General features: G+C 71.6%; 59 protein-coding genes and 2 pseudogenes. 22 read left to right on the forward strand and 39 right to left on the reverse strand.

The features are described from left to right. A partial coding sequence (locus tag B1L11_RS09095) for an ABC transporter ATP-binding protein (protein ID WP_079314077.1) occupies positions 1 to 889 on the reverse strand: 889 nt, incomplete at its 3' end. 123 nt (positions 890 to 1,012) lie between these two features. On the opposite strand from B1L11_RS09095, the gene B1L11_RS09100 reads away from it, so the two are divergent. After that, a complete protein-coding gene (locus B1L11_RS09100) occupies positions 1,013 to 2,017 on the forward strand; it encodes a LacI family DNA-binding transcriptional regulator (protein ID WP_079314078.1) in 1,005 nt (334 codons plus the stop codon). On the opposite strand, the gene B1L11_RS09105 is transcribed toward B1L11_RS09100, so the two are convergent. Continuing rightward, entirely contained in the window at positions 2,007 to 2,495 is a 489-nt protein-coding gene (locus tag B1L11_RS09105) for a glutathione peroxidase (RefSeq protein ID WP_079314079.1), read from the reverse strand. The two genes, B1L11_RS09100 and B1L11_RS09105, sit on opposite strands and share 11 nt — an antisense overlap. A 319-nt stretch (positions 2,496 to 2,814) precedes the next feature. Between B1L11_RS09105 and B1L11_RS09110 the strand changes: the two genes are divergently transcribed. After that, positions 2,815 to 3,321 carry a lytic transglycosylase domain-containing protein gene (locus B1L11_RS09110; RefSeq protein ID WP_079314080.1) on the forward strand — a complete coding sequence of 169 codons (507 nt, stop codon included), beginning with the start codon at positions 2,815 to 2,817 and terminating at the stop codon, positions 3,319 to 3,321. Positions 3,322 to 3,344: 23 nt separating this feature from the next. Here B1L11_RS09110 and B1L11_RS09115 read toward each other — a convergent pair whose 3' ends face one another. Continuing rightward, the gene (locus tag B1L11_RS09115; protein ID WP_079314081.1) at positions 3,345 to 4,025 is read right to left on the reverse strand and encodes a TetR/AcrR family transcriptional regulator C-terminal domain-containing protein; all 681 of its coding nucleotides are present in this window, start codon (positions 4,023 to 4,025) and stop codon (positions 3,345 to 3,347) included. A 106-nt stretch (positions 4,026 to 4,131) separates the two neighbouring features. Here B1L11_RS09115 and B1L11_RS09120 point away from each other — a divergent pair, with 106 nt between their 5' ends. Genes B1L11_RS09120 through B1L11_RS09130 form a run of 3 tightly spaced genes read left to right on the forward strand, consistent with a single transcriptional unit; the run spans position 4,132 to position 6,826 of the window. Next, positions 4,132 to 5,244, forward strand: coding sequence for a ferritin-like domain-containing protein (locus B1L11_RS09120; RefSeq protein ID WP_079314082.1), 1,113 nt, complete (start codon positions 4,132 to 4,134; stop codon positions 5,242 to 5,244). Positions 5,245 to 5,258: 14 nt separating this feature from the next. Further along, positions 5,259 to 5,915 carry a hypothetical protein gene (locus tag B1L11_RS09125; RefSeq protein WP_143737144.1) on the forward strand — a complete coding sequence of 219 codons (657 nt, stop codon included), beginning with the start codon at positions 5,259 to 5,261 and terminating at the stop codon, positions 5,913 to 5,915. Continuing rightward, on the forward strand, positions 5,915 to 6,826 hold the full coding sequence (locus B1L11_RS09130) for a hypothetical protein (RefSeq protein WP_079314084.1): 912 nt from the start codon (positions 5,915 to 5,917) through the stop codon (positions 6,824 to 6,826). Before B1L11_RS09125 ends, B1L11_RS09130 begins: the two co-directional genes overlap by 1 nt. Before the next feature lie 70 nt (positions 6,827 to 6,896). On the opposite strand, the gene B1L11_RS09135 is transcribed toward B1L11_RS09130, so the two are convergent. Genes B1L11_RS09135 through B1L11_RS09145 form a run of 3 tightly spaced genes read right to left on the reverse strand, consistent with a single transcriptional unit; the run spans position 6,897 to position 8,493 of the window. Then, positions 6,897 to 7,235, reverse strand: a complete 339-nt coding sequence (locus B1L11_RS09135; protein ID WP_079314085.1) for a DUF202 domain-containing protein — start codon at positions 7,233 to 7,235, stop codon at positions 6,897 to 6,899. A gap of 8 nt (positions 7,236 to 7,243) precedes the next feature. Further along, complete coding sequence (locus tag B1L11_RS09140; RefSeq protein WP_079314086.1) at positions 7,244 to 7,579, reverse strand: YidH family protein; 336 nt, start codon at positions 7,577 to 7,579, stop codon at positions 7,244 to 7,246. Positions 7,580 to 7,608: 29 nt separating this feature from the next. Next, positions 7,609 to 8,493 (reverse strand): helix-turn-helix domain-containing protein, encoded by an 885-nt coding sequence (locus tag B1L11_RS09145; RefSeq protein ID WP_079314087.1) that lies wholly within the window; start codon positions 8,491 to 8,493, stop codon positions 7,609 to 7,611. A gap of 79 nt (positions 8,494 to 8,572) precedes the next feature. Here B1L11_RS09145 and B1L11_RS50145 point away from each other — a divergent pair. Both B1L11_RS50145 and B1L11_RS50150 read left to right on the forward strand, forming a co-directional pair. Further along, positions 8,573 to 9,013, forward strand: a pseudogene (locus B1L11_RS50145) (MFS transporter); the annotation flags it as partial. A 280-nt stretch (positions 9,014 to 9,293) separates the two neighbouring features. After that, positions 9,294 to 9,974 (forward strand): MFS transporter, encoded by a 681-nt coding sequence (locus B1L11_RS50150; protein WP_256862375.1) that lies wholly within the window; start codon positions 9,294 to 9,296, stop codon positions 9,972 to 9,974. Between the two features lie 36 nt (positions 9,975 to 10,010). Here B1L11_RS50150 and B1L11_RS09155 read toward each other — a convergent pair whose 3' ends face one another. Together B1L11_RS09155 and B1L11_RS46630 are read right to left on the reverse strand one after the other, a co-directional pair. Then, positions 10,011 to 10,376, reverse strand: a complete 366-nt coding sequence (locus tag B1L11_RS09155; protein ID WP_143737145.1) for an NAD-glutamate dehydrogenase — start codon at positions 10,374 to 10,376, stop codon at positions 10,011 to 10,013. 86 nt (positions 10,377 to 10,462) lie between these two features. Beyond that, on the reverse strand, positions 10,463 to 11,182 hold the full coding sequence (locus B1L11_RS46630; protein WP_079314089.1) for a ferritin-like domain-containing protein: 720 nt from the start codon (positions 11,180 to 11,182) through the stop codon (positions 10,463 to 10,465). Between the two features lie 122 nt (positions 11,183 to 11,304). Between B1L11_RS46630 and B1L11_RS09165 the strand changes: the two genes are divergently transcribed. Beyond that, the gene (locus tag B1L11_RS09165; protein WP_079314090.1) at positions 11,305 to 11,562 is read left to right on the forward strand and encodes a ubiquitin carboxyl-terminal hydrolase 14; all 258 of its coding nucleotides are present in this window, start codon (positions 11,305 to 11,307) and stop codon (positions 11,560 to 11,562) included. 20 nt (positions 11,563 to 11,582) lie between these two features. Here the strand turns inward: B1L11_RS09165 and B1L11_RS09170 are convergent, their stop codons facing one another. After that, positions 11,583 to 13,070, reverse strand: coding sequence for a Na+/H+ antiporter (locus tag B1L11_RS09170; RefSeq protein WP_256862357.1), 1,488 nt, complete (start codon positions 13,068 to 13,070; stop codon positions 11,583 to 11,585). A gap of 148 nt (positions 13,071 to 13,218) precedes the next feature. Then, positions 13,219 to 13,680 (reverse strand): hypothetical protein, encoded by a 462-nt coding sequence (locus tag B1L11_RS09175; protein ID WP_079314092.1) that lies wholly within the window; start codon positions 13,678 to 13,680, stop codon positions 13,219 to 13,221. A 990-nt stretch (positions 13,681 to 14,670) separates the two neighbouring features. On the opposite strand from B1L11_RS09175, the gene B1L11_RS09180 reads away from it, so the two are divergent. Beyond that, positions 14,671 to 16,755: an ATP-dependent DNA helicase gene (locus B1L11_RS09180; RefSeq protein WP_079314093.1), complete on the forward strand. Its 2,085-nt coding sequence runs from the start codon at positions 14,671 to 14,673 to the stop codon at positions 16,753 to 16,755. A gap of 22 nt (positions 16,756 to 16,777) precedes the next feature. On the opposite strand, the gene B1L11_RS09185 is transcribed toward B1L11_RS09180, so the two are convergent. Together B1L11_RS09185 and B1L11_RS09190 are read right to left on the reverse strand one after the other, a co-directional pair. Next, a complete protein-coding gene (locus tag B1L11_RS09185) occupies positions 16,778 to 17,599 on the reverse strand; it encodes an MOSC domain-containing protein (protein WP_079314162.1) in 822 nt (273 codons plus the stop codon). Positions 17,600 to 17,757: 158 nt separating this feature from the next. Next, positions 17,758 to 18,456 (reverse strand): hypothetical protein, encoded by a 699-nt coding sequence (locus B1L11_RS09190; protein ID WP_218670991.1) that lies wholly within the window; start codon positions 18,454 to 18,456, stop codon positions 17,758 to 17,760. A gap of 172 nt (positions 18,457 to 18,628) precedes the next feature. On the opposite strand from B1L11_RS09190, the gene B1L11_RS09195 reads away from it, so the two are divergent. Further along, on the forward strand, positions 18,629 to 19,000 hold the full coding sequence (locus B1L11_RS09195) for an NUDIX hydrolase (protein ID WP_179155046.1): 372 nt from the start codon (positions 18,629 to 18,631) through the stop codon (positions 18,998 to 19,000). Between the two features lie 21 nt (positions 19,001 to 19,021). Here the strand turns inward: B1L11_RS09195 and B1L11_RS09200 are convergent, their stop codons facing one another. The 10 genes from B1L11_RS09200 to B1L11_RS09245 all read right to left on the reverse strand — a co-directional run bounded on the left by B1L11_RS09200 (position 19,022) and on the right by B1L11_RS09245 (position 26,752). Continuing rightward, complete coding sequence (locus tag B1L11_RS09200) at positions 19,022 to 19,816, reverse strand: SGNH/GDSL hydrolase family protein (RefSeq protein WP_079314095.1); 795 nt, start codon at positions 19,814 to 19,816, stop codon at positions 19,022 to 19,024. Positions 19,817 to 19,830: 14 nt separating this feature from the next. Then, complete coding sequence (gene aroQ / locus B1L11_RS09205; RefSeq protein ID WP_079314096.1) at positions 19,831 to 20,265, reverse strand: type II 3-dehydroquinate dehydratase; 435 nt, start codon at positions 20,263 to 20,265, stop codon at positions 19,831 to 19,833. Then, positions 20,262 to 21,338 (reverse strand): 3-dehydroquinate synthase, encoded by a 1,077-nt coding sequence (gene aroB / locus B1L11_RS09210; RefSeq protein WP_079314097.1) that lies wholly within the window; start codon positions 21,336 to 21,338, stop codon positions 20,262 to 20,264. Before aroB ends, aroQ begins: the two co-directional genes overlap by 4 nt. Next, positions 21,335 to 21,847 carry a shikimate kinase gene (locus B1L11_RS09215; RefSeq protein WP_079314163.1) on the reverse strand — a complete coding sequence of 171 codons (513 nt, stop codon included), beginning with the start codon at positions 21,845 to 21,847 and terminating at the stop codon, positions 21,335 to 21,337. Before B1L11_RS09215 ends, aroB begins: the two co-directional genes overlap by 4 nt. Before the next feature lie 14 nt (positions 21,848 to 21,861). Continuing rightward, entirely contained in the window at positions 21,862 to 23,040 is a 1,179-nt protein-coding gene (aroC, locus tag B1L11_RS09220) for a chorismate synthase (RefSeq protein ID WP_079314098.1), read from the reverse strand. Positions 23,041 to 23,133: 93 nt separating this feature from the next. Continuing rightward, positions 23,134 to 23,364, reverse strand: a complete 231-nt coding sequence (locus tag B1L11_RS09225; RefSeq protein WP_218670992.1) for a hypothetical protein — start codon at positions 23,362 to 23,364, stop codon at positions 23,134 to 23,136. Then, positions 23,361 to 23,831, reverse strand: coding sequence for a hypothetical protein (locus B1L11_RS09230; RefSeq protein WP_079314100.1), 471 nt, complete (start codon positions 23,829 to 23,831; stop codon positions 23,361 to 23,363). Before B1L11_RS09230 ends, B1L11_RS09225 begins: the two co-directional genes overlap by 4 nt. Before the next feature lie 206 nt (positions 23,832 to 24,037). Continuing rightward, on the reverse strand, positions 24,038 to 24,607 hold the full coding sequence (locus tag B1L11_RS09235; RefSeq protein ID WP_079314101.1) for an SseB family protein: 570 nt from the start codon (positions 24,605 to 24,607) through the stop codon (positions 24,038 to 24,040). A gap of 102 nt (positions 24,608 to 24,709) precedes the next feature. After that, a complete protein-coding gene (locus tag B1L11_RS09240) occupies positions 24,710 to 25,816 on the reverse strand; it encodes a ring-opening amidohydrolase (protein WP_079314102.1) in 1,107 nt (368 codons plus the stop codon). Beyond that, positions 25,817 to 26,752, reverse strand: a complete 936-nt coding sequence (locus B1L11_RS09245; protein ID WP_256862358.1) for a carbamate kinase — start codon at positions 26,750 to 26,752, stop codon at positions 25,817 to 25,819. Positions 26,753 to 26,973: 221 nt separating this feature from the next. Between B1L11_RS09245 and B1L11_RS09250 the strand changes: the two genes are divergently transcribed. After that, complete coding sequence (locus B1L11_RS09250) at positions 26,974 to 27,615, forward strand: TMEM175 family protein (RefSeq protein WP_179155047.1); 642 nt, start codon at positions 26,974 to 26,976, stop codon at positions 27,613 to 27,615. Here B1L11_RS09250 and B1L11_RS09255 read toward each other — a convergent pair. After that, on the reverse strand, positions 27,599 to 27,832 hold the full coding sequence (locus B1L11_RS09255) for a hypothetical protein (protein ID WP_079314104.1): 234 nt from the start codon (positions 27,830 to 27,832) through the stop codon (positions 27,599 to 27,601). The two genes, B1L11_RS09250 and B1L11_RS09255, sit on opposite strands and share 17 nt — an antisense overlap. Positions 27,833 to 28,015: 183 nt before the next feature. Next, complete coding sequence (locus B1L11_RS09260) at positions 28,016 to 29,179, reverse strand: pyridoxal phosphate-dependent aminotransferase (RefSeq protein ID WP_079314105.1); 1,164 nt, start codon at positions 29,177 to 29,179, stop codon at positions 28,016 to 28,018. A 430-nt stretch (positions 29,180 to 29,609) separates the two neighbouring features. On the opposite strand from B1L11_RS09260, the gene B1L11_RS09265 reads away from it, so the two are divergent. The 5 genes from B1L11_RS09265 (at position 29,610) to B1L11_RS09285 (ending at position 34,631) form a co-directional block, all read left to right on the forward strand. Continuing rightward, complete coding sequence (locus B1L11_RS09265; RefSeq protein WP_079314106.1) at positions 29,610 to 31,799, forward strand: FxsB family cyclophane-forming radical SAM/SPASM peptide maturase; 2,190 nt, start codon at positions 29,610 to 29,612, stop codon at positions 31,797 to 31,799. Positions 31,800 to 31,936: 137 nt separating this feature from the next. After that, a complete protein-coding gene (locus B1L11_RS09270) occupies positions 31,937 to 32,998 on the forward strand; it encodes a DUF418 domain-containing protein (protein WP_179155048.1) in 1,062 nt (353 codons plus the stop codon). After that, positions 32,991 to 33,719 carry a carbon-nitrogen hydrolase family protein gene (locus tag B1L11_RS09275; protein ID WP_256862359.1) on the forward strand — a complete coding sequence of 243 codons (729 nt, stop codon included), beginning with the start codon at positions 32,991 to 32,993 and terminating at the stop codon, positions 33,717 to 33,719. Before B1L11_RS09270 ends, B1L11_RS09275 begins: the two co-directional genes overlap by 8 nt. A gap of 10 nt (positions 33,720 to 33,729) precedes the next feature. Beyond that, positions 33,730 to 34,188, forward strand: coding sequence for a hypothetical protein (locus tag B1L11_RS09280; protein ID WP_256862360.1), 459 nt, complete (start codon positions 33,730 to 33,732; stop codon positions 34,186 to 34,188). Then, positions 34,185 to 34,631 carry a hypothetical protein gene (locus B1L11_RS09285; RefSeq protein WP_079314110.1) on the forward strand — a complete coding sequence of 149 codons (447 nt, stop codon included), beginning with the start codon at positions 34,185 to 34,187 and terminating at the stop codon, positions 34,629 to 34,631. Before B1L11_RS09280 ends, B1L11_RS09285 begins: the two co-directional genes overlap by 4 nt. Before the next feature lie 52 nt (positions 34,632 to 34,683). Here B1L11_RS09285 and B1L11_RS09290 read toward each other — a convergent pair whose 3' ends face one another. The 3 genes from B1L11_RS09290 to B1L11_RS46635 all read right to left on the reverse strand — a co-directional run bounded on the left by B1L11_RS09290 (position 34,684) and on the right by B1L11_RS46635 (position 37,688). Then, positions 34,684 to 36,186, reverse strand: coding sequence for a carboxyl transferase domain-containing protein (locus B1L11_RS09290; protein ID WP_079314111.1), 1,503 nt, complete (start codon positions 36,184 to 36,186; stop codon positions 34,684 to 34,686). Continuing rightward, on the reverse strand, positions 36,183 to 37,349 hold the full coding sequence (locus tag B1L11_RS09295; RefSeq protein WP_079314112.1) for a CaiB/BaiF CoA-transferase family protein: 1,167 nt from the start codon (positions 37,347 to 37,349) through the stop codon (positions 36,183 to 36,185). Before B1L11_RS09295 ends, B1L11_RS09290 begins: the two co-directional genes overlap by 4 nt. 183 nt (positions 37,350 to 37,532) lie before the next feature. Continuing rightward, positions 37,533 to 37,688, reverse strand: coding sequence for a hypothetical protein (locus tag B1L11_RS46635; RefSeq protein WP_179155049.1), 156 nt, complete (start codon positions 37,686 to 37,688; stop codon positions 37,533 to 37,535). Between the two features lie 212 nt (positions 37,689 to 37,900). Here B1L11_RS46635 and B1L11_RS09300 point away from each other — a divergent pair, with 212 nt between their 5' ends. Next, positions 37,901 to 39,820, forward strand: coding sequence for a hypothetical protein (locus B1L11_RS09300; protein ID WP_079314113.1), 1,920 nt, complete (start codon positions 37,901 to 37,903; stop codon positions 39,818 to 39,820). Here the strand turns inward: B1L11_RS09300 and B1L11_RS45005 are convergent. Continuing rightward, on the reverse strand, positions 39,817 to 40,287 hold the full coding sequence (locus B1L11_RS45005; protein WP_143737147.1) for a hypothetical protein: 471 nt from the start codon (positions 40,285 to 40,287) through the stop codon (positions 39,817 to 39,819). The two genes, B1L11_RS09300 and B1L11_RS45005, sit on opposite strands and share 4 nt — an antisense overlap. A 108-nt stretch (positions 40,288 to 40,395) precedes the next feature. Between B1L11_RS45005 and B1L11_RS09305 the strand changes: the two genes are divergently transcribed. Further along, entirely contained in the window at positions 40,396 to 40,686 is a 291-nt protein-coding gene (locus B1L11_RS09305) for a hypothetical protein (protein ID WP_079314114.1), read from the forward strand. Between the two features lie 102 nt (positions 40,687 to 40,788). Here the strand turns inward: B1L11_RS09305 and B1L11_RS09310 are convergent, their stop codons facing one another. The 3 genes from B1L11_RS09310 to B1L11_RS09320 form a co-directional block, all read right to left on the reverse strand. Then, the gene (locus tag B1L11_RS09310) at positions 40,789 to 42,621 is read right to left on the reverse strand and encodes a hydantoinase B/oxoprolinase family protein (protein ID WP_079314115.1); all 1,833 of its coding nucleotides are present in this window, start codon (positions 42,619 to 42,621) and stop codon (positions 40,789 to 40,791) included. Further along, on the reverse strand, positions 42,611 to 44,656 hold the full coding sequence (locus B1L11_RS09315) for a hydantoinase/oxoprolinase family protein (RefSeq protein ID WP_079314116.1): 2,046 nt from the start codon (positions 44,654 to 44,656) through the stop codon (positions 42,611 to 42,613). The genes B1L11_RS09310 and B1L11_RS09315 overlap by 11 nt, the downstream gene beginning before the upstream one ends. Positions 44,657 to 44,750: 94 nt before the next feature. Then, entirely contained in the window at positions 44,751 to 45,413 is a 663-nt protein-coding gene (locus B1L11_RS09320; RefSeq protein WP_079314117.1) for a DsbA family protein, read from the reverse strand. 113 nt (positions 45,414 to 45,526) lie between these two features. Here B1L11_RS09320 and B1L11_RS09325 point away from each other — a divergent pair, with 113 nt between their 5' ends. Then, on the forward strand, positions 45,527 to 46,174 hold the full coding sequence (locus tag B1L11_RS09325) for a PadR family transcriptional regulator (protein ID WP_079314118.1): 648 nt from the start codon (positions 45,527 to 45,529) through the stop codon (positions 46,172 to 46,174). 138 nt (positions 46,175 to 46,312) lie between these two features. Next, positions 46,313 to 47,491: an NAD(P)/FAD-dependent oxidoreductase gene (locus B1L11_RS09330; protein ID WP_079314119.1), complete on the forward strand. Its 1,179-nt coding sequence runs from the start codon at positions 46,313 to 46,315 to the stop codon at positions 47,489 to 47,491. 96 nt (positions 47,492 to 47,587) lie between these two features. On the opposite strand, the pseudogene B1L11_RS09335 reads toward B1L11_RS09330, so the two are convergent. Next, positions 47,588 to 48,976: pseudogene (locus B1L11_RS09335) on the reverse strand (MFS transporter); the annotation flags it as partial. Positions 48,977 to 49,240: 264 nt separating this feature from the next. Further along, positions 49,241 to 50,182: an MBL fold metallo-hydrolase gene (locus B1L11_RS09340; RefSeq protein ID WP_079314120.1), complete on the reverse strand. Its 942-nt coding sequence runs from the start codon at positions 50,180 to 50,182 to the stop codon at positions 49,241 to 49,243. 100 nt (positions 50,183 to 50,282) lie between these two features. Here B1L11_RS09340 and B1L11_RS09345 point away from each other — a divergent pair, with 100 nt between their 5' ends. Beyond that, positions 50,283 to 51,296 carry an AraC family transcriptional regulator gene (locus tag B1L11_RS09345; RefSeq protein WP_079314121.1) on the forward strand — a complete coding sequence of 338 codons (1,014 nt, stop codon included), beginning with the start codon at positions 50,283 to 50,285 and terminating at the stop codon, positions 51,294 to 51,296. Positions 51,297 to 51,414: 118 nt separating this feature from the next. Here B1L11_RS09345 and B1L11_RS09350 read toward each other — a convergent pair whose 3' ends face one another. The 3 genes from B1L11_RS09350 to B1L11_RS45010 all read right to left on the reverse strand — a co-directional run bounded on the left by B1L11_RS09350 (position 51,415) and on the right by B1L11_RS45010 (position 52,494). Next, the gene (locus tag B1L11_RS09350; RefSeq protein ID WP_218670993.1) at positions 51,415 to 52,002 is read right to left on the reverse strand and encodes an SMI1/KNR4 family protein; all 588 of its coding nucleotides are present in this window, start codon (positions 52,000 to 52,002) and stop codon (positions 51,415 to 51,417) included. Between the two features lie 67 nt (positions 52,003 to 52,069). Then, positions 52,070 to 52,246 (reverse strand): hypothetical protein, encoded by a 177-nt coding sequence (locus tag B1L11_RS46640; RefSeq protein WP_179155050.1) that lies wholly within the window; start codon positions 52,244 to 52,246, stop codon positions 52,070 to 52,072. A 59-nt stretch (positions 52,247 to 52,305) separates the two neighbouring features. Beyond that, entirely contained in the window at positions 52,306 to 52,494 is a 189-nt protein-coding gene (locus B1L11_RS45010) for a hypothetical protein (protein ID WP_143737148.1), read from the reverse strand. Positions 52,495 to 52,571: 77 nt separating this feature from the next. On the opposite strand from B1L11_RS45010, the gene B1L11_RS09355 reads away from it, so the two are divergent. Then, positions 52,572 to 53,096: a hypothetical protein gene (locus B1L11_RS09355; protein ID WP_143737149.1), complete on the forward strand. Its 525-nt coding sequence runs from the start codon at positions 52,572 to 52,574 to the stop codon at positions 53,094 to 53,096. Between the two features lie 571 nt (positions 53,097 to 53,667). Here the strand turns inward: B1L11_RS09355 and B1L11_RS09360 are convergent. The 3 genes from B1L11_RS09360 to B1L11_RS48000 all read right to left on the reverse strand — a co-directional run bounded on the left by B1L11_RS09360 (position 53,668) and on the right by B1L11_RS48000 (position 54,639). After that, positions 53,668 to 53,991, reverse strand: coding sequence for a helix-turn-helix transcriptional regulator (locus B1L11_RS09360; protein ID WP_079314123.1), 324 nt, complete (start codon positions 53,989 to 53,991; stop codon positions 53,668 to 53,670). Between the two features lie 88 nt (positions 53,992 to 54,079). Continuing rightward, entirely contained in the window at positions 54,080 to 54,406 is a 327-nt protein-coding gene (locus B1L11_RS47995) for a hypothetical protein (protein ID WP_218670994.1), read from the reverse strand. Further along, complete coding sequence (locus B1L11_RS48000) at positions 54,394 to 54,639, reverse strand: hypothetical protein (protein ID WP_218670995.1); 246 nt, start codon at positions 54,637 to 54,639, stop codon at positions 54,394 to 54,396. The genes B1L11_RS47995 and B1L11_RS48000 overlap by 13 nt, the downstream gene beginning before the upstream one ends. Positions 54,640 to 54,737: the final 98 nt, after the last annotated feature.

Consider the following 54,737-nt stretch of genomic DNA (forward strand, 5'->3'; position numbering starts at 1 on the left):
CGGCGTCCTCGAAGTCGGAGGGCCGGATGCCGAGGATGATCTTGCGGCCGATGTAGCGGTCGAGGCCCGGCTTCTCGGCGAAGGTCGAGTCGGGGACGGGGAGACGGTAGCCGGCGAAGGCCACGGCCGCGCCGCCGTTGTCGCGGATCAGCTCGGCGTAGCTGAAGTTCATGGACGGGGAGCCCATGAAGCCGGCGACGAACAGGTTGACCGGGTCGTCGAACAGGTTCTGCGGGGTGTCCACCTGCTGGAGCACGCCGTCGCGCAGGACGCAGACGCGGTCGCCCAGGGTCATGGCCTCGACCTGGTCGTGGGTGACGTAGACCGTGGTGACGCCGAGGTTCTCGTGGAGCTGGTTGAGCGAGGCGCGCATGGAGACGCGGAGCTTGGCGTCCAGGTTGGACAGCGGCTCGTCCATGAGGAAGGCCTGCGGCTCGCGGACGATGGCGCGGCCCATCGCGACACGCTGGCGCTGACCACCGGACAGGGCGGCCGGCTTGCGCTTGAGGTACTGCTCCAGGCCGAGCATGCGGGCGGCCTCGTTGACCCGCTTCTGGATCTCGGGCTTCGACATCTTGCGCAGCTTGAGACCGAAGGCGAGGTTCTCCTCGACCGTCATGTGCGGGTACAGCGCGTAGTTCTGGAAGACCATCGCGATGTCGCGGTCCTTCGGGGGAAGGTGGTTCACGACACGGTCGCCGATGACGATCTCGCCGCCGCTGATGTCCTCCAGGCCGGCGATCATCCGCAGGGCGGTGGACTTGCCACATCCCGACGGGCCGACCAGCACCATGAACTCGCCGTCCTTGATCTCCAGGTTCAGGCCGTTCACGGCCTTCACCCCACCCGCGTAGATCTTGTCGACGTTGTTCAGAACGATAGAAGCCATGCCAGTCCTTCGCGCTTCCGAGACAAGAGGAAGTGGATACGTTTTCAAGACTGTCCCGTGAAATACCGCCTATTGTCAAGATTTCGGTCACACAACCCATGGAACCATGGTGGAATCGTTTCCATGAGTGGTCCAGTGCAGCGGCGGATAACCATCAAGGAAGTGGCGGAGGCGGCCGGGGTCGGGGTGGCCACGGTGTCCCGGGTCCTGTCGGGCGGCTCGGCGAGCGCGGAGACCCGCGAGAGGGTGCTCGCCGCGGCGGCGCGGCTCGACTACCGGCCGAGCGCGCTGGGACGCAACCTGAGGCGCCAGCGGACGGGCGGCATCGGCCTGCTGGTCCCCGACATCACCGACAGCTTCTACGCCCGGCTGACCGACGGCGTGCTGTCGTGCGCCCGCTCGTACGGCGAGCCCGTCACGGTGGGGGTCACCGGCGACGACCCCGAGCGGGAGGCCGAGCTGATCGGCACGCTCATCGAGCAGAGCATGGACCGGCTGATCTCGGTGCCGTCCGGGGACGGCGAGATGTGGGCCCCGGCGCTACGCGCGGGGCTGAACGTGGTGTTCGCCGACCGGCGGGTGCGTACCGACGTCCCCAGCGTGGTGCCCGACGACCGGGCGGGGGTGCTGACGGCCGTGGAGTACCTGGCCGGGCTGGGCCACCGGAAGATCGCCTACCTCGGCCGGCACGGGCAGTCGCAGCGGGTGGCCGCGTTCACCGCCGCGATCGCCTCGCTGGGCCTGCCCGCCGACCGGGATCTGGTCGTGCACGCCCGGTCGAGCCGCGACTCCGCCTACGCCGCCGCCGCGGGCCTGCTGCAGCACCGGCCGGACGTCACCGCGGTGATCGCGGGCGGCAACGTGCTCGGCGAGGCGGCCGTGCTGGCCGCCCGCGAGCTGGACGTGCGCATCCCCAGGGACGTGTCGCTCATCATGTTCGACGACGTGCCCTGGGCCGAGCTGTGCTCCCCGCCGCTGACGGTGATCGCCCAGCCGGCCCAGGACATCGGCTATCGCGCGGCCGAACTCGTGCTGCGGCAGGGCAGGCGCCCTCCGGCCGTCACGCTGCCCACCAAGCTCGTCGTACGGGCGAGCTGCGGGCCCAAGGTCTCACTCCCTAGGAGATGACCTTCTCGATGGCCTCGGTGATCTCCGGGGCCTCGGGGACGACGCGGGGGCGGAACCGGGCCACCACCTGGCCGTCGGCGGCGACCAGGAACTTCTCGAAGTTCCACTGGATGTCGCCCGCCTCGCCCTCCGCGTCGGGGACCGCGGTCAGCTCGGCGTAGAGAGGGTGCCGTCCCGGGCCGTTGACCTCGGTCTTCTCCAGCAGCGGAAAGTCCACGCCGTAAGTCGTGGAGCAGAACTCCTTGATCTCCTCCGCGGAGCCGGGCTCCTGGCCCATGAACTGGTTGCACGGCACGCCGACGACGGTGAACCCCCGGCCGGCGTACGCCCGCTGGAGGGCGACCAGGCCCTCGTACTGCGGGGTCAGCCCGCACCTGGACGCCACGTTGACCACCAGGGCGGCCCCGCCGCCCAGCAGGTCGCCGAGGGTCGTGCTCTCGCCGTCGATCGTCGTCACCGGAATCTCGAGAACGCTCATGTCCGCACCCTAAACGAGCGTCCCGTCCGGTCTCGCCACAGGGCGCGCCGCGCCGCGCACGGTAACCCGCGCCCCCGGGAAGGGTCGGCGTTGGGGGGCGGATCGGCAAAGAACCGTCCGCGGCGTGCCGCGGATGCCGCCGGGGAGGCGGGCGTCCGTATTTCAATCCGCGTGAGGACCCGTCGCGGTGCCCGCCGGAAGCTCTTGGTGATCCGGTGCGGGCCGAGCGGACGGCGGCGCCCACGCCATGGGCGCGCGGCCGCACGGCGGGCGCCACGCGCGCCCGCCTTCCGCACGCGACCCGACGACAAGGACCGAATTGGACAGCAACAGCGTTCTACGCAACACAGTCGCCGCCGTCATCGCGGCCACCGTGGCCGGTGGCGGCAGCGGAGTGGCGTGGGCCGACGAGTGGGCCGCCGCGGAGCGGACCGGGAACAGCGTGCGGCCCGTCACCCACGTCGGAGTGTGGACCACGCGGGCGGCGGCGGCGCGGCCGCCCCGGTTCGGCCGGGCGCCGGCGAAGGTCCGCAGCAAGGCGTACGCCTTCCGGCTCGTCACCCGCCACACCTGGTCGGGCGAGCAGTTCCAATGCCTGGACAGCCTGTGGACCAGGGAAAGCAACTGGGACCACCGGGCGTACAACCAGGGCTCGGGCGCCTACGGCATCCCGCAGGCGCTACCCGGGCGGAAGATGGGCTACGTCGCCGGCGACTGGCGGTTCAACCCGCAGACCCAGATCAGGTGGGGGCTGCGGTACATCAAGGGCCGCTACGGCTCGCCGTGCGGCGCCTGGGGCCACTTCCGGTCCCACAACTGGTACTGATCCGGGCGGGGGCGCCCGGCGGCCTACTGCCGGGCGCCTCCACGACCGGCCCGCTCGCCGGGCCCGCGCTCGGCCCGTGCGTCCGCCCGCGCGGCGGCCCGTACGGCCATCGCCTGGACCAGCAGTTCCAGGCCGAACTCGAACTCCTCGTCGTGGTCGCAGGAGTCCAGATGCGGCCGCAACTCGCTGACCACGGGGAACAGCGCCGGGTCCACCTCGGCGATCACCCCGTCGGCCCGTACGGGGGCGAACGTGGGGGTCACCCCCACCTCGCGCAGCAGCGAGCCGACGACGTACGCGATGAACATGCGCAGCATCCGGACGGCCTCCCGGCCGTCGAAGCCCGCCTCGCGCAGGGTCGCCAGGGCGCGCTCCACCGGGAGGAGGCCCGCGGTCGAGCTCAGCTGCCTGCTCACCACGACCATCGTGGAACGGGGATAGTGATGGGCGATGCGCCGGAAGGCCCGCGCCTGGATGCGCACCCGTTCGGTCCAGTGGGCGGACGGGTCGTCGGTGAAGCCGATCCGCGACAGCACGTCCTCGGCGACGGCGTCGAGCAGCGCGGCCTTGCTGGGCACGTGGTTGTACAGCGACATGACGCCGACGCCCAGTTCTGCGGCGATCCTGCGCATCGAGACGGCGTCGGCGCCCTCCCTCTCGATGAGCTCCACGGCGGCGGTCACGATGCGGTTCCGGTTGAGCATGACCGAATCCTCTCTCGCCGCGCCCGTTTCCCGTCCATTGACGTACGTACAGCGTACGTGACACGCTCGCAGGGATACGTACGGTGTACGTCAAGGGAGGTCCCCCGTGTCGACCCACGAGCTCTACACCATCCCCGCCGAGCTGGCCACGTGGAACGTGGAGATGACCGGAGCGGCCCGGTTCACCTGGGAGTACGACGACGGCCGGGACCGCATGCTCGCCCTCTACCAGAAGGGCAAGGACAAGCAGTGGGACTCGGTCAAGCGGATCGACTGGGACCTCGACGTCGACCCCTACGACGTGCTCGGCATCCCCGACACCACGCTCGCCATCTACGGCTCCCCGCTGTGGGAGCGGATGGACCGGCGGCAGCGCGACGAGGTGCGCAGGCACAACGCCGCCTGGCAGTTCTCCCAGTTCCTGCACGGCGAGCAGGGCGCCATGATCTGCTCGGCCCGCATCGTCGAGTCGGTGCCCGACCTCGACTCGAAGTTCTACGCCGCCACCCAGACGATGGACGAGGCGCGGCACGCCGAGACGTACGCGCGGTTCCTCCAAGAGAAGGTCGGGCTCGCCTACCCCATCAACCAGCACCTCAAGGCGCTGCTGGACAGCACGCTGAACGACTCGCGGTGGGACATGCCCTACCTCGGCATGCAGGTGCTGATCGAGGGCCTGGCCCTGGCCGCGTTCGGGGTGATGCGCGACATCACCACCAAGCCGCTGCCCAAGCAGATCCTCGCGTACGTGATGCAGGACGAGGCCAGGCACGTGGCGTTCGGCCGGATGGCGCTGCGCGACTACTACCGGAACCTGTCCGACGCCGAGTTGCGCGAGCGCGAGGACTTCGTGATCGAGGGGTGCTACCTCATGCGCGACCGGCTGCGCGGCGAGGAGATCTGGGAGACCGTCGGCCTGTCGCGGCAGGAGTCCGCCGAGGCCATGGAGTGCGTGGACCGGTCGGAGTACCTGCGGCTGTTCCGTTCGCTGCTGTTCAGCCGGATCGTCCCGTGCGTGAAGGACATCGGCCTGTGGAGCCCCCGCCTCCAGAAGGCGTACGCCGACATGGGCGTGCTCGAGATGGCCGGCCAGAGCCTCGACGCGCTGATGCGGCAGGACGAGGAGATCGCCGAGCGGCTCGACGCGGAGCGCTTCGCCCGCGAGGAGGAGGAACGGGCGGAGGAGGTCGCCGAGACCATCGCCGCCGCGGGCGACTGACCGCGGATCACATCGTGATCGTCGCGACCGCGGCCGGGCCGGGTCGATCGGCGGGATTCGCGATCCTTGTCCCCATCCGTCGGGGATTCTTGCCATACTCCGTCTTCGTGACTGTGGAGTTGACGCAGAGTGGCCGCGGGTCCCGCCGGATCGTGGTCGGGGCGATCGGCCTGGTCGTCTTCCTGCTCGCCGGCGTCGGCGCTTACGCCGTCGCCTACAACGTTCGCAAGCAGGACACGAAATACTGCGGCCACGACTGCGTTCCCGGCCTCAGGATCGGCACCGTGGTCGAGGCACTGCAGGGCCAGGGGCACACCTGTGCCGACAAGAAGCAGGTTTGGTCCTGTGAGCTGAGAGTCGGCAAGGTCCGGTTCGAAACAGAACTCTTCCGTGCCGTCACCGTGGTGGACTACCACGAATACATCAGCAAGGTCGAGGCCAGGATCATCAATCCGGACAGCACTACGGCGGCGGCCGGATTGGACTACATGTCGTGGTTCGCGGCCCTGCCCCACCGTGACGATCCCCCGACGGTGAAGAAGGTCGGCGGCTGGCTGGCCGAGCAGATCGCGGGCGAGGGGGATATGACCTTCATTCTCGACTGGGAGTACACGCTGGAGCGGAAGGCGAACACCCGATCCATCGAGCTCACGATGAAGAGGAGGTACTGATGGCGGCTCCACCCGGCTGGCCGTACTCTCCCGACGGCAGGTTCTGGTGGGACGGCGCCGCCTGGCAGCCGGTGCAGACGCCGCCCCCGGGGCCTCCCGCACGGCAGGGCGTCACCGTGCCGCCGCCTCCCGGAACACCCGCACAGCAGGGCTTCACCCTGCCGCCGCCTCCCGGGCCTGCGACCGGCCATCCGTCCACGGCCTCGCCCTGGCCGCAGACACCCGGGGCGCAGGCGGCCCAGCCGTACGCCCTCCAGCAGGCGCCCCCGTACGCGCCTCCAGGGGCCGGCGCTCCCTCCCCGGCCCCGTCCGGCGTGGCCCCCCGTCCCCGCCGCTCGGGAACCGCGGTATTCGTGCTGGTCACGGTGGGGACTCTGATCGCAGCGCTGGTGCTGGGCGGGGCTGCCGGCGCCGCCGTGGGCCTGGCGACCGCCGAGCCGGTGACGGACGCCCCCGCGCCTTCCTTCCCCGGGAGGTTCCCCAGTGGAAAGCAGCGGTACCTGCCCAAGGTGACGGTCAATATGGTCGCGGGGAGCTGGCTGCAGGCGGCCAATTCCTGGAGATGCGCGAGGTCCGCGGCCTCCGACCCGTTGACCGGCGCCAAGATGGGGATGATCTGCCGGCCCGGCGACGCCACCAGGCTCCATATGTCCGTCTATCTCTGGTACGACGAGCCGGACAAGGTGCTGTCCGTGAAAGCCCGCTGCGATCTCGGCGCCAGATCGAAGGCGTGCACGAGCCTCTTCTCGATGATGGCGGACACTCTGCTTTCTCCCGATCCGACCCTGCGCGGGCAGGCGGAGGCGTGGGCGGGGAAGAACGCGGACAAGGCGGCGGTGACGGCCATCGGCAGCGTCCGGCTGGAGACCAGCCCGCGCCCGCACAGCATGGAAGCCGTGCCGGCGATCTGACCCCACCTGCCGGGGCGCGGCAGACGCGCGGGGCCTTCGAACCGATCCGCCGGGGCCCGTAGGGCCCGGCTCACATCGTGAGCGTGAGGACCGCGACCAGCGCCGCGGCGGCGACGGCCAGCGCGCCGGCCCAGGCGACGAGGGCGTCCGGCCGGTGGTCGAGCGGGCGCCCGTGCCGGAGCGTCCGCTCCAGGGCGCGGTGCCGTCTCCCCGTGCGCAGCAGCAGGACCGCCCCGGCCAGCGCCGCCGCCGCGAAGGGGACGGCGAGGCCGGGCAGGTCGTGACGGACCATGATCCCCGCCGCTCCGACGGCCGAGCCCGACATCGTCACGGCGGTGCGGACCCAGGCCAGCCGGGTCCGCTCGCTGTGCAGGCCCGGCCTCGGCTCGCCGCCCGGCTTCTCACTCACCGGCCGGCTCACCGCGCCAGGAGGATGAGGAGCAGGGCCAGGACGGCCACCGCGGCCACGCCGTACCCGAACATCGGGGCCAGGGCGGGCGGCGGGAGCGCGCGGTCCTGCCGGAGCGCCCGGTCGATGTGCCGCCAGCGGGGATAGGCCGAGCCGGCCGCCACGGCGGACATCAGCACGAGCACGACGGCGAGCAGCGTGCGCACCCACGGCACGAAGACGCCCTCGGGCACGACCGCGATGGCGATGCCGCCCGCGCTGAGCGCGAGGGAGGTGCTGATCCAGGTGAGGAACGTGCGCTCGTTGGCGAGGACGAAGCGGGGGTCGGGTTCGTTCTCTTCCATACGAGAACGCTATTTCTGCCCCTTTTCCCCTAGATTTGCCGGGTTGCCACTTCCACTGGCGGGTGGGATGACGCCACACGCGTGGTCGTGGCGGCCAGGTGCCGCAGCCGGTCCTCCGACTCCGAACCGGGCTCGGCGGCGAAGAGGTCCATCCCCTGCAGTTCTGGGTCGCCGGGCAGGCCGACGAGCTCGGCGGACAGCCGCAGCTCGCCCACGACCGGGTGGTCGAGGACGTAGTCGCGGTGCGTCGCGGCGGCGACGTGGTGCTCGTGCCACAGCCTCCGGAACTCGGGGCTCTGCCCGCAGATGGTGTCGACGTGCTGCATGATCTGCGGGTTCATCGGATAGCGCGCGGCCAGGACGCGGAGCTGGGCCACGTGCTCCCGGGCGAGCCGCGGCCACCCCTCCCCGTGCATGCGCCTGATCTCCTCGTCCAGGAAGATCAGGTGGGCGATCGTCCTGCGCTCCTCCGGGATCGCGGCGAAGTCGGCGAAGACGGCGGCCGCCAGCCTGTTCCAGGCCACCACGTTGGCGTGCCGTCCGAGCACGAGCGCCGGGGTGAGCACCAGCGAGTCCAGGACACGCTGCAGCCCCGGCCTGATCGGGGCCTGCGCGACGTCGTCGCGCCGATGCGCCGGGCGGGCCAGCGCGTGCAGGTAGCCCCGCTCGTCCCCGGTGAGCCGCAGCACGTCGGCGATCGCGTCCAGCACCTCGGCCGAGACGTTCCTGCTGTTGCCCTGTTCCAGGCGCGTGTAGTGACTGACACTGACCCCCGCCGCCAGCGCCAGCTCCTCACGGCGCAGGCCGCGCACGCGCCGCGTCCCGTTGCCCGTGTACGGCAGGCCGACGTCCTCCGGCCGCACCCGCGCTCTGCGGGACTTGAGGAACTCGCTCAGCTCGACCCCTCGATCCACGATCGTCCAGCCTAGGCAACTTTTGAGTAGTCAGAACTCGGTGCTGGCTGGGACTCGGGACCGCGATCAGGCTGCCTCCATGCGATCCGTGATCCCTCTCGTACTTCTCGGCCTGGGCAGCTCGATCACCGCCCTGGACTTCACCATCGTCTACATCGCGCTGCCGCAGATCGCCCGCGAGGCGGGGTTCTCCCCGTACGCGCTGCAGTGGGTGGTCAGCGGCTACGCGGTGCCCTTCGGCGGCTTCCTGCTGCTCGGGGGCCGCCTGTCCGACCTGCTGGGCAGGCGGCGCATGTTCGTCGCCGGCATGCTGCTGTACGGCGTCGCCTCGCTGCTCGGCGGGCTGGCCTCCTCCCCCGCACCGCTGATCTGCGCCAGGGCGCTGCAGGGGCTCGGCGGCGCGGTGCTGATGCCCGCGACCCTCTCCCTGGTCGTCACCATGTTCGCGGAGGGGCCCGCGCGCAACCGGGCGATGACCGTGTGGGCGGTGTGCGGCGCCGCCGGGCTGAGTCTCGGCGCGCTGCTCGGCGGCATCCTGACCGGCGCGCTCGGCTGGGAGGCGGTCTTCTTCGTGAACGTGCCGCTGACCGGAGTGGGCGCCGTCGCGGCGCTCGCCGTGCTGACACCGGACGGGAGGCGGCGGGCCGGCGGATTCGACCTGCCGGGGGCCCTCACCGGCACCGCGGGCGTCACGGGACTCGTGTTCGCCGTCGCCCAGGGCCCCCAGTGGGGCTGGACCTCCCCCCGGCGTCCTGGCGTCCGCCGCCGCGGCGGCGGGGCTGCTCGCCGTCTTCCTCGTGATGGAGGCGCGGGGCCGCGACCCGTTGCTGCCGCCACGGCTGCTCGCCAACCGGCACACGGCCGCAGGGGCCGGGGTCATCCTGGTCTACGGCCTGACCCTGCAGTGCGTGCCGTACTTCCTCACGCTGCACTTCCAGGACGTGCTCGGCTACGACGCCCTCCAGTCGGGCCTGGCGTTCCTCGGGCCCACCCTCGCGATCACGGCGGGCAACCTGGCCGCCGAACGGCTCATCCCGCGCCTGGGGCTGCGCGGCACACTGATCCTGGGCATGGTCGTGGGGGCGACGGGTACGGCGGTGCTGGCGTGGCGCCTGTCGGCCGACGGGTCCTACCTCGGTCTGCTGGCCGGCGTCGTCGGGTTCGGGCTGGGCGCGGGCCTGTGGTTCTCCACGATGTTCATCCTCGCCTCGACCGGCGTCGCCCCGCGGGAGCAGGGCGTGGTCTCCGGCCTGTCCTCCACCCTCCTGCAGGCGGGCAGCGCCGCGGGCCTGGCCGTCCTGGTGGCCGTGGCCGGTCACGAGACCACCGGCCTGACCGGGGAGGCGCTGCGCGCCGCCACCGCCGGCGGTCTCCGCTCCGCACTCCTGGTCGCGGCCGTGGTCTCCGTGGCCGGCGTGGCCGTCACGGCGGCGCTCCGTCCGGCCGCAAGGGCTCAGGCCACCCTCGCGGACCGCGCCTGAGCGGACGGGGCGGGCGGAGCGGCGCCGGGGGCCGGATCAGAGGCAGGCCTTGCTGACCTCGCGCAGGTAGTTCGCGCCGTCGGTGGCGACCTTCTGCGCCGCGTCCACCGCCGCGTTGGCGTCGTCGACGTTGAGCTTCTGGAGGCTGTCGGCGAGCCCTTGGAGGGCGTCCCTGAGCGTGGTGTCGGCGGCCTTGTTCGCCATGTCCTCCAGGTCGGCGGCACCGTCCTCGATCTTCTTGCGCATGGCGGCCGGGTCGTCCACGGCCTTGCCGATCTCGCTGATGGTCTGGCTGATCACCTGCGTCGCCTCGGCGCACGTCTGCGCCTTGTCCGCGCTCGCGCAACCGGAGGCGAGCAGGACGGCGGCCGCGCAGGCGGCGGCGAACGGGAGGAGTCGCATGCCGATCACCCTACCCAACCGCGGCCCGCCCGCCGCGGAGACGACGCCGGGGCCACCCTTCGGGCCCCTGCACCCTCACCCCGTCATCACCGGGTCATCACCTCGGCGACGACCCCGCGGAAATACCCCACGACCTCGCGGGCGAAGGCGGTCCTGGACACTCCGGCCCCGCGCAGGGCGTCGCCGTGGTCGAGGGTGACCACGGCCAGCGCGCCCGCCAGCAGCGACCACCACAGGGCCGAGGCGATCGCCCGCGAGAGCCGGGAGGAACTCTGGAACGACCGCCCCAGCCGGTCACAGTGTAAGGGCACGTGGCGCAGCTCGTCGGCGAGGATCCGGCCCGCGACCTCCGAGGCGAGCAGGTCCCGGACGCCGTCGCGTACGGCCCGGTAGTAGCCGAGCGCGACCACCTCGGCGAGCATCAGGACCATCAGCTCCGTGCGCAGCCCGAGGAGCCGCCGCAGCCGGACGAAGGCCGCGTCGGTCCAGTGGCCGGAGATCGTCGCCGCGCCCGCCGCCTGCAGGAGCCGGCGCAGCAGGCGGGCGTGCTCGCGCTCCTCCGCCACGAACAGGCGGACCGCCTCCGCGTACACGGGGTCGCCCGCCCGGCGGGCCTTGTCCATGAGGCGGGCGCCGTCGCCGTCCTCCCCCACCTGGAACCGCTGGAGGCTCCGTACGAGGGCGGGCTCCAGCCGTGCCCCCGCGTTCCAGTCGGGGTCGCCCCACGTGCTTCGCAGCAGCGCCGCGCCCTCGAAGTCGCGTAACCAGGCGGTGAAGTCGCCCGTGTCTTCGACCGTCGTCGTCATGGCCACGAAGCTACGGAAGCGGTGTGCAGATCCCGAGGGGGAGTTTGTAGAGGTTCGGCGTACGGCCCGCGGGCGCGGGCGGGCGCCGCGGGCACCCGCTCGCGCGCCGTAGCATCTGCGACATGGGGAACTGCGAACACCTGCTCGTGACGGCCGACCCTGAGCCGCTCACGCCCGAGGGCTGCCAGGATTGCCTGGAGCTCGGCATGCGCTGGGTCCACCTGCGCAAATGCCTGGAGTGCGGCCGCATCGGCTGCTGCGACTCCTCTCCCGGCAAGCACGCCACCGCCCACTACAAGGAGACCGGCCACCCGGTGATCCGCTCGTTCGAGCCCGGCGAGGACTGGCGGTGGTGCTTCGTGGACCAGCGCCTGGGCTAGCAGGCCGGTCCTGAGCCCGCTCAGCCGCGTTCGAGCGTCGCCTCCTCGAAGTCCAGCTCCTGCATGACCCGGTGGAGGACCTCGTCGTCGATGCGCCGCTCGTCGCGCAGCCGCACGAACACCTCGCGTTCCGCGGCGAGCATCTCCCGGCGCAGCCGCCGGTAGAGCGAGGCGGGCGTCTCCTCGCCCTCGGGGCCCGTGCCGCCGCCGAGCCGCTCCCAGGCGTGCAGGGCCCGGCGCTCGGAGCGGCTGCGCAACTGCTCGACCACCTCTTCGTGGACGTCCAGCACGCCGTCGGAGGTGAGCTCCTCCAGCCGCGCGAGGGCCGCGGCGGCGGCGGCCTGCTGAGCGCCCGCCTCCGCGAGGTCGTCGGCGTACCGCTCCCGGGCGGTGGAGACGCCCAGCCGCCTGATCAGCCAGGGGAACGAGAGCCCGTGGACGATCAGCGTGCCCACGACGATCGCGAACGTCAGGAACAGCAGCAGGTTGCGCTGGGGGAAGTGCTCGGGCAGGGCGAAGGCCGCGGCCAGCGACACCACCCCGCGCATGCCCGCCCAGCTCGTCAGCATCACGTTCTGCCAGGACGGCGTCTTGGGCTCCCGGGCGCGCACCCGCTTCGACAGCATCCGGGGCAGGTAGGTGCTCGGCGGCACCCACGCGATCCGCACGAGGACGACCACCAGGAACAGCACGATCGCGTACGTCGCCAGTTCCCCCGGCCGCTCGCCGTCCAGCCCGGCGATGATCGGGCGCAGCTGCAGGCCGATCAGGGCGAACACGATCGACTCCAGCACCAGGTCGGCGACCTTCCACACCGCGCCCGACAGCAGGCGCGTGCCGTACGTCGTCCGGCTGAGCTCGTGACCCAGGTAGATGCCGACGATCACGACGGCGATCACGCCGGAGGCGTGCACGGCCTCTGCCGCGAGATAGGCGGCGTACGGCACGAGCAGCGAGACCCCGTTGGCGATCAGCGCGTCGTCGAGCCGCCGCAGCACGTACCCCGCGAGGTAGGCGATGGCGAGGCCGATCGCCACGCCGAGGCCGGCGGCCAGGAGGAACTGCCCGCCGATGTCGAGCAGGTCGGCGGCGGCGCCGGTCATCGCGCCGACCGCGACCCGGTAGGCGGTCAGCGCCGTGGCGTCGTTGAACAGGCTCTCGCCCACGAGGATGGTCAGCGCCCGTCGCGGCAGGCCGAGCCTGCGCCCGATGGCGACCGCCGACACCGCGTCGGGAGGGGCGACGATCGCGCCGAGCGCGAAGGCCGCCGCGAGCGGGAGCTGGGGGACGATCGCGTGCGCCACGAAGCCGACCACGAGGGTGGTCGCCAGGACGAGCCCGACGGCAAGGAGGCCGACGGGCCTGGCGGCGTCGCGCAGCCGCAAATATGAGCTGTCCAGCGCCGCCGAGTAGAGCATCGGCGGCAGGAAGACCAGCAGGACGATGTGGGGGTCGAGACGATAGTCGGGAACCCCGGGCACGTAGGAGGCGGCCAGGCCGGCCACCACCAGGAGCAGCGGGGCCGACCAGTCTCGCCATCTGGCCAGGGCGGCGACGCCGAGGGCGCGGCCGGGAGCAGGAGGAACTGCAGTGCCGTTGATGTGTCCATCAGACGACGAGGTTACTTACAGCTGGGACTCCCGCTGACCGGGGCCCTCACCATCCCCGCGAGGTCTCCCAGCCCTCCCCGTCCTCGTCCGACCACGGGATCGGGGAGTCCGTTGCGGGCTGCCCGGCGCGCCGCCCCCTGCGGCGCTCGTGCTCGGCGTGCTGGTCCGGGCCCTCGCCGGCCGGCCACTGGTCCGGCCGCAGGCGCTCGCCCGTGGTGTAGAGCGGCGGCTCGTTCGCGTACTGCTCGTTCGCGTACTGATCGTTCATGTACGGCCGGACCGCGCCGAGGCCGAGGGGGTCGTTGGGGTCGACCGCCCCGGGCTGTTGCCCCGCCGGCTGCGGAGCCGGGGGTTGCGAGGCCGCAGAGTAGGCCGGCTGCGGGCCGGTCTGGGCCGAGGACGCGACCAGGCGGTCCTGGGTCGGCGTGCCCCGGGCGACGAGCACGTCGTTGGGGCCGAGTGCGGCGGGCGCCGGGTAGGCCTCGGGGGCCGGGGCGGGCGGCGGCACCGGCGGGCGGGCGTACTGCCCTGTGCCGGGATAATCGGGGCCGGGATAGTCCCGGTATTCGTAGTCGGACTGGACGGGCTGCTCGGGGAATCCGGCGTCGCGCGTCCCACGACGGTCCCGGGCGGCGTAGCCGTTCTCGCCCTGCGCGTAACCGTCACGGGCCCTGCCGTACCCGTCCGGGGCCTGGCCGTAGCCGTCGGGCGCCGTGACGTGGCCCTCGTCGACGGCGTATCCGTCCCGCGCCTGGGCGTACGGGTTCTGGGGCGCGTTCTGCGGCGCGCCGTAGGGGTCCTGTGCCGCGTATCCGTCGCCGGGCTGCCCCGCGTACGCGTCGGGAACGGCGTAGGCGTCCTGGACCCGCGTCGCGTACGCGTCCGGGGACTCGGCCGCGTACGGGTCGTGGACCTGCGTGGCGTACGGGTCGTGGACCTGGGTCGCGTAGGCGTCCTGCCCCTGATCCTGCGGGTGCGCGGGGTACGCCTCCTGCGGGGGGGTAGCCCTCCTGGCCCGGCACCCCCTGCTGCGGGAACGGTCCCGTCCCGGCGTCCTGCTCCTCGCCGCCCGCCTCGGCGAAACCCTCGTCCAGGGTGTCGATCAGCCGTCCCACGTCGTTCATGGGCATGCGGAAACTGGCCGTGCACATCTCGCCCCGCCACAGGCTCAGCACCAGCGTGCCGTCGTGCCACGTGACCCGGAGCACACGGTCCTGGCCTCGCGCGTCGAAGAACACCTCGCCGAACGATGGCAGTGGGACAACTTCCGACATGGCAGACATAGTGCCTTTACCTGCCCTTTTCCGTCCACTCGATCTCGGGAACCCTCGCGAAACTTCCGTTTCTTCCCTTTTCGACCTCACTGGGTAGATCGCCGTTGACCTGAGAGCACTGACATCTCAGTGTGCCATGCGCGCCGGGAGGGAGTTCCTGGAACGCCAGGATGTGGTGAGGCGGACACGCACCGGATGTCGGTGGCACCGGGTAGCGTTCTTCCGTGCCCAAGGACCGTCCCGAGCTTCCGCCCGTCGAAGAACTCCTCACCGCCGCGGTGACCGCACTGGGGGGTGTCGAGCGCCCGGGGCAGGTCAAGATGGCACAGGCGGTGCGCGACGCCATCGAGAGCGAGGAGCATCTCGCGGTGCAGGCCGGCACCGGCACCGGCAAGTCGCTGGCCTACCTCGTGCCCGCGATCAGGCACGCGGCCGAGAGCGGCGATGCCGTGGTGGTGTCCACCGCCACGATCGCCCTGCAACGCCAGCTGGTCGACCGCGACCTTCCCCGGCTGGCCGACGCGCTGGAGAGCCTGCTGCCGCACCGCCCCGAGTTCGCGATCCTGAAGGGCCGGCGCAACTACCTGTGCCGCCACAAGATGGCCGCCGGGATGCCCGAGGACGAGGACGACCAGCTCTTCGACCCGCGTGAGGTCAGCGCCACCGGCCGGATGGTGCAGCGCATCCAGGAGTGGGCCAACGAGACCGAGACCGGCGACCGCGACGAGATCGTGCCCGGCGTGAGCGACCAGGCCTGGCGGCAGTTCTCCGTGACGGCCCGGGAGTGCCTGGGGGCCCAGCGCTGCCCCAGCGGCGCCGACTGCTTCGCCGAGCTCGCGCGGGAGCGCGCGGGCCAGGCCGACGTCGTGGTGACCAACCACGCCCTGCTGGCGATCGACGCCATGGAGGACTTCGCGGTCCTGCCCGAGCACGACGTGGTCGTGGTGGACGAGGCGCACGAACTGGTCGACCGGGTGACGTCGGTGGTCACCGGGGAGCTGTCGGAGAGCACGGTGAGCCTCGCGGTGCGCCGGGCCGGACGGCTGATCGAGCAGGGAGTGGCCGACCGGCTCCAGGAGGCGGGCGAGGACCTGCGCGCCCTGCTGGCCGTCGCCCCGCCCGGCCGCGTCGACACGCTGCCGAATTCGCTCGGGATGACGCTCGCGCTGGTGCGCGACGCCGCCTTCGCCTGCATCACGGCCCTCGGGCCGCGCAACAAGGACAAGGACGACCCGGAGAACGCCGGGCTGCGCAAGGCCGCCTTCACCGCGCTGGACGAGGTGCACGACACCGCCCAGCGGATGCTCGACGCCTTCGGCCCGGCGGCCCGCGGCGACGAGACCGGAGACGACGCGGAGGACACCGGGAGCTCTGGGGGCTCAGCGCGTGGCGCGAGTGGCGGCGCGAACGGCGACGGCGGCACGGACGCCCGGTCCGAGGAGGTCCACCGGGCGGAGGTCGTGTGGCTGGAGGAGGGGCGCGGGCGCGTTCCCCCCACCCTGCGGGTGGCGCCGCTGTCGGTCGGCGGCATGCTGCGCGACAAGCTCTTCGGCGACCGCACCGTCGTCCTCACCAGCGCCACGCTCGCGCTCGGCGGCACGTTCGACAGCCTGTCCCGCCAGTGGGGCCTGCGGCCCGGGGAGTGGACCGGCCTCGACGTCGGCTCGCCGTTCGACCATCCGCGCCGAGGCATCCTCTACGTCGCCACGCATCTCCCCCAGCCCGGCCGCGACGGCCTGCCCGAGGCGTACGTCGACGAGATCGCCGAGCTCATCGAGGCGGCCGGCGGCCGGACGCTCGGCCTGTTCTCCTCCATGCGGGCCGCGAAGGCCGCCACGGAGGCGCTGCGCGAGCGGCTCGACGTGCCGCTGCTCTGCCAGGGCGACGACTCGACCTCGCAGCTCGTCAAGCAGTTCGCGGGCGACCCCGCCACCTGCCTGTTCGGCACGCTGTCCCTGTGGCAGGGCGTCGACGTGCCGGGCCCCTCGCTGACCCTGGTGATCATCGACAGGATCCCGTTCCCGCGTCCCGACGACCCGCTCGCCTCGGCCCGGCAGCGGCACGTGGCGGCCACGGGGGGCAACGGCTTCATGGCGGTGGCGGCCACCCACGCGGCGCTGCTGCTGGCGCAGGGCGCGGGCCGGCTGCTGCGGTCGATGGACGACCGGGGCGTCGTCGCCGTGCTCGATCCGAGGCTCGCGACCGCCCGTTACAGCGGGTTCCTGCTCAACTCGCTGCCGCCCTTCTGGCGCACCACCGACCCCGCGAAGGTCCGCGACGCCCTGCGCCGCCTGACCGCCGGCTCCTGAGCCGGGACCGGCCGGGCGGAGGTCAGGCCAGGGGGACGACGGGGTCCCCGACGCGGATCGTGCCGGTGTTGCGGGGGACGATGCGGATGCCGAACCAGGTCTTGCCGTCCCACCTGCGGTGGCGGGCGAGCGTGCGGAGCGGCTCCTTGCCCTTGACCGCGTCGGCGGGGTCGATCGTGGTGACCGCGCACCTGTCGCACAGCTCGGACACCCGGAACTCGACCTCCCCGATGCGGACCTCCCGCCAGCCGTCCTCCGCGTACGGCTCCGCGCCGTCGAAGACGGCGTTCGGTCGGAAGCGGGCCATCGCGAGCGGCCCCGGAGGCTTCTCTCCCCGCTCGGCGGCCTCCTTCGCGATCCACTCGTCAAGCAGGCGCAGCGACGACAGGGAGGTCAGCAGCAGCGGCGCGTCCCAGGCGAAGCTCACGACCTCCCCCGGCAGCCCGCCGTGCGCCGGGTCGATGGACCGGCGGCGCGGGTCGTCCAGCCACACCAGCCGCGCCGTCCGGCCGAGCAGGCGGGTGAACCACTCGTCGGCCCGCGGATCGGCGGCCACCGCCCGGTCCAGCCCGCTGAACCCGACCGGCACGCTCGGCCCGGTCGCCGGAGGAACGGTCAGATCGGGCATGCCGGGCGCCGACAGCGCGAGTCCGCCTCCGTCGAGGTTGCGGGCGGTCACGGTGATCATGCGAGGAAACTCGCCGAGCCAGAGGTTGTCCCCGTCCTCGCCGATCACCGCCCAGCGGCGGTCGCCCTCCAGGCCCCACCGCTCGACGAAACCGCTCTCCTGAGACAAGCCGGCAGCCGATTTGAGGGGATATATCCGCAGATCGCACAGCCGCATGATCACAGCGTACGCATCGGAAACCGCTTTCACGAGAGGGTCGGCCACACCACCTCAGGGGCTCGTGCTCCCGCATCACGCGTGCCTCGGCCTGGCCGGACCCGGCAGTCACCCCGGCGTCCCACCTCATGCGGGCGGCCCGGCCGCGCCGTCTCCGGTCACATCTTGGTGACCGCGCCGAACGTCTCCCCCGCGTTCAGGCGCCGTACGAGGTCGAGCACGGCGTGCGGCCCGCCGTTCGCGGTGACCCATCGGCTCACCCGGCACGCCGCCTTCGCGTAGGTGCGCTGGTCGGCGCCGGCAGCCCGCAACCAGGCGTCCAGCGTCACCGGCAGCGCGGCGTCCGTGGTCGCCAGGCAGCGGTCGGCCGCCGTATCCGGCGCGAGGTAGCGCGGGTCGCCGGAGACGAGAACGGCCAGGCCCTCGTCGAACCACTGCGGCACCGCATCATTCGTGACCAGGCGGTCGTGCAGTTCGACGTGCGACATCTCGTGGGAGGCGATGACCGGATCCACGCCGTTCGGTGCCAGCATCACCGCGCGGTTCAGCACCGCGACGCCCCGCTCCCCGCCGCCGCCGATCCGGCGGTAACAGCGGTCGCTGAGGCAGGCGAGGATCCGGGGAGAGGCCTGCCGGCCGCCGTAGAAGGCGCGGACGCGCCGCTCCGCCTCCTCCACGGTGGCGACGACCTGCCGCCTCCGGAACGGCGGCAGGCCCGACTCCGCGTACACGTCCGGCGCCAGCCGCTCCAGCCCGTAACAGCCGGGGCAGGCCGTGGCCGCGACCTGAGGAAAGGCCACCGCCACGACGGCGGCCGCCGCGATCGGCAGGGCCGCGAGCACGGCGAGCAGCCACATCCGCCCCGCGCCGGGGTGCGCGCCATCGCTTCCACGCCATCCGTCACTCCCCTTTCTCGAAAGTGGTGAAGCAGGAGCTTGGCGCGATGTCCGCCCGTCGCGCATCGGACCGGGGTAGGACCTCCTCCGGTCTGAGGCGGCGTTCGCGCCGTCCGGGCTGCCGGTGGCGCCGGTGCGCAGGCCGGGCGGCAAAGTCGAGGCCGACGGCGCGGGACTCGACGTGCTCGAGGAGACGGCACGACGTGAGGTCGCCGAAGAGATCGGAGTCGATATCACAGGAGTCGGGCTCTCCTATGTGGAGAGCGGGTTCTTCGTGACCGACGACGGCGACCCCGTTGTCAACGTGGTCTTCCGCGCAGCGATGCCCCCTCACGCTCAGCCCGTGGCCGCCTCTGCAGAGGAAGTGGAGGGATTCCTCTGGCTCACCGCCGTGGAGGCCGAAGGCGATCCGCACCGCCCGCCCTGGATATCGCGAAGCCTGCGCCGCGCGACGGCTCAGATCAGCATCGAGAGGGGAGCAGGGTCAGCGAGCAGGGGTCAATGAGCAGGGGTCAATGAGCAGGGGTTAGTGAGCAGGGGGCAGCGGGCTGAGCTCCGGCCGCTTGGGGGCGAGGCCGTCACCGGAGGACGTGCCGCGAAGGCGCCGCCCGATCCACGGGCCGAAGTGCTCCCTGAGCCACTGCACGTCCTCGCGGCGCTTGGCCCTCGGGTCCACCCGCTCCCGGGGCGGCCAGGTCTTGCGCCAGTCGTCCTCGCCCGGCACGCCCAGCACGTGCAGGACCCGGGCCGCGACGAGGCGGTGGCCCTCGGCGTTCATGTGCAGCCGGTCACCGCTCCAGGCCCGCCAGTCCCGCAGCCCCTGCATCGACCACATGTCCACCAGGTGGCAGCCGTACAGGTCGGCGATCGAGCGGACGTGCATGAAGAAGATCGCGAACTTGCCGCGCAGCTGCCGCATGATCGGGGTGTCCCGGGGATCGGTCCCGGTGAACAGCACGACGTCGGCGCCGGTGGCCCGCAGGTCGCGTACGGCGGCGGCCAGCTTCTTCGCCATCTGGTCCGGGTCGGCGCCGGGGCGGATGAGGTCGTTGCCGCCCGCGCAGAAACTGATGAGGTCGGGCTTCAGTCCGACGGCCACGGGCACCTGGTCGGCGACGATCTGGTCGATCAGCTTCCCCCGCACCGCGAGGTTGGCGTAGCGGAAGTCCGGTTCGAGTAAGGCGAGCCGCTCGGCGACCCGGTCGGCCCAGCCCCGGTAGCGGACCACCTCCCCCGGCGCCGGAGGGGGCGCGTCCGGGAGGGGGTCGTTGAGCCCCTCGGTGAAGCTGTCTCCGACCGCCACGTACGACCGGTAGCCCATGATCCCTTCTTTCGTCACTCGCCCATGTCCGCGATCGCGCGAAGCGCGAGCTCGTACGATCGCATGCCGAACCCCGCGATCGTCCCGGTGGCCACCGCCGCCACGACCGAGGTGTGGCGGAACTCCTCCCGCGCGTTCGGGTTGGAGATGTGCACCTCGACCAGCGGAGCCGTACGCTGCGCGATCGCGTCGCGCAACGCGTACGAATAGTGGGTGAAGGCGGCGGGGTTGAGGACCACGGGGGTCCTGCTGTCGGCCGCCTCGTGGATCCAGCTCACCAGCTCGGCCTCGTCGTCGGTCTGCCTGACCTCCACCGAAAGGCCCAGCTCGCGGCCGGTCTCGCGGCACAGCGCCGCCAGGTCGTCGAAGGTCTGCGCGCCGTAGACGTCGGGCTCCCGGCTGCCGAGGCGTCCCAGGTTGGGCCCGTTCAGGACGAGCACCTGCCTCATCGGGCGACCTCCCGGTACGCGGCTTCGAGCAGTTCCTCCGAGGGGTTCTCCAGGCGGGCGGGCCTGCCGACGTCGTCGAGCACGACGAACCGCAGCACCGCTCCCCTGGCCTTCTTGTCCACGCGCATGTGCTCGCGCAGCCGCGGCCAGGCGTCGGCGCGGTAGGAGGTGGGCAGCCCGACCGACTCCAGGATCGAGCGCGTGCGGTCCACGACGTCGCGGCCGACGCGGCCGTCGAGCCGGGACAGCTCGGCGGCGTAGACCAGCCCGATGGCCACGGCCTCGCCGTGCCTGATGTGGTAGTCCTCGACCCGCTCGACGGCGTGGGCGAGGGTGTGGCCGTAGTTGAGGATCTCCCGCAGGCCGCTTTCGCGCAGGTCCGCCCCGACGACGTCGGCCTTCACCCGGATCTTGCGCTCGACCAGCTCGCGGGTGTGCTCGCCTTCTGGGGTGCGGGCGGCGGCGGGGTCGTCCTCGATCAACATGAGGATCGTGGGGTCGGCGATGAACCCGCCCTTGATGATCTCGGCGAGGCCCGCGACGTAGTCCTCGCGCGGCACGCTCGCCAGCGTGGCCAGGTCGCACAGCACGCCCTTGGGCGGGTGGAAGGACCCGACCAGGTTCTTGCCCTCGGGGGTGTTGATGCCGGTCTTGCCGCCGACCGCCGCGTCCACCATGGCAAGCAGCGTGGTCGGCACCTGCACGACCTGGACGCCGCGCAGCCACGTCGCGGCCACGAACCCGGCCAGGTCGGTGGTCGCCCCGCCGCCGACGCCGACGACCGCGTCGGAACGCGTGATGCCGTACCGCCCGAACGCCGACCACAGCTCGGCCGCGACGTGGACGGACTTGGCCTCCTCGCCGTCCGGCACGGGCAGGGCGACGACCTCGAATCCGGCGCCCTCCAGGGTCTCGCGCACCGGCCTGGCGATCTCGGGCAGCCCGGCGGGGTGGATCACGGCGACCGTGCGCACCTTCGCGTCCAGCAGGCCCGGCAGCTCCGGCAGCACATCGGTGCCGACGACGACGTCGTACGGGCTTTCGCCCCGCACGGTGATGCGCGTCGCGGTCACAGCGCCGCCTCGATCTCGATCGCCACGTCCTCGGGCTCGCGGCCGTCCGTGGCGACGGTGATCGCGGCGAGGCCCTCGTAGATCGGGCGGCGCTGCTCCATCAGCTGCCTCAGTCGGCTGCGCGGGTTCAGCACCAGCAGCGGCCGGGCGGAGGCGAGGCCGACCCGCTTGACCGCCTGGTCGAGCCCGACCTGGAGGTACACGACCCGGTGGCCGGACAGCAGCTTCTGGGTGTGCTCGTGCAGGATCGCGCCGCCGCCGAGCGCGAGCACGCCGGGGTGCGTCTCCAGCGCGTCGCGCACGGCCTGCGCCTCCAGCTCGCGGAACCTCTCCTCGCCGTCCTCAACGAACACGTCGCCGACGGTCTTGCCGGCGACGGCCTCGACGTCGGCGTCGGTGTCGCGGAACGGCAGGCCGAGCCGGTCCGCGAGGAGCCGCCCGACCGTGGACTTGCCCGAGCCGGGCGGGCCGATGAGGACCGCGGCGGGGCCTTGGGACGCCGATTGCATGATCACAAACCTTATTACTTGATGACCAGGGACGACAGGTAGCCCGACAGGTTGCGCGCGACCTCTTCGACGGAGTCGCCGCCGAACTTCTCGACGGCCGCGTCCGCGAGCACCAGCGCCACCATCGCCTCGGCGACGATCGCGGCGGCCGGGACCGCGCAGACGTCCGAGCGCTCGTGGTGCGCCTTGGCGGGCTCGCCGGTCAGCACGTCGACCGTGGCGAGCGCGCGGGGCACGGTGGAGATCGGCTTCATCGCGGCGCTGACCCGCAGCGGCTCGCCGTTGGTCATGCCGCCCTCGACGCCGCCGGCCCGGTTGGTCATCCGGCGCACGCCCTCGGGGGTGTTCTCGATCTCGTCGTGGGCCCGGGAGCCGGGGCGGCGGGCCGTCTCGAAGCCGTCGCCGACCGCGACCCCCTTGATCGCCTGGATGCCCATGAGCGCCCCGGCGAGGCGGGCGTCGAGACGCCTGTCCCAGTGGGTGTAGCTGCCGAGGCCCGGCGGCAGGCCGTAGGCGACCACCTCGACCACGCCGCCGAGGGTGTCGCCGTCCTTGTGCGCCTTGTCGATCTCGGCGACCATCGCCGCGCTCGCGGCCGGGTCGACGCAGCGCACGGGGTCGGCGTCCACCGCCTCCATGTCGCCGGGGCCCGGGAGCACGTCGCGGGGCGCGACGGCCTCGCCGATCGAGACCACGTGGCTGATGATGTCGACGCCGAGGGCCTGCTTGAGGAAGGAGCGGGCGACCTGGCCGAGCGCCACCCGGGCGGCGGTCTCCCGGGCGCTGGCCCGGTCGAGCACCGGCCGCGCGTCGTCGAAGCCGTACTTCTGCATGCCCGCGAGGTCCGCGTGGCCGGGGCGGGGCCGCGACCGCGGCGCGTTGCGCGCCTGGCCCTCCAGCACCTCCGGGTCCACCGGGTCGGCGGCCATCACGGTCTCCCACTTCGGCCATTCGGTGTTGCCGATGCGGATCGCGACGGGCGAGCCGAGCGTGCGGCCGTGCCGTACGCCTCCGGAGATCGTCACCTCGTCCTGCTCGAACTTCATCCGCGCCCCGCGGCCGTAGCCGAGACGGCGGCGGCGCAGCGCCTCGGCGAGGTCCGCGGTGGTCACCTCCACCCCGGCGGGCAGGCCTTCCAGGATCGCGAGAAGCTCGGGGCCGTGTGACTCCCCGGCGGTCAACCAGCGCAGCATGGTGACAAGTCTTCCATGTGCGCCCGACTGCGACGTCCCCCTGACACCCCCATGACCGTACGCGGATCCCCCCAGACCGGAAAACCGCGGGTGCTACCCACCGGGGGAAGCCCCGGGAAAAGCACCGGGAAAGGCCACTGCGACGAGCGCCCCCGCGAGCATGAACGGGCCGAACGGGAACTCGGTCGTGCGGGTGGCCCTGCGGGCCAGGAGCAGCCCCACGGCGTACAACGCGCCGAGGACCTGGCCCGCCATCCCGGCGACGACCGTGGCCTCCACGCCGAGCGCGCCGGTGAGCAGGCCGATCAGCCCGGCCAGCTTCACGTCGCCGAGCCCGAGGCCCGTGGGGCGGGCGAACCACAGCACCGCGTAGACCGCGCCGAGCGCGCAGCCCGACGCCATCGCGGGCAGCAGGCGGCCCGACGGCGCGAGCAGGGCCAGCAGGATCGGGTACGACGGCAGCGTGATCGCGTCGGCAGCCGCCAGGTTCTCCGGTCGATCTCCGCGAGCGCGGCCCCCGCGGCCACGGCGTACAGCCAGGCGGCGAGCACCCAGCCGTCGTGGACGCGCCAGGCCACCAGCGCCGCGGCCAGCGCGGTCACGCCCTCGGTCACGTACGGCGGACGGGGCAGCGGCACGGCGCGGGCCGCGGCGGCGAAGGCCCCCCGCGCCTCCCCGCGGCGGCTCCTGCCCTGGTCGTCCGGCTCCGCGACGAACCCGGCGGCGACCTCCCGGGCGTACGCACCGGCGATCAGGCCGAGGACGGCGGCTGTGAGGACGACGAGGGACACGGGGCAGACACTAACGCCCGCGCGCCGCCGTGGCCCGGGGTGCGGACTCCCCTGTGGACGACCGCGGTCCTGTGGACGACAGCGTTCCTGGGAACGACGTGGCCGCCGCAGGCCAGGAGGCGGTCAAGGCCGCTCAGGCGCGGCGGCTCCACCGGCGGTCAAGGCTGATCAGGTGCGGCACCGGCTCCACCGGCGGTCGAAGCCGCTCAGGCGCGGCGGCGGCTCCACCAGCGGCCGCGGCGCTTCTCCTCCACCGTCCCCAGACGGGCCACCGTGGCGCCCGGCACCTCGCGGGCGAGACGGTCCACGGCGGAGGTGTCCCTCTTGGCCTCCTCCACCGTGGCGAGGGCCTGCAGCATGCCACCCTCGATCACGAAAGGGACCGGCCCCGCCACGTCCACCACCACGGCGGCGGCGCTCTCGTGCCGCGCCGCCTGGCAGACCTGCGGAGTGGTGGCCTGCACCGGCCGGGCGTCCGGGCGCCACCTGCGCATCGGCTCGGTCCCGGTGAAGGCGAGCACGGCCTCACGACCGTCCTTGCCGACCAGTTTCGGGAGGGCCATCTCGCTCTCCTTCTCCTGGCGCAGGCCGTGCTCCCCCACTTCCGACTCGGTGAGCAGCGCGACCACCGGCACCAGCAGCCTGGTCCCGGCGAGCGCCGCCAGGACGTCGGCCGCGGTCGCCGTGCCGGCCTGGAACGCCGACAGCGCCGCCGCGACGGGCGCGTCGGTGCCGCCGTCGTCGTCGGGGCGCAGGGGCTGCGGAATGGCCGGCATGTCTGCGACCCTACCGCCCGCCCCGGGCGGTGCCGTACGCGCTCCGTTCCGCCCGATCAGCCCAGGTCCGCAAGCCCGATCAGCCCAGCTCGGAAAGCCCGATCAGCCCAGATCCGCGATGGCGATCACAGGGCCTCCGCCGGACGGGCCCTGGTGGACCGCCGCCACGGAGACGAACACGGCCGGATCGCCGGTCACGCTCGCCGCCACCCCGCCGACGGTCGCCTTGATCTGGCGGTGCCAGTGGACGTCGGAGTCGTCGAGCATGATGTTGCGCCGCCCGCGTACGCGGCCCGACGGGTCGGCCTCGCATTTGATGAACAGGTTGACCAGCCGGTCGCCGAGGTCGTCCGGGTGCGGGCGCTCGGGCAGGTCGATTCCGGCGCTCCGGATGGCCTCCCAGATCCCGTCGGTGTCCAGGGCGTCCTTCATGACGGAGTGGCCGGCGCGGTACCGCCCGCCGATCCCGCGTACGTTGCCCACCACGACGATCTGGGCCCGGTCGAGCTCCACGCCACTGGAGCACGAGGCGACCGACGAGTAGAGCGACAGGTCCTTGTGGATCTGCTCGGCCGAGGGCGTCTCGATCTCCCCCAGCGCGACCGCGATGCCGAGCGCCGTGGTGGAGTTGGAGATGTCCATCGACTTCAGCGTGTCCTCGGTGACGACCGTCTGGCCGCGCTCCTTGGCGTCGGTGATCGTGGACAGCGTGAGCAGCGGCGTCTTGGTCTGCACGTAGTGGACGTCGGCAGGGTCGTCGATGCCGGCGATCTTCATCGCCTCGCGCACCCCGGCGGCCACCTTCTCGACCATGGCGGGCCTGCCGATGTCCTCGGGGAGGATCACCTCGCTCATCGCCACGCCGACGCTCACCCGCGGCTCGTCGGTCCGTACGGCCGTGGCCGGATCGACGGTCGCGAAGATCGTCGCGTGCGGGCTGAGCACGCCGTCGGTGCCGCCGGACCACACCAGGGGCACCTGCGCGACCTCGTCTGCGGTGCGCGTGCCCTTGGCCACGAGCACCTCGCGGAAGGCCCGGTCGGCCAGGATCCGCGTGTAGTCGTTCACGCCGCCGTTGCCCTCGGTCTTGCCGATCACGGCCAGCACGCGGTCGGCCTCGATCACGCCGTCGTCGATCAGCCTCGCCAGCCCGGAGGCGTCGGTGACGCTCTCGATGGGGACCTTCCGTACCTCGATCGGATCCGGCACTTATCTCTCCACCCCTCTGTACACCCTCGTACCGATATTTCCTGACAGCGCGGCACCGATGTGGTGCAGCGAGGTGATCACGGCCCGTCCCCCGGTCTCCTCGGCGAAGCGCAGGGCGGCCTCGACCTTGGGTCCCATGCTGCCTCCGGCGAAGTGACCGGCCGCCTGCAACTCGCGCAGGGCGGCCACGTCGATCTCCCCGATCGGGCGGGCGCGAGGCGTGCCGAAGTCCACGGCGGCGTACGGCACGTCCGTCGCGATCACAAGCTCGGTCGCGCCGACGGCGGCGGCCAGCACGGCGGCGGCGAGGTCCTTGTCGACCACCGCCTCGATTCCGGTCAGCGTGCCGTCCTCCCCGCGCACGACCGGCACTCCCCCGCCTCCCGCGGCGACGACGATGAACCCCGCGTCTATGAGCGCGACGGCGGCGGGGGCGTCCAGGATCTCCACGGGCCGCGGCGAGGCGACCACCCGCCGCCACCCGCGGTCGAACCGCCGCCAAACCTGGCCGTGCCCCTCGAATCGGCGCGCCTCGTCCTCCCCGAAGTAGCGCCCGATCGGCTTGACGGGGTCCTGGAACGCCGGGTCGGCCGGGTCGACGAGCGTGCGGGTGACGATCGCCGCCACCCGGGCGTGTCCCAGCTCGCGCTGCAGGGCGTTCATGATGAGCGTGCCGATCGTGCCCTGCGTCTGGGCCACGCACCAGTCGAGCGGGACGGGCGGCACGACGTGGGCGGCGAGCTGGTTCTTCAACAGGAGGTTGCCGACCTGGGGGCCGTTGCCGTGCGTGAGCACCACCTCGTGCCCGGCCCTGCTGAGCGCCGCCACGTGGGCCATGGCCTCGCCGATCGCCCGCTGCTGGTCGGCCGGGGACGCGCTCCCGTCGGGAGCCGTCATGGCGTTGCCGCCCAGTGCGATCAGTACGCGTCCGCCCACACCCGGAAACTATCCAGCCCCATCCGGGCCTTCATTGGCGAGTCTCGCCCACCCCTGCCGCAACCATGGGCAGATTTCACCAAGTTCGGCATTCACGCTCGTCAGCGCGCAGGGGGTTCTCACGGGGTCCGGGTGCGCGGTCCTCCCGTCGCCGCCCGGCTTCCGTCCGAGGCGACTTCTGCCAGAATGCTCGCCACTGCCCCCCTTTCCTGGAGATCCGCATGGCCACGCCTCAGGTGCGTCCCGGGCTCACACACGAACGCGTCGGCGTCTTCGCCGACGCGATCTTCGCGATCGCCATCACGCTGCTCGCCCTGGAACTCCCCCGCCCGGAGGGCGAGGACTTCCAGCGGCTGGGCGCGTTCTTCGGCGACCACTCCGGCTCCTTCATGGCCTTCGCCATCGCCTTTCTCATGCTCTGGTTCGCCTGGCGGGCCCATCACACGCTGTTCGACCAGATCGAGCGGGTGTCCCAGCCGATGCTCCTGCTGCACATCCCGCTGCTGTTCTTCGTGGCCGTCCTGCCGTACACGACGTCGATCTTCGGCGAGACCAACGCCGGCCATCTGCCGGCCGAGGCGGACGGCAGGGCCCTGGCGACCGGCCTGTTCGCCGGCAACGAGGCCGTCCTGCTGCTCTGCCAGGGCGCGCTGTTCACTCTGGTGCTGGCGCAGCGCCTGCACCGGCCGGACGCCGACCTGCGACGCCTGCGCGGCAACGCCTGGATCTACTGGGCGATCGGGGTCTACTGGCTGCTGACCGCCGTGGCGAGCGCGTGGGCGGTCACCGCGGTGCCCTTCCTGTGGCTGGCGACCCCACTCGTCGCCGCCGGCACGGTCCGTGTGCTCAGGATGAGGCGGTGAACCCGCGCAACACGTCCGCGATCTCGTCGACCTCGTGAGCTTTACCGAGGCCACTGCGATCACCACTCGCAGGGGCCGCATCGTCGGCGGAGTCCTGGGCGAGCCGGTCGAGGAGTGGCTTCCAGCGGCGCACCGCCTCGATCGCCAACTGCTCGGTCTCCTCATCGGCGGCACGCAGGAGGTACTCCTTCACCGCCCCGGCGACGACCTCCTGCATGCTGCGGCCTTCCTTCTCTGCGCACCGCCGCAGGCCTCGCTCTGCGCCTCATCGAGGCGAAGCATCATGCTCATGTCTCCACCATCCGGCGTCGCGTCACGGCTGGCGCTATCACTGAGAGTACATGGCACGTGACGCTAGGCGATAACGACTTTTTCGGTCACGGCATCCAGGCGGCTTCGCTCAGGACAGGCGGCGCAGGCGGGTCACGGCCTCGTCGATGACCTCGTCGCGCTTGCAGAAGGCGAACCGCAGGAAGTGCCGGCCCCGTGCGGGGTGGTCGTAGAAGACCTGGGTCGGGATGGCCACCACCCCCGCAAGCTCGGGCAGCCGCCGGGCCAGCTCCAGGCCGTCCTCGAAGCCGAGCGGCCGTATGTCGGTCTGCACGAAATAGGTGCCGGCGGGACGGAGCACGTCGAAGCCGGCCTCCGTCAGGCCCGTCACGAGGCGGTCCCGCTTGCCCTGGAGGGCCGCCCGCTGGGCCGCGACCCACTCCATCTCCTCGCGCAGGGCGTACGCGACCGCGGCCTGCCAGGGGGCGTTCGCGGTGAAGGTGAGGAACTGCTTGACCGCCTGCACGGCGCCCGCGAGCGGCGCCGGAGCGCACACCCAGCCGGTCTTCCAGCCGGTGACGCTGAAGGTCTTGCCCGCGGAGGAGATCATGACCGTGCGCTCGCGCATGCCGGGCAGCGTGGCGAGCGGAACGTGCTCGACGCCGTCGAAGGTGAGGTGCTCGTAGACCTCGTCGGTCACCGCGACCAGATCGTGCTCCAGGCAGATCCGGGCGACGCACTCCAGCTCCTCGCGGGTGAACACGGTCCCGGTCGGGTTGTGCGGCGAGTTCACCAGGATCGCCCGGGTGCGGGGAGTGATCGCGGCCTCCAGCTCGGCCGGGTCGAAGGTGAACCGCCCCGCGTCGACACGCAGCGTGACCGCCCTGCGGACGGCTCCCGCGAGCGCGACGGCCGCGGCGTAGGAGTCGTAGTAGGGCTCGAAGACGACCACCTCGTCGCCCGGTTCGCAGAGCGCGAGGATCGTCGCGGCGATGGCCTCGGTGGCCCCGACGGTGACGAGCACCTCCCCGTCGGGGTCGTAGGCGAGGCCGTACCACTGCTTGCGGTGCTCGGCGACCGCCTGCCTCAGCTCCGGGAGGCCCGGTCCGGGCGGGTACTGGTTGAGGCCGCTCCGCACCGCCTCGACCGCGCGCTCCAGCATGCGCTCCGGCCCGTCGGTGTCGGGGAAACCCTGGCCCAGGTTGATCGAGCCCGTCTCCACGGCCAGCTTCGTCATCGTGGCGAACACGGTCGTGCCGAACTCCCGCATCCGCCGCACCAGCGGCTCCCTCACGGCCCTCACCCTATCCGGGACCACGGAGGATGGCACGCGCCGGCAGACCCTCGATCACCACAAAGGCACCTAATGAGTACTTATGCCTATTCCTACGGACAATCCGATACATGCATCGGCAATTTATCGTAGTGCGAATACAATACGGAGCGTCGGCGTCATGCTCGTCTTGGTACGCTCCTCTGGTTCGAATCCCGCCGGAGTGGACGCGTTCACCTGCGGAAACACCGCAGGCGTTCCCCGCGCCACAGGGTTCGACATCGACTGCTCTCATGCCCAGAAACCAGGTGCCGCCATGCACGACGACGCAGCGATCAGGACACACGTCACCGGCGTCACCGCTCCCTCGCCGTCCACGCCGCCGGGCGGCCGTCACACGAGGACTCCGGGCTCGTCGTTCGATTCGTCCATCTGATTTCGCCCGCTCGTAATGCGTCCGCCCATCGTGCCGTTCCGGCAATTCGTACTGAAGGTGGCCAGCAGATGTGATCTGGCCTGTGATCACTGCTACGTGTACGAACACGCCGACGCGAGCTGGCGGGGACGGCCGATGGTCATGTCCGACGAGACCGCCGCCCGGGTGGCGGATCGGATCGCGGAGCATGCCGCCGAGCATCGGATCCAGACGACGCACATCGTCTTCCACGGAGGCGAGCCCCTCCTCGCCGGAATCGATCGCCTCCGGCGATTCTCGCGTACGCTCCGCCGGGCGGTCGAGGGTGTCTGCGACCTCGACCTGCGCATCCACACCAACGGCGTGCTCCTGTCGCGCGCCTTCTGCGACATGTTCGCGGACGAGGGCGTCAAGGTCGGCGTGTCGATCGACGGCGACCGGGCGGCCAACGACCTCCACCGCCGGTACGCCAACGGCCGGAGCAGCTACGACCAGGTCGTCCAGGCGATCACCCTGCTGCGCGATCATTACCCGCATCTCTACGCCGGGCTGCTGTGCACCATCGACGTCCGCAACGATCCCGTCGCGGTCTACGAGGCGCTCGTCGCGCTGCGCCCTCCGCGCGTCGACTTCCTGCTCCCGCACGCCACATGGGACAACCCGCCGCTGCGGCCCGGCGGGCGGCGGACCGCGTACGCCGACTGGCTCACCGCCGTGCACGACCGGTGGCGCGCGGACGGCAGGCCGGTCCCGGTCAGGATGTTCGACTCGATCATCCTGACCGCCTCGGGCGGGGACAGCCAGACCGAGTCGCTCGGCCTGCGGCCGTCCGACCTCGTCGTCATCGAGACCGACGGCTCCTACGAGCAGGCCGACTCGCTGAAGACCGCCTACGACGGCGCGCCCGCGACCGGATTCGACGTCTTCCGTCACTCGCTGAACGAGGCCGCACGGCATCCCGGCTTCGCCGCACGCCAGGGCGGACTGGACTCGCTGGCCGACGAATGCCGCCGTTGCCCGCTCGTCACCAGTTGCGGCGGCGGCCTGTACGCGCACCGCTATCGGACGGGATCGGGCTTCGCCAACCCCTCGGTCTACTGCGCGGACCTGTTCCGGCTGATCTCCCATCTGATCGACCAGGGGCGGCGGAACCCGACCGCCCCCGTCCACCGGCTGCCGGTGGCGACGCTGGACGCCCTGGCGTCGGGGGAGCGCCGGGGCGGACGACGTCGCACGACTGCGCGCCCCGCAGCTCAGCGGAGCCCGCCTGGCGGCGGGCCGCGCGGCGGCGGTCGTCGCCGACCAGGAGTCCTGGTCCGTCCTGGTGGACGCCGAGCGGGCGGACCGCGACGCGGTGGACGACCTGCTGAGCCATCCCTACGTCCACGCCTGGGCGGCGCGCTGCGCGGCCGCCGGTCCCGCCCGGCTCACCGCCGCCGACGCCGGTCACCTCGCGGCCGTCGCCGCGGTCGCCGCGTACGGACCGGCCTGGCGGTGAAGGTCACGGTGCCGGTCACCGGGACCTTCGTCCATCTGCCGGGACTCGGGCGGATGCGCGCGGGCGGCCAGGACCACGCCGAGGTGGACGCCCACGACGGGTCGTTCGCCGTGCGGGTGGACGGCCGGTGGCTGTCGGAGGACAGCCTCCTCTGGGGGCCGGTCCGCACGATCGAGGCCGCCGGGCTCCGCCTGCTGCTCGACGACGTCGACCCGTACCGCGATTGCCACGGCCTGCCCGTCGAGGACCGGCTCACCGGCGAGACGGCCGCCGAATGGGGCGAGGTGGTCCGCTCGGCGCTCGCCTCCCTGACCGAAGACCAGCGGGCCGCCATGCGCGCCGGCCTGCGGGTGCTGACGCCGCTGAAGGCCGGTACGCCCGGGGCGGCCGGCCGCACCGCGTACGGCGCGGTCGCCCTCCCGCTCGGCGCCGGCCCGGAGACGACGGCCCGGCTGCTCGTCGAGCACTTCCACCGGGCCCAGCTCGGGGCGCTGCTCGACCTGCTCGACCTCACCGGCGGCGACGTCAGCCGCGAGCGGCTGCTGTGCGACGCGTACGGACTGCTTTCCGTCGCCGGGTTCCTCGGCGACGAGGAACTCGCGCGGCTGACGGCGACGATCGGCCGGATCAGCGACGGGGCGCTCCCGGCCGTGGGACGCCGGTTCGCCGAGGGGCTCGCCGAGGCCGCCGCCCGCCTTCCCCTGCCTGGGAACTCCCGGCGGAAGTGACGCGCTGCCCCGGCCCCCGGCCGTCCCCCCTCGGGCATGGCGCTGGAACCGGGATCGAACGACTTGCCATGATGGGGCACGAGCGGTGACCGCGGGACCCGGTCGCCAGTCGTCACGCCCGCGAGCGGGAGATGCGGGTGCTGGTGCTCTGGCCGCCCGGCTCACGAAGGGACTGGCGGGTGAACGTGGCGGCGGGCAGGATCCGGCGGGTCGACGCGCTGCGCGGGTTCGCCGTGTGCGGGATCATGCTGGTCAACGCCTGGCAGCAGAGGGTGCGGCACGGGCCGACCTCGCTGGACTGGGCGATGGTGAACCTGTTCCAGAGCCGCTTCTACCCGATGTTCGCGTTCCTGTTCGGGTTGTCCTTCGCGCTGTTCCTGCGCTCGGCGCGGCTGCGTACGAGACGCCCGCGCGTCGTCATGCTGCGGCGCCTGGTCGTGCTCGCCGCGCTGGGCGCGGCGCACATCCTGATCGACCCCGGAGAGGTGCTGCTGCCGTACGCACTGCTGGGGGTGGTCGTCCTGCTTCCGGCGAGCCTCCTGCCCCGAGGGGCCGTGCTGCTGGCGGGCTGCGGCGTCCTGGTCGCCGCCGTGCTCGACCCCCATCCGTACGTGCTGATCACCGCGCTGTTCCTGCTCGGGCTGGCCGCCGCCCCCGAGGCGGAGGCGAGAAGGGGGGCCGGGCGCCTCGGCGGAGCGGACGGCCTGGGCGGCGGGCCGTTCCTCGGCGTCGTGTGCGCGGCGGCGGCCCTGCTCGCGGCCGGGCTGACCTGGTTGTGGAACCACGCGCCGCCCGGCGGCGGGGTCTACCAGGCGGCGGCGCTGTGCGGCGCGGTGGCGTACGCGACGGCGTTCCTGCTGCTCGCCGGTCATACGGCGGTGTTCGAGGCGCTGGGACGGATGACGCTGACCAACTACGTGACGGGCACGACGGTGATCGTGGTGGCGATGCCGCTTCTGGAGGCCGACGGCACGGGGGCCGCCGTCGTGGTGCTCGCCGTCGTCACCGTCGCCGCGCAGGCGGTCTTCTGCAGGTGGTGGCTCGCCCGGCACCGGCACGGCCCGCTGGAGTGGATCTGGCGCACGCTCACCTGGTGGGGCGAGCCGGCGACCGGGCAGACTGTGATCCGTGACCCGCGTAGCGCTGTGCCAGATCCCCGTAGACCACGACCCGGAGACCAACCTCTCGACCGTGCGTGACGCCCTCGCCCGGGCGGGGGGCGCCGACCTCGCCGTGTTCCCCGAGGCGACGCTCGCCCGCTTCGGCCCGGGGATCGTCGAGACCGCCCAGCCGCTGGACGGCCCGTTCGTCACCGGCCTGGCCGAGGCCGCGCGCGAGCACGGCACGGCCGTCATCGCCGGCGTCTTCGAGCCCGCCGCGGACGGCAGGGTCTGGAACACCGCCGTCGCCCTGCGGGAGGACGGCTCGCTCGCCGCGGCCTACCGGAAGATCCACCTGTTCGACTCCTTCGGGGCGAAGGAGTCGAAGCTGGTCGCGCCGGGGGACGTGCCGGAGGTCGTGGAGCTGGCCGGGCTCAGGATCGGCCTGATCACCTGTTACGACGTCCGCTTCCCCGAACTGGCCCGCGCGCTGGTCGACCAGGGCGCGGACACGTTCGCGGTGATCGCCGCCTGGGGCTCGGGACCGCTGAAGGAGGACCACTGGACGACCCTCGTCAGGGCCAGGGCGATCGAGAACACCACCTGGACCATCGCGGTCGGCCAGGCGCCCAATCCCGCCATACCGGACGGGTTCGGTGTGGGCCGCAGCATGCTCGTCGATCCGATGGGCGTCGCCCGGCATGACCTGGGCACGGGCCCCGGCGTGCTCGTCGCGGAGATCGACGCGGCGTGGACCGAGACCGCGCGCGCCACCCTCCCCTCGCTCGAACACCGCCGTCTCGGAGTCAGCAGATCGTAAACTTGGCCCCATGAGCGAGCCGGGACGCAGGACGCGGATGCAGAAGGTGGTTCCGCCGCGGCTGCTCGTGCCGTACCTGTCGGGCCGTCGCACGATCATCTCCGGCTACGTGTACCGCGTGCAGGACTGCGACCGCCTCACCGCCCCCGCCGCGCTCGTCGAGGCCCTCGACCTGTGCTTCGACGGATCGGAGCTGACGCCGGACGTGCCCGAGCTGTACATCATGCGCTGGGACGCGCGGGACATCGACACCTACGTCGTCCCGTACGGCCCCCACATGGGCGGTGATTGGAGCGATGCACCGCCCTTCACCGGGAACGGCTTCACCGCCTCGCGCGAGCAGGTGGTGCCGCAGTTCCACACGATGCCCATGCCGATCCCCGCGGGCGCGGAGATCGTCCACCTCACCGCGGCCGGTGAGCGTCCCTTCGCCGCGTACGACGGCCTGACCTGGCGGGCGGCCCGATGAGCGAGATCGAGCCGGTCGGCCTGGGATTCGTCGCCCGCTACCGCGACCGGGACTACGCCGCCGCGGTCGGGCCCGGCGGCGACGACGTGGTGCTGTTCAGCGAGACGCCGCAGGAGGGGTTCACCGCCGCGGGCGGCTACTGGCGGCTGCGGGTGAGCCGGGCCGCGCTGGAGCGGCTGACCCTGCTGCGCACGGTCGGGGCGTTCGGTGGCGAGCCGTGCCTCGTGCTGGACGAGGACGACGGCGGCGACGGCGGGGAGGGCGGCCTGCACATCGCCTACACGGGCCACAACGGCCTGAAGGCCGAGGCGCTCGGCTACTGGCTGGTGGACCACGGCGCGTACGAGGTGGTCGTGCCCCGCGACGAGGTCCACGCGATCCGGGTGGAGCGCGTGCCGGTGCCGCTCACTCCTGACCGGGCGGACGGTCAGGAGAGTTCTTGAGAGACCTCCGGGCCGGGACATGGTTCTCCGGTCGGTGGAAGGGGAGGGCGGTTCAGCAGCCCAGCGACCGGTAGCGGGCGAAGCGGGCCGCCATCCGCTCCCCCGCCGGGCGGCCCAGCAGGCCCGCGATCTCGTGTTCGAGCGTGCGGCCGACCCTGCGGCAGAACTCCTCCGGCTCGTACGCCGCGTCCGGCCGTTCCGGCACGATCCGGTCCACGATGCCGTCCCGCCGCAGGTCGGCGGCGCGTACGCCCTGGGCGGCGGCGATCTCCGGGGCGAAGTCGACGGTCCGGTACAGCAACGCCGACGCGCCCTCCGGCGGGAGCGGCGACAGCCAGGCGTGCTGCGCGCAGACGACCCGGTCGGCCGGGAGCAGGGCCAGCGCGGCGCCGCCCGCGCCCTCCCCCAGCAGCAGGCACACGGTCGGCGCGTCGAGCATGACGAGGTCGGCCAGGCAGCGGGCGATCTCGGCGGCCAGGCCGCCCTCCTCGGCCGCCTTCGACAACTCCGCCCCGCCGGTGTCGACGACCGTGACCAGCGGCAGGCCCAGTTCACCGGCCAGGCGCATGCCGCGCCGGGCCACCCGCAGCCCGGCCGGGCCGAGCGTGCTGCCCGCCCGCTGCCGCCACCGGTCCTGGCCGAGCACGACGGCGGGCGCGGCGCGAACCTGGCCAGCGCCAGCAGCAGGCCGGGGTCGCCGCTCCCCCGTGCCGGTGCCGTGCAGCGGGGTCACGTCCCGTGCGCCGTGTTTGAGCAGGTCGCGCACGCCTGGGCGGTCGTCGCGGCGCGAGCGGGTGATGGCCTCCCACGCGGGGACCGGTTCGGCCGCCTCCTCGGGCTCCGGGCCGGGCTCCAGGCCCGCGCGCGGAGCGCAGAGCACGGCCAGCGTCCGGATGGCGATCTCCCGCGCGTCCTCCGCCGAGACCACGGCGTCGACCAGCCCGTGGGCGTAGAGGTTCTCCGCGACCTGCACCCCCCGGGGGAACGGGTAGCCGTGCAGCGACTCGAACACCCGCGGCCCGAGGAAGCCGATGAGCGCGCCCGGCTCCGCGGCCGTCACGTGCCCGAGCGAACCCCACGACGCGAACACCCCGCCCGTCGTGGGATGGCGCAGGTAGACGACGTACGGCAGGCCGGCGGCGCGGTGGGCGGCGACCGCCGCGGTGATCTTCACCATCTGGGTGAAGGCCAGCGCGCCCTCCTGCATGCGGGTGCCACCGCTGGCGGGGGCGGCGAGCAGCGGCAGGCGCTCGGCGGTGGCCCGCTCGACGGCCCGGACGAGCCGCTCGGCCGCCGCCACCCCGATCGAGCCGGCCAGGAAGGAGAACTCACAGGCGACGACGGCCACCCGGCGCCCGTCGAGCGTGCCCTCGCCGGTGACGACCGACTCGTCGTACCCCGTCCTGGCCCGGACGCGGGCGAGTTCGGCGGCGTACTCCGACCCGGGCGCGGCCCGGTCCCGCGGGGGCTCGTCCCACGACTTCCACGAGTGCGGGTCGAGCACCCGCGCGATCAGCGTCCGCGTGTCCGGCCTGCCCGCGTCGCCGCCGGTCATGGCGAGCGCCGCTCCCGTTCGGCCAGCCAGTCGAGCACGGCGTCGTTGTCCTGGCCCAGGCCGGGAGGCGCGACATGCCCGTCGTCCGAGGCACGGCCGTCGAACCGCAGCGGCGGGCCGGGCAGTTCGACCGGGCCGAGCACGGGATGGTCGACGGTGACGAGCAGGCCCTGCGACCTGACCTGGTCCCAGGCGTACACCTCGTCGATCGACCGGATCGCGCCCGCGGGCACGCCGATCTCCCGCAGCGCCGCGAGCCAGTGCTCGCGGTCGTGCGCCGCCAGCGCCTTCTCCATCTCGGCGATCAGCTCTTCCCGATGGGCGAACCTATCCCTGTTTGTCGCATATTTCGGCATTTCGGGATCGATGTCCAGTAGCTGGGCGACCTTACGCCACTGCCCGTCGTTGGCCACCGCGATCTGGATCATGCCGTCGGCGCAGCGGAAGGCGCCGTACGGGGCGATGGAGGCGTGGTGGTTGCCGCCCGCCTTCGGCACAGCGCCGCCGACGGTCCAGGCGGTGCCGTGGTAGGAGTGCACACCCACGACCGACGCCAGCAGGGACGTCCTGACCACCGTCCCGCGGCCGGTGCGCTCGCGCTCGTACAGCGCCGCGACCACGCCGTACGCGCCGTGGATGCCCGCGAGCAGGTCGGCGATCGAGGCGCCGACCCGGTACGGCTCGTCGGGCGACGGCCCGGTCAGCGACATCAGCCCGGCCTCTCCCTGGGCGATCTGGTCGTAGCCCGGCCGGCCGCCCTCGGGACCGTCGTGGCCGAACCCGGTGATGGAAAGGATCACCAGCCGGGGATTGAGCGCGTGCAGGCGCTCGACGGAGAAGCCGAGGCGGTCGAGCACCCCGGTGCGGAAGTTCTCCACCAGCACGTCGCTCTGCCGCACGAGGCGCTCGACCAGGTCGCGGCCCTCCTCCGACTTCATGTCCACCGTGATCGACCGCTTGTTGCGGTTGGCCGCGAGGAAGTAGGTGGATATGTCGTGGTCCGGGCCGACGAAGGGCGGACCCCATCCGCGCGACTCGTCCCCCGACGGGTGCTCCACCTTGATCACGTGAGCACCCAGGTCGCCGAGCATCTGCGCGCAGTGCGGCCCGGCGAGTGCCCGGGACAGATCGAGGACGACGATGCCGCTGAGAGGTCCCTGCACGGCCAGCCTCCACGGGGGGTCGCTAAGGAGAACGTCCTTCGGTCTCCACCGGCAAGCCTGCCAGGTCACCCCTCCGGCACGACAGCCCGGTCCGTGCTCCCGGCCGCCCGTACGGCCCCGCACCTCCCGGCCACGTCCGCATCCGGAACCGCCGCCGGCCGCGGGCGCTCGGCCCCCGGGACGTCAGCGGTGCGCGCGATGGCCGCGCATCTGGTCCATCAGCCGGCGCAGCCGCTGCCGGTTCTCCGGATCACGCGCCATGGTCTTGGCCTTCTCGACGCTCTCTTGGCCCTTGGGGCTCTTCAGGTAGTCCCTGATGCGCTGGACAATAGACGCCATTTGTAACTCACCATCCCGTTTGTGCCGTTACTGAACGGCTACCCACGGACACCGCCGCCAATCCCCGGCCGCAGTGGCAGACGTGGCGGTACGGTGAGAGCCGGGGATGACGGGCGGCGTCGATACACGACCGTTGGGGGCGTGACGTGGGATCGGATGCACCGGGGACGGGCCCGCTGTCGCCGGACTTCACCGGCATATCCCCCGGGCCGATGGACCGTTTCGTCAAGGAGCTGGAGCACGCCCGCGGGCTCATCGGGGAGCGCGCCGAGGCCGTCCGGCGGGTGTTCGCCGCGAAGGGACTGCCCGCAGCGTCCCTGAGCCCGATCGGCGAAGTCGAGCGGTGGATCGACGAACGGCTGCCCGACCTGCGCCGCCGCCACCGGATGGCCGTGGGCCTCTCCCAGGCGCCCAGCTGGTCGCCGGGCTCGCTGGTGCCGTACGACGAGAAGAGTCTCCTCGGGGCTGCCGAGGCCCGGCGGCTGGGCGGCGCACTCGCCGCTGCGTACAAGGACGTCGATCCGGACGCTCCGTTCGACTTCCACCTCGTGGACAAGTACCGAAAGATCGTCGAGGAGCTGGCCGCGCACGCCGACGACTCCGAGTTCACCGCCGCGTTCTTCGCCGGCATCGGCGCGCGCCGCACCGTGGAACTGCCCCGGCGGCTGCGGCAGGTGCTGCAGGAGAACGTGGACGAGGCCGTGCGCACCGCGAGCCGGGCGTTCGGGTCGGCGGTGAGCGGAGGTTCCGCGGCCCCCGGCTTCGCGGCGGTCGCCGTCGCCGTACGCACCAGGGCGGACGACGACGAGGACCGCCGGAGCACCGGCGAACTGCTGTCGGCGGGACGCCTGCCCACCGAGTGGCTGGCCGAGGTGGTGGCCACACAGGTGTTCCTGCCCGCCGACGAGACACGCGGCGAGACGCTGGCGCCGTACCTGAAGGCGCTGGCCGCCGATCCCGCGGCGGCACGGCTCGCGATCGCGCTGGCGACCAGGGACAGCCCGCTCCCGAAGGACACCGCCGCCCGCCTGCTCATGCGCCCGGGTCTCGGCCCGCGTGACCGCCGGCCCGACCTGGTGACCTTCCTGCGGGACCTGAACGACCGCGCGGCCGTGGACGCCACGTCCGCCGACGCGTTCGGACGGATGCTCGCCGCCGCGTCCGGCGCGTATGACGAGAGGGACGGAGCCCACAGCGGCGCGGCGGCACGGTTCGCGTTCGCCGTCATCACCGAGACGTCGGGATTCCGTTTCGCCCCGCCCACGCGCGTACACCTCGCCGAGATCGCGGGCGCGTACGCCACCGAGATGGCAGAGGGCGCGAACCTCGGCGACGCCAACCAGTTGCTGCCCAGCGCGTTCGGACCGGTCGAATCGCGGGTGCCGGGTCTGTCACCGTCGTTCCGGCTCAGCCCCGAGGACACCTTCCGGTTCCTGCTCACCTTCGCCGGGAACGAGCCGGACCGCCGGCCGTTCGACCGGGGCATGGGCGACCTCGCCAAGCACCTCGTCGGGATGAACGTGCCGCCGATGCCGAAGGCCGGGGACCTCTCCCGTTTGGACGACGTCTTCGCCGCCCTCGGCAACGTCCGCGGCTTCGAACTCGCCGCCGCGGAAAAGCACCTCAAGGCTCTCGACGACGCCGCGGAGCGAAACGACATGGCGGACGACATGGCCTGGGACGTCAGCCAGCTGGTCCTCGGCAAGGCCCTGCCCCAGGGAGAGCTGCTGTGGCTGATGCTCGACCAGGGCCGTGGTCTGCTGAACAACAGCAGCCCTGACGAGGAGACGAACGTCGAGCGACTGCGCGACAGTGACGACACCGAAACCCTCGGGCGTCAGCACACCGTGGCCGGGCTTCTCCTCGGTGCCGGGTTCCCTGCGGCCGTGTCGCCCAAGGACTACCAGGCCGCGTGCCCGCCCGGTGTCGCCATCGCGGACGACGAGGGCAACCTCCGCCCCTTCCCCGCCATAGCTCAGTCAGGCAATCAAGGCCTGCGAGCCCTCGACCAATGGTTCATCGCCAACGGACTGGGCGGCAACAAGAATTCCTTCGGCGAGGTCACCCGGTTTCTGGCGGATCGCTTCGACGGACGGAAGGACGCGGCACAGAGCCGAGCAGCCGTTTATTAGCCGTGCAAGTCCATCATCAGACATTCTGTCTCACCACTCACCAGATACTGGCCACTGCTCGGTGCTGCCAGTGTCAGGAGCGTGTGTGCGGCATCGTCCCGTACGTGTACAGGCTCTCCCGGATCACCAACAGAAGTGATGTCATACGGCGCCACACGCTTCAGTGCTCCCAGCAGAGAGTCCACAAGAGCAGAAGGTTTCCTTTGGGGAAGGTCCTGGCCGGTCGCGGCGAAGGTTTGTTTGGCTTTGCCGTCGCCGCAGGGGATGTTCTTGCCGCCGGGGTCGGTGACGGTCACGTTCTGGGCGTTGCGCTCCTTCAGTAGTTGGAGGATGTGCTTTTTTAGAATCTGGCCTGCTTGTGCTGCTGTGGGGGAATCTTCTGTTGTGCAGGCGGTTGAGGTGAGAAGCGCCAGCAGGAGTGCGGCGGCGATGGGGCGTAGCCGTACGGAAAGGGGCGCGCCGGGCATCGATTCCGCCTCCGTTTCTCGCCGGAGCCATATTCCATCACATAATCTCAGGGAGTAGCACGGCGCGACCACCTTTCTTCTCTGCCGCTGAAAACGGGAGCCCGAAACGTGCCCACGGACGACGACCTGGTGCCGAACCCGAAGTACGACGACCTGCGGGCCGCACTCGAGACGGTCCGGGAGCACGTCCACGTCCTGGAGACGGCGCTCGACCGGCCCTGCGCCCAGTTCGGCGGTGAACCGGTATGGGTGGGCCCGGCGGCTCGCGCCTTCGCCGAGGAGCTCAACGGCCGCCGGGCGCGGATGAGGAGCGCCGTTCAGCATGTGATCGCAGAACTCGAGGCGGAGCTGCGCGCCACACCCGCCAAGGTCTCCCGTTCCGCCGCGATGAGCGGCTGAGGCCGAGGCGGGACGGAGCCCGCATGCCCGGCCCTCGGCTTCCCGGCGCACGGCGCACCGTCGGGCGCCGACGACGATCCTCGGCGCCGCTTCGGTAGCGCGTCAGACGGTGTCCACCTCCGCGTGCGGGAGGCCTCCGGAGAGTTTGGGGTACCCCGGGCCGCGGTCGAAGAAGGCGGCGGGACGCGTCTGGCGCAGCCGCTCCCGCAGGCGCTCGGTCGCCTCCGCGTCCACCACGACCTCGTCGGGGGTGCCGGACAGCACGACGCCGTAGTCCTCGCGCGCGCCCTCGAACGAGACCTTCCCGTCCCGCACGTCTTCCGCCACCCTCTCCGCCGGCCGGTCGTACGGCGAGCCCCAGCCGCCTCCGCCGGTCGTCCGGATGCGGATGACCTGCCCGGCGCGTACGGGGAAGTCGTCGACCAGGCCCTCCATCTCCACGCCGTCCACGGTGACCTGGAAGGGACGGCCCGCCCGGCCGCCGTTAACGCCCCAGCACGACAGGATCGAGCGGTCGGCGATCGACATGAAGGAGGCGTCCCGCAGCATGCGGATGTGCTTGTCGTAGCCGAGGCCGCCGCGGAACTCCCCCGGCCCGCCGCTGTCCACGGCCAGCCCCAGCCGCTCGACCCGGAACGGCCAGCGCGCCTCGGCGAACTCCACCGGGATGTTGCGGCTGTCGGGCACCACGTGGATGGTGTCCTCCCCGTCGGCGTACCAGCGCCCGCCCGAGCCGCCGCCGAGCACCTCGCGCATGAGGTAGGGCCCGTCGTCCGACTCGCCGTACACGCCGGTGTAGCGGATGGTCTCCTGGTCGGCGGGCATGCGGCCGCCGGTCGCCTTCGCCAGCACGCCCGCCAGCACGCCGAGCAGGCGCAGGATCACGAACGTACGGGCGTTGGTGGGCGCGGGGAAGATCGGCGTGAGCAGCGTGCCCTTCTCCGGGAAGACCATCTTGATCAGCGGCACGACGCCCTCGTTGACGTCGAGCTCGGCCATTCGCTCGGGCGTGTCGGCGAGGTTGCGCAGGATCGGCGCCAGCCACTTCTTCAGGAAGACGCCGTCGGCGTAGTCGCCGGCGTGGTTGATCGGCCCCTTGGCCTGGGGCGAGGTGCCGGTGAAGTCGATGGTCAGCGGGGTGTCCGCCGAGTGGTCGACGGTGAGCGTGATCCGCTGGGTGTGCAGGCGCGGCTCGTCCACGCCGTCGTGCTCGGCGTAGTCCTCCCAGACGTGCACCCCCTCGGGGATCTTCGCGAGCAGCTCGCGGCGGAACGTCTCGGTCGTCTTGCCGATGATGGCGTCGAAGCACGCCTCGACCGCCTCCCGGCCGTACCGGTCGAACAGCTCGCCGAGCCGCCGCGCGCCCATCAGGCAGGCCGAGCACTCCGCGTCGAGGTCCCCGGCCAGGGAGTCGGGCATCCGGGAGTTGCGCGTCATGATGGTGAGCGCGGCGCGGTTGGGCACGCCCTGGTCCCACAGCTTGATCGGCGGGACCATCAGGCCCTCCTCGAACGCGCTGCGCGCGTGCGAAGGCATCGATCCCGGAACCGCGCCGCCGATGTCGTCGTGGTGGCCGAACGCCTGGACGAACGCGACGACCTCGCCCTCGTGGAAGACCGGCACCGTCACGCACAGGTCGGGCAAGTGGCCGATGCCGCCTTCCGACAGGTAGACGTCGTTGTGGAAGAAGACGTCGCCGGGCCGCATGGTGCCGATCGGGAAGTCGCGGACGATCGGCTGCACCAGCGCCGAGTAGGAGCGACCGGTCAGCTTGCGCAGCCGCGCGTCGTGGATGCCCGCGCGGAAGTCGTGCGCGTCGCGGATCATGGGCGAGCGGGCGGTGCGGGCGATGGCGGTCTCGACCTCCATCTCCACGGAGGCGAGCGTGCCCTCCACGATCTCCACGAGCACCGGGTCGACGGTCCTATCGGTCATCGCTCACCACCACGAGGTTGCCGTAGTCGTCCATGGTCGCCGTGAAGCCGGGATGCACCGGCAGGGTCGAGCCGTACTCCTCGATGACCGCGGGCCCTCGCACCACCGCCCCCGCGCCGAGGTCGCCCCGGCGGTAGATCACGGTCCGGCCCCACTGCTCGTAGTACACGTCGCGGGTCGCGACCGGGCTCGGCTCGTCCTCCTGGCGGGGCCTGGGCGCGATCTTCGGCCGGGTGATGGGGCCGATGCCGGACACCCGGAGGTTGACCCACTCGACGGCGTGGCGGGGGTCGTCGCGGTAGCCGTACCCGTAGAGCCTCTCGTGCTCGGCGTGGAACCGCTCGGCGACCACGGCGAGCCACGCCTCGTCCACCGGGCCGTCGGGGGCGGGCACCCGCACCTCGTACGCCTGGCCGTAGTAACGCAGGTCGGCGCTGCGCGCGTAGACGTGCTCGGCGAATCCCTCTCGGTCGAGCGCGGCCGCCGCCTGGGCCTCCAGGTCGGCGAGGATCTCGCCGACCGCCGCCGGGGAGGGGTCGCGGGCGACGTGCGTGCGCACGTAGTCGTTCTTCACGTCGACCGTGAGCAGGCCGAACGCGGACACGTTCCCGGGGTCGGGCGGGACGATGGCGGCCCGCAGCCCGAGGATGTCGATGAGGCGGCAGGCCAGCAGCGGCCCGGAGCCGCCGAAGGCGACCATCGGGAAGTCCCGCACGTCGAGCCCGCGCTGGACGGTGATCTGCCTGATCGCGTTCGACTGGTTGAACGCGCTGATCTCCAGGATCCCGGTGGCGCAGCGCTCCGGGGTCAGCCCCAGCCGGCCCGCCAGCGCCTCGACGCCCGCCCGCGCGGCGGCGACGTCGAGAGGGATCTCGCCGCCGAGCAGATGCGGGGGCACCCGGCCGAGGAAGACGTGCGCGTCGGTCACCGTCACCTCGGTGCCGCCCCGGCCGTAACAGATCGGGCCGGGGTCCGCGCCCGCCGACCTCGGGCCGACCTTCAGCGTCCCCTCGGGCGAGATCCAGGCGATGGACCCGCCGCCCGCCCCGACCGTGACGATGTCGATCATCGGGATCTTGCACGGGTAGCGGCCGATGCTGCCCTCGGTCGTCAGCGACGGCTCGCCGTCCACCACGACGGCCACGTCGGTCGAGGTGCCGCCGCCGTCGAGGGTGATGGCGCTCGGGTGCCCGGCGGTCCCCGCGATCAGCGCCGCGCCGAGCGCCCCCGCGGCCGGGCCGGACAGCACGGTCGTGATCGGCTGGTGCACCACCTCGGCCGCCGACAGCACGCCGCCGTTGCTCTTCATGACGGAGAACGGCCGGCCGAGCCGCTCCGACAGGTTCTCGATGTACCGCCGCATGATCGGCTTGACCGCCGCGTCCACGAGCGTGGTCACCGACCGCTCGTACTCCCGGTACTCCCGCAGCACGTCGCTCGACAGCGACACGACCGCCTCGGGGTGCTCGCGCCGCAGCACCTCGCGCAGCCGCCGTTCGTGCTCGGGGTTGGCGTAGGAGTGCAGGAAGCACACCCCGATGGCGGTCACGCCCCGCTCCCTGAACCACCGGGCGACGTCCGCGGCCTGCTCCTCGTCGAACGGCCGGACCTCCCGGCCGAGGTGGTCGAGCCGTCCCCCGACGGTCCGCACCCGGTGGACGGGCACGATGCGCGGCGGCTTGACCCAGAAGTAGGAGTTGCCGTACCCGTCCGGCACGCTCTGCCGGGCGATCTCCAGGACGAACTCGAAGCCCTCCGTGGTGACGAAGCCCAGGTGAGACGTGCCGTCCGGGCGGTCCTCCAGCAACTGGTTGGTGGCGACGGTGGTGCCGTGGACGAGGGCGGACACGGCATCGAGGGCGCGGGATCCCGCGTGGGCCTCGAGCACCTTGTGAACGCCTGCCATGAACCCGTCGGCCGGGTTGGCAGGAGTCGAGGGAGTCTTGGTCGTGACGATCTGGCCGGACTCCTCGTCGACGAGCACGACGTCGGTGAAGGTGCCGCCTGTGTCGACCCCGATGCGGACGCTGGACATGCTCCGTGTTTACCGATCGCCGCCGATCGGAAGAACCGGCGCACTCTGCCGAAGAATCGCCGTCCTGTCGTCAGACCCTGCCCGGACGGGTGGCTTACACCGCGCAGGCGCCGTCGTCGCAGTCCTCGCCGGCCGGCACGCGTACGGTCCTCTCCTGGGTCGTACGCGCCTCGACCTCCCGGAGGGCGGCCACGAGCGTCTCGACGGGCTGCGCGCCCGAGACGGCGAACTTCTCCTCGAACAGGAACAGCGGGACCGCGCGGACGCCGAGCGTCCGGGCCCGGGCCAGTTCCGCGCGCACCTGCTCGGCGCCGTCCCCGGTGTCCTCGACGCCGGTCTCGGCGGCGAGCGTCGCCAGCGTGGCGGGGTCGCCGACGTCGAGGCCGTCGGTGAAGTGCGCCCGGAAGAGCCGGTCGGCCATGTCGCCGTCGCGCCCCGCGCGCCCGGCCAGCCAGATCAGCCGGTGCGCCTCGAAGGTGTTGGCGGCGACCGCCCGGTCGAAGCGGAGGTCCAGCCCGTCCTGCGCCGCCACGCCCGTGACGTGCCCGGTCATCTGCGTCACCCGGGCGGCGCCGCCGAACTTGCGCTCCAGCGCGGACAGCAACGGCTCACCGCTGGAGACCCCGTCGGGGTCGAGCTGGAACGGACGATGGGTGACCTCGACGTCCCCCTCGTAGAGGCCCACGGCCTGCCGGAGACGGTGGTGACCGATGTAGCACCACGGACACACGACATCGGAGAAGATCTCGACTTTCACGACATGTCCCAACCAGCGCCTCCGGCGGCCGATTCCCGGCCGGCTGGTCTTGCGGTCACGGACTCGCGTACGTATATTCGTGGACGAGTAAGCAAGCAAGAGGGTGATCGGCGATGGCGAAGCGGCGCAAGGTGGCGAACCTGCTGGCGTTGGCGGTGCTCTCCGCGCTCGCGCATCGGCCGATGCATCCCTACGAGATGGCGGCGGCCCTGCGTGGCTGGAACAAAGAGCACGACATGGGGATCAAGTGGGGGTCTCTCTACACGGTCGTCGGCAACCTGGCCAAGCACGGGCTGATCGAGGAGCTGGAGAGCGGTCGTCAGGGGCGCCGCCCGGAGCGGACCGTCTACCAGATCACCGAAGCGGGCCGGGAGGAGCTGGTCGACTGGACCCGGGAGCTGCTCAGCGTTCCCCACACGGAGTTCCCGTGGTTTCGAGCCGGCCTGTCGGTCATGGCGGTGCTCCCCCCGGACGACGTGGCCGGGCTGCTCACCGACCGGCTCGCGGCGATCAGGAGGGGGATCGCCGGGCTGGAGGAGGTCTACGAACGTGACAGCGCGCAGGTGCCACGCCTGTTCCTCATCGAGACGGAGTACGACCTGGCGATTCTCAAGGCGGAAGAGGGCTGGATCCGCGCCCTGCTCGAAGAGCTCACCACGGGCACCTTCCCCGGGCTGCCGGAGTGGCGGGCCTTCCACGAGAGCGGCGGGCTGTCAGCCGAGATGAAGGAACTCGCGGAAAACAACATCACCGACATTTAGCCCTGGTGGCGGTGCTGCAACACCGCCACCAGGAGAACCTTCGAACCGACATGCGGTGGCCCGAAGATGCAACGAATCGAGAATAACGGGTCTCCTCCCATGGCGGTTCGGCGAGCACGTCAACCGACAGGAGGAGAAATGAAGAACATCGCGATCATCGGCGGCGGCATCGCCGGCCCGGTCACCGCGCTGGCGCTGGCCAAAGCGGGCATCGGCGCCACCATCTACGAGGCGTACCCGACCGGCGCCGACGGCGTCGGCGGATCGCTCGCCCTCGCCCCCAACGGCATGGCGGCGCTGGAAATCGTCGGGGTCGCCGACGCGGTGCGGGCGGCCGCGCAGCCCAGCACGCGCTCGGTGATGACGCTCGCCAATCGCACGCGCCTGGAGCTGCCCAGCCTGGCCGAGGTCGGACCGCTGCACGTGGTCCGGCGCGCCGACCTCTACCGGGCGCTTCACGACGAGGCCGTGAAGCAGGGCGTCGACGTCGAGTACGGCAGAAGGCTCACCGGGGTCGAGGGCACCACAGCGCTCTTCGACGACGGCAGCCGGGCCCGGTTCGACGTCCTGGTCGGCGCCGACGGCGTCCACTCCACCGTGCGCCGGATCATCGATCCGGACGCGCCCGGGCCGAAGTGGACCGGGATGCTCGGCCTGGAAGGGGTGTCCTCATACGAGGTGCCCGAGGATCCGGAGACGATGGTCTTCGCCTTCGGCAGGCGCGGCTTCTACCTGTACTGGCGCAACGCGGCGGCCGGCAGCACCTGGGGCGTCAACCTGCCCTACCACCGCCCCCTGTCCCTCACCCAGGCCCGCGAGGTACCGCGCGAGGAGTGGATGCGCATCCTGCGCGAGACGTACGGCGAGGACGTGCCCGGCGGTGACCTGCTCCGGCACACCCCGGTCACGTCGATGCAGGTGACGGGCGCGCTCTACATCATGCCCAGCGTCCCGCACTGGCACCGGGACCGGATGGTCCTGGTCGGCGACGCCGCCCACGCGCCGTCGAACAGCTCGGGACAGGGCGCGTCGCTCTCCATCGAGAGCGCCGTCGAGCTCGCCCGTTGCCTGCGGGACATCGAGGAAGTACCGCAGGCGTTCGCCACGTACGAGCGGCTCCGCCGTGCCCGGGTGGAGAAGGTGGCGGCACGCGCCTCCAAGATCAATCACGCCAAGACACCGGGCCCGGTCGTGCAGAGGCTGATGCCGCTTCTCATGCCGCTGATGTTGAAGACGTTCATGAATCCGGACAAGACCGTGGGCCCGGAGCAGCGCTACCGCATCGACTGGGACGCGCCCGTCGGCACCCACGCGTAGGTCGGGAGCCGAACCACACAGGCCGGTTCCGCCGCTGCGGAACGGCCTTCGGTTGGAAGGCGGTCGCTGCCGGATGTGACGAGGCGGGCGGGCTCGGGGCAGGAGGAGGGCTATGAGCAGGCCGATCGCCGTCGTACCTGCCGCGACCAGGAAGGAGACGCGGAAACCGTGCATGGTCGGGACCGCGACCCCGTTCACGTCGTTCGCGGTGTCGGCGATGACCATGCCGATGACGGCGCTGGAGGCCGAGGAGCCGATCGAGCGCATCAGGGTGTTGAGGCCGTTGGCCGCGCCCGTCTCCGAGGCGCGGACAGCGCCGACGATCAGAGCGGGGAGGGAGGAGTAGGCGAGGCCGATGCCCGGCCCCAGGATCACCGTGATGACGAGGCTCTGCCAGGGGGCGCTCATCAGGCCGAGGCCGGCCCCGTAGCCGATCACGATGATCACCATGCCGAGGATCAGGGTGACCTTGGGGCTGTACTTCGCGGACAGCCGGGCGTAGAGGGGGGCCGTGAACATCATGGTCAGGCCGAGCGGTGCCACGAGCAGGCCGGCGACCACCATCGACTGGCCGAGGCCGTAGCCGGTGGCCTTCGGCAGCTGGAGCAGCTGGGGAAGGACCAGCGAGGCGGCCAGAAAGGAGATGCCGACCGTGATCGAGGCGAGGTTGGTGCAGAGTACGGCGGGGCGGGCCGTGGTGCGCAGGTCCACCAGCGGTGCCTTGAGACGTAGCTCCATCACGGCCCACAGGACGAGTACGACCGCCGCCGCGGCGAACAGCCCGAGGGTGGTCCCGGAGGTCCAGCCCCAGTCTCTGCCCTTGGTGATCGGCAGCAGGAAGAGGACCAGACCGGCGGACAGCCCGATCGCGCCCAGGACGTCGAAGGTGCCCTGCGCGCGGATTGGGGATTCGGGGACGACGAGGAGGGTGAGGGCGATGCAGAGGATGCCGAGGCCGGCGGCGCCGTAGAAGAGGGCGTGCCAGTCGGTGTGCTGGGCGACCAGGGCCGCGGCGGGCAGGGCGAGGCTGCCGCCGACGCCCATGGAGGAGCTCATGAGGGCCATCGCCGAGCCGAGCCTCTCGCGGGGGAGCGTGTCGCGCATCAGGCCGATACCGAGGGGTATCGCGCTCATCGCGAAGCCCTGGAGGGCCCGGCCTGCGATCATCGTGAGCAGGTCGCTGGTGAGGGCGCTGACGAGTGCGCCGATGACCATCACCGCGAGGCTGAGGACCAGCATGCTGCGCTTGCCGTGGAGGTCGCCGAGACGGCCCATGATCGGTGTGGCGACGGCGCCGGAGAGCAGGGTCGAGGTGATGACCCAAGTCGCGTTGCTCGGTTCGGTGCCCAGCAGTTGCGGCAGGTCTTTGATCACCGGGACCGGCAGGGTCTGCATCACCGAGACCACGACGCCCGTGAAGGCGAGCACCGGGACGAGGGCCCCGCTCGCTCTTGCTGTGGGCTGGTCGGTCGACGTGTGCGTCATGAAGAAGGCCTCCAGACCGGGAGGTCGGGTGGTTCCGTGCGGGAGCTGGGCTGGGTGACGACGATCGCGCCGTCCGCGAGGCGTTGAGTGCCTCGCGGACGCGGGCGGTGAGCGGGGTGGGGCCTGCGGGGACAGAGCACATCACCGATCCAGCGCATCGGCGTAGACGACCGTCGCCCCCTGTGGCGGGCAGGTGTGGTGCTCGATGATCCTGGTTTCGTCTGTCCCCGCGCGAACGAGGCCTGGGGACGCCGGGCCAAAGGCTCACTCGGAGACCGACGCTGTCTTCTTCGGGTTCGCCGTCGCCCATGCGCCGAGGGCGAATCCATCGCCCTCCCGCCGGACTTCCACCGCGCCCGCACCACCGAAGTGCGCGGGGACGAGCAGTTCCCGTTCATCCGCCGCCCGCCCGAGAATCCGGCGGCGACTGGCCACCGCTTGTTCCGGGGCCAGGCAGGCGTTGCTGTTGCAGCAGGGCTGGAGGATCTGCACCGGGCTGTGCAGCAGGTCTCCGACGAAAACCGCCCGGTCGCTCCCGGAGGCGAGCCGCAGCACGGACGAGCCGGGGGTGTGGCCGGGCGCGGACTCCAGGGTGAGATGTTCGTCGATGCGATGGAAGCCGTCCCACAGCACGGCCTGTCCGGCCTCGTGGATGGGCGCGATGCTGTCTTCGTAGATCAGGCGGTCGACCTTCTGCGCGCCGTTGCCATACGCGTTGTCCGGACCGTAATGGAAGTCGTCCGCGGCGGGAATGAGGTATTGGGCGTTGGGAAACGCCGGTACCCACTGCCCGTCCGCGTCGACGGTGTTCCAGCCGACGTGATCGACGTGGAGATGGGTGTTGACGACGACGTCCACATCCTGCGGGCGAACACCAGCCTCCGCCAGAAGGCCGGGGAGATCACTCTGAGACTGGTGGAAGGGCCCCATGCCCGGTCGCTCGCGTCCGTTGCCCGCGCCGGTGTCGACCAGGACGGTCCGCCCACCGCTGCGCAGCACCCAGGTCTGCAGAGCAAGCACCGCACGGTCGCCGTCCGGCTCCCAGTGGTCCGGTGCCAGCCAGTCCTCGTTGTCCCTCCATACATCGGCGGCGACCGCCGGGAACATGCCCGAGGCGGGCAGGAACGGTTCATGCCATTCAACGACCCGGATGACCTCGACGTCCCCCAGCACCATGCTCTGCACACTCTCGTTCTCGTTCGTCATGCGCTCGACCCTAAGAGCACCGAACGATCCTTTCGATGCGCGTCTAGCTCGAAAAGATACGAATCCGTCTCACGCATGACGCGGGAGATAACCTGGACGGATGGATGTGGTGAGCGACGCGATCTCTGCGGCGCACCTCGGGCACCCCTGGTTCCACCGGGTGCGGACGAGTGGGAGCTGGTGCGCGCGGCTGGACCCGTACGAAGGCGCGGGCTTCTACGTCGTCTTGAAGGGAAGCAGTTGTCTGCTGACCGACGGCGGCGTCCGGGTGACTCTGGGCGTGGGTGACGCGGTGCTGCTGCCTCATGGCACAGGGCATGTGATCGCCGATTCCCCCATCGACGCGGCGGTCGCGGAGGAGAAGGCGGTGCCGTTCGAGCAATGGCTCATGGAGGCAGGGCCGCGAGCCCGATCTGGTCGTGACGAGACGGAGCTGCTCTGCGGCAAGTACTGGCTCGACTGCAGCCGCATGCACCCGCTCATGGCAGAGTTGCCCGAGGTCGTCCACCTCCCCAGCCGAGTGGGCAGCCACCTCGAACTCCGTGCCGCGATCGATCTGCTCGCCGGTGAGTTGGACGAGGTGCGGCCCGGCTCCTGCGTGGCCCTCCCGAGCCTGCTCGATCTCCTCCTCGTCTACATGATTCGTTCCTGGATGACCGAGACCACCAGCGGAGCCTGGCCCACCGCACTGGGCGACCCGGTGACGGCCGCCGCCCTGCGGGCGATGCACTCGAAACCGGCCGCGCCGTGGAGCATCGACCGCCTGGCCGCGGAGGCGGGCGTCTCCCGTCCCACCCTGGCACGCCGGTTCACCACCCTGGTCGGCCGCCCTCCGATGGCTTACCTCACTTGGTGGCGCGTGATCCTTGCCGCCACCCTGCTCCGCGACACCCCCGAAACCCTGGCCACCATCGCCGGCCGAGTCGGCTACAGCAGCCCGTACGCACTCTCACACGCCTTCGAAAGGGAGTTCGGCACTACACCGGGGCGATATCGAGCGAAGGCCGCAGAGCGCTCCCCGGAAACCTCCATCAACCAGCGCAATCCCGACAGCCTAACGACCGACGATCAAGAGAGCGGCCCGTTTCTGCCGTATTCCGGTCACACCCGCTGATTCCCCAAAGTTCATGCGAACTAAAGGGTCCTCAGTATGAACTGGCGTGGCTTCACGTTCTGTGGATGGTTCTGATCCTTGGGTTCGTGGGAACTATGGGTCTTTGGAATATGGCCGCCTATTGAGGTGTCCCAGCGCGTTGGCCCCAGCCGGGAGGCAGCAGGTTCCAGGAGTCTCGAGTCAGCCACTGGGTGAAGGTCACCGGTGGCGAGCCGTTGTCGTGGTCGAGGGAGAGCGGCAGGATGAGGCCGCAGGTTGCCCGGCCGTCCCACCACAGAGTTCCGGCCAGTGGACCTGTCAGCGCCAAGAGCGTTGCGAAGCCGCATCCGTGGTCCTGAGCGATGATGGAACCGGCGGTCTTCCAGTCCTGGAAGACCGCATACTCCGCGTCCCAGGCCTGCCAGGCCTCCGCGTAGGACTGCTCGTCTGAGAAGGCACCGGGTTGAGGCTCTCGGGCGTCCAGTTGTTCTTCGGCCTCGACGTAGGAGGCGGGATGCGGAAATGGCGTCCGAAGCAGCAAGCGCCGTGAATCATCGTTGCCCGCCCATCCCCAGCCCTGCTCGTTCCGCACCAACCGGTTCACCGCTCCGTCAGCGCTGACTTCCAAGAGATATGCGCGGTACTCCGCTGGAAAGGTGATGCCGATCTGGGCCTCCGCCTCGGCTACTTCGCCCTCGCTCAGTGGTGGCGCCCCCAACTGTCGCATCCACCGATGCTAGAGCCCCTGCTCCAGAAAGCAGCCAGGTGCCGGATGGGACGCGATCACGTTGCGCTCAGCGTTCTGGCGGCTCAGGAGCACTCGGAAGCGGCTCGGCCAGAAGGGCGCGCGCGTTGTCGGCGTAGCGGATGGCGGTCTTGGTGCCGAGGCCGAAGACCAAGGCGAGGTGGAGCGGGTCGCCGCCGCAGGCGAGGGCTTCTTCGAGGATCCGATCCATGCGCAGCCGTTCCATAGTGGCGGCCTGCCGGTGGAGGATGAGCGAGGCGCCTTTGCCGCTGGCTGGTGTGGTGGTCAGGGCGGTCTTGTGGTTGACGAGCAGGTGCGGGTTGGCGGTGTTGGGCCAGCGGTCTGACGATGGCGGAGCCAGTCGGCGAGCAGTTGGTGAGTGAGGTCGTCGAGCAGGCGAACCCGACCGCCGATGATGATGCGGCGGTTGCCGAGGTCGACGTCGTCCAGGCGTAGTACGAGCATGTCGGCCACGCGGGCAGCGTGGATTCCGGCAAGCGCGACCATGACTCGGGCCCGCGGGGGTCTTGGCGACCTGGACGGACTGGTCGATGTCGTCGGAGAGCAGGGGGCTGCAGGACTCCGTAGTGGTGTTGGCCGACTTTGAGGCCGAGGGTGGGATCGCGGAAGATCGTGCCGTTCTTCTTGGCGCGGGAGAACAGGGATCTCAGGGAGATCAGGGCGTGGCGGCGTCGATGGCCGTGCAGCTGGTCAATCGCGGCCTGAACGTCGCCGCGGGTGACTTCACGGAGGTGGTCGTAGCGGTCCGACCAGGTCAGCAGGATCGGCCGGATCCGGTTCATGTATCCCCAGACAGTTGCCGGGGCTCGTGCCTTGTTGCGTGGGCCGCCATCGTGCAGGATCCGCAGCCAGGCCTCGACGTCCCGGCTGATCCCGGGGGTGAGGCCGTCGAGCTTGCCGGTAAGCCAATCCTCGAACGAGGGCCGCCGGTCGTCGCGGAACATGCCCATGCGCTTGAGCACGTCGCTAGTGCGGCCGACTCCGATCACGCGTTTGCGCAGGAAGGGGAACATCTCCGAGTGCAGGACGGGCTCTCCGTCGACCCGGCCAGCTAGCAGCACGGCCAGGCCGTATTCGATCTCGTCACGGACTCCGCGTTTCCAGCCGCGGGCCTCACCGATGATGTGGATGGTCCAGCGGGCCCAGGTCATCAGCGGGTCGTCCAGGTCGAGGCGGTCTCTCGGGTCGAACGCGAGTAGTCGCGGGCAAGGTCGAACAGCCGCAATGGCGTTCCTGGGCTCGGTGGACGCGCCGCTGGGGCGGGGTCCGGCTTGGGAGGGCGCCCGATCTGCCCACCCGGGTTACGGACCCGGGTGCCCTCCCGCCGCTTGCGGCCCTGGAGCGGAGTCAGATGAGCCAGGAAGAGCTGGTGAGAGCTAACCCGGGAGAGGAGCGGTCGCACTCCGGTGGCCGGGTCGCCCGTCTCCGCGTCGTAGCGAGCCTGGCACCAGCACAACCGGCAGTAACCCTCGCGCAGCGGCAGCTGGCGACCGCATCCCGCGCAGCGGCCGGTCGGGAGCCGAGAGGCGAACGAAACACAGGCCCCGCATCGCGGGCGACCGACACGCCCCAGGCCAGGCAATCCGTGCAGCTTCTGGGCGGCATCGGCGTCGGCCCCGATCTCGATCACTTCGGCGGGAGAGACCGCCCATCCTTCCGCTTGGGCGTCACCGACGGACCTCCCGCCGAGATCGCAACAGGCTGTTCGGTCCGCTCGTCGACGCGCTTGACCTTGTCAGGCTCGGGGATGAGCAGTTCTTCGACTCCGCAGCCGAGGACGGCGCAGATGACGTTGAGGTCGTCGAGCTTGATGCTGGCCGGCTCGCCGGACCAGAGCCCGGACATCTTCCCGGCGCTCATCTTCAGGCCGTGCTCGGCGAGCATCCGCTGGAGCTCAGACGCTTTCCAGATGCCGCGGTTGGCGGCCGCCAGGCGCAGGTTCCACCTCATCGCCGCAGTCCTTCCAATCGGGTGGCCGCACGCGCCTGACCTGCGAGCCAGGCGTCCTCGACATGAGTTGAGGGGACGTGAACGTACTTCATGGTCGTGGCGATCCAGGCGTGACCGAGGACTTCCTGGATTGCGGGCAGGTCCATCCCGGCCAGTAGAGCTGGGAGGCGCAGAAATGGCGCAGGACATGGGGCGTGACGTCGTCCGGCCAGTCCGGCAGATGTGCCTCGGCTGCTTTGGCGAGCGCAGCCCGGATGGTCTCGTCGCTGACGCGGGCGACGGTGCCGTCGGCGTTCTTTCGCTCAGAGAGCAGGAGCGGAACGCCGGGCCTGGTGTGGTCGTCGCCGAACTGGCCCCACACGTCCTCGACGAACCAGCGCAGCGTCCCGCCCGCGTTGTTGATCAGTGGGACCATCCGTTCGCGCGGCCCTGAGCCGCGGGTGCCCTTGCCGTGACGGACGTGGAGCTTGCCGAAACGGCCGAGGTCCCAGTGATGTCGGCCAGGTCGAGCTTGCAGGCCTCGTTCACGCGCAGCCCGACGTCGGCCATCAGCCGGCAGGCCGTGTAGTTCCGAGCGGCCGGGCCGAACTTCCGGCAGGTCGACAGCTCCTCGCGACCGAAATAGGCGTCGGCGTCAGACGGCTCCACCTCCCACAACGGTCGTCCGAACCACGATCGCACCTGCTCCAGAAGGGGTTATTCGTTAGTCCGTCGTGATCTCCCGCCCGCGACGGCGCGCGTCCTGC

This window comes from Microbispora sp. GKU 823 (genome assembly GCF_002027145.1).
Classification (GTDB): domain Bacteria; phylum Actinomycetota; class Actinomycetes; order Streptosporangiales; family Streptosporangiaceae; genus Microbispora; species Microbispora siamensis.

Coding starts and splice junctions, on each gene's coding strand:
- aroC (WP_079314098.1), bottom strand. CDS start 23,040: ATGCTGCGCTGGTTGACCGCCGGGGAGTCACACGGCCCCGAGCTTCTC.
- B1L11_RS09190 (WP_218670991.1), bottom strand. CDS start 18,456: ATGTGGCTGCTCGCCGTGCTCGCGGCCCTGCCGATCGCGGCGGCCGCC.
- B1L11_RS09130 (WP_079314084.1), top strand. CDS start 5,915: ATGGCGGCTCCACCCGGCTGGCCGTACTCTCCCGACGGCAGGTTCTGG.
- B1L11_RS09185 (WP_079314162.1), bottom strand. CDS start 17,599: ATGCGGCTGTGCGATCTGCGGATATATCCCCTCAAATCGGCTGCCGGC.
- B1L11_RS47995 (WP_218670994.1), bottom strand. CDS start 54,406: ATGGTCCCACTGATCAACAACGCGGGCGGGACGCTGCGCTGGTTCGTC.
- aroQ (WP_079314096.1), bottom strand. CDS start 20,265: ATGAGGCAGGTGCTCGTCCTGAACGGGCCCAACCTGGGACGCCTCGGC.
- B1L11_RS09165 (WP_079314090.1), top strand. CDS start 11,305: ATGGGGAACTGCGAACACCTGCTCGTGACGGCCGACCCTGAGCCGCTC.
- B1L11_RS09100 (WP_079314078.1), top strand. CDS start 1,013: ATGAGTGGTCCAGTGCAGCGGCGGATAACCATCAAGGAAGTGGCGGAG.
- B1L11_RS09340 (WP_079314120.1), bottom strand. CDS start 50,182: ATGACGAACGAGAACGAGAGTGTGCAGAGCATGGTGCTGGGGGACGTC.
- B1L11_RS09315 (WP_079314116.1), bottom strand. CDS start 44,656: ATGTCCAGCGTCCGCATCGGGGTCGACACAGGCGGCACCTTCACCGAC.
- B1L11_RS46640 (WP_179155050.1), bottom strand. CDS start 52,246: ATGGAACGGCTGCGCATGGATCGGATCCTCGAAGAAGCCCTCGCCTGC.
- B1L11_RS09250 (WP_179155047.1), top strand. CDS start 26,974: ATGGCCACGCCTCAGGTGCGTCCCGGGCTCACACACGAACGCGTCGGC.
- B1L11_RS09355 (WP_143737149.1), top strand. CDS start 52,572: ATGTCGTCGGAGAGCAGGGGGCTGCAGGACTCCGTAGTGGTGTTGGCC.
- B1L11_RS09115 (WP_079314081.1), bottom strand. CDS start 4,025: ATGCTCAACCGGAACCGCATCGTGACCGCCGCCGTGGAGCTCATCGAG.
- B1L11_RS09290 (WP_079314111.1), bottom strand. CDS start 36,186: ATGACCGGCGGCGACGCGGGCAGGCCGGACACGCGGACGCTGATCGCG.
- B1L11_RS09345 (WP_079314121.1), top strand. CDS start 50,283: ATGGATGTGGTGAGCGACGCGATCTCTGCGGCGCACCTCGGGCACCCC.
- B1L11_RS50150 (WP_256862375.1), top strand. CDS start 9,294: ATGGAGGCGCGGGGCCGCGACCCGTTGCTGCCGCCACGGCTGCTCGCC.
- B1L11_RS46635 (WP_179155049.1), bottom strand. CDS start 37,688: ATGGCGTCTATTGTCCAGCGCATCAGGGACTACCTGAAGAGCCCCAAG.
- B1L11_RS09325 (WP_079314118.1), top strand. CDS start 45,527: ATGGCGAAGCGGCGCAAGGTGGCGAACCTGCTGGCGTTGGCGGTGCTC.
- B1L11_RS09155 (WP_143737145.1), bottom strand. CDS start 10,376: ATGCGACTCCTCCCGTTCGCCGCCGCCTGCGCGGCCGCCGTCCTGCTC.
- B1L11_RS09200 (WP_079314095.1), bottom strand. CDS start 19,816: ATGGGCTACCGGTCGTACGTGGCGGTCGGAGACAGCTTCACCGAGGGG.
- B1L11_RS09310 (WP_079314115.1), bottom strand. CDS start 42,621: ATGACCGATAGGACCGTCGACCCGGTGCTCGTGGAGATCGTGGAGGGC.
- B1L11_RS09140 (WP_079314086.1), bottom strand. CDS start 7,579: ATGGAAGAGAACGAACCCGACCCCCGCTTCGTCCTCGCCAACGAGCGC.
- B1L11_RS09105 (WP_079314079.1), bottom strand. CDS start 2,495: ATGAGCGTTCTCGAGATTCCGGTGACGACGATCGACGGCGAGAGCACG.
- B1L11_RS09255 (WP_079314104.1), bottom strand. CDS start 27,832: ATGCAGGAGGTCGTCGCCGGGGCGGTGAAGGAGTACCTCCTGCGTGCC.
- B1L11_RS09265 (WP_079314106.1), top strand. CDS start 29,610: ATGCGTCCGCCCATCGTGCCGTTCCGGCAATTCGTACTGAAGGTGGCC.
- B1L11_RS09285 (WP_079314110.1), top strand. CDS start 34,185: ATGAGCGAGATCGAGCCGGTCGGCCTGGGATTCGTCGCCCGCTACCGC.
- B1L11_RS45005 (WP_143737147.1), bottom strand. CDS start 40,287: ATGCCCGGCGCGCCCCTTTCCGTACGGCTACGCCCCATCGCCGCCGCA.
- B1L11_RS09330 (WP_079314119.1), top strand. CDS start 46,313: ATGAAGAACATCGCGATCATCGGCGGCGGCATCGCCGGCCCGGTCACC.
- B1L11_RS46630 (WP_079314089.1), bottom strand. CDS start 11,182: ATGACGACGACGGTCGAAGACACGGGCGACTTCACCGCCTGGTTACGC.
- B1L11_RS09350 (WP_218670993.1), bottom strand. CDS start 52,002: ATGCGACAGTTGGGGGCGCCACCACTGAGCGAGGGCGAAGTAGCCGAG.
- B1L11_RS09280 (WP_256862360.1), top strand. CDS start 33,730: ATGAGCGAGCCGGGACGCAGGACGCGGATGCAGAAGGTGGTTCCGCCG.
- B1L11_RS09300 (WP_079314113.1), top strand. CDS start 37,901: ATGGACCGTTTCGTCAAGGAGCTGGAGCACGCCCGCGGGCTCATCGGG.
- B1L11_RS09360 (WP_079314123.1), bottom strand. CDS start 53,991: ATGAGGTGGAACCTGCGCCTGGCGGCCGCCAACCGCGGCATCTGGAAA.
- B1L11_RS09235 (WP_079314101.1), bottom strand. CDS start 24,607: ATGCCGGCCATTCCGCAGCCCCTGCGCCCCGACGACGACGGCGGCACC.
- B1L11_RS09215 (WP_079314163.1), bottom strand. CDS start 21,847: ATGCAATCGGCGTCCCAAGGCCCCGCCGCGGTCCTCATCGGCCCGCCC.